Origin of the sequence: Variovorax sp. PAMC28562, from assembly GCF_014303735.1 — a bacterium.
In the GTDB taxonomy this organism is placed as follows: domain Bacteria; phylum Pseudomonadota; class Gammaproteobacteria; order Burkholderiales; family Burkholderiaceae_C; genus Variovorax.
The window spans coordinates 4,109,993-4,167,518 of sequence record NZ_CP060296.1; the positions used below are offsets into that span (position 1 = coordinate 4,109,993).

Consider the following 57,526-nt stretch of genomic DNA (forward strand, 5'->3'; position numbering starts at 1 on the left):
GCAATGCGGTCTTCATGGGGAGTACGGTGGTCAGCGGAAGCGCGCGGGTACTGGTGCGCCTGACGGGTCGGCGCACCGCACTCGGTGCCGTGGCGCACAGCATCCTCGCCGACCCGCCACCGACCGCGTTCGAGATCGGCACCCAGCGTTTCGGCAGCATGATCATGCGGCTCACCCTGCTGCTGGTGCTGTTCGTGCTGCTGGTCAACGTGTGGCTCGATCGGCCGCTCATCGACTCCTTTCTCTTTGCCGTCGCACTGGCGGTCGGGCTGACGCCGGAGCTGCTGCCGATGGTCATTTCGGTGACGCTCTCGCGCGGCGCCATGCGGATGGCGGCGCTGCGCGTCATCGTGAAGCGGCTACCGGCCATCCAGAACCTGGGCGCGATGGATGTCCTGTGCACCGACAAGACCGGCACGCTGACCGAGGCCAATATCCGGCTCGACCACTGCGTGGATGCGGAGCATCGTGATACCGGTCGCGTGCTGACGCTGGCGCACCTGAACAGCCGCTTCGAGAGCGGCTTGAAGAGCCCGCTGGACGATGCGGTCCTGGTGTGCGGAACGGACGATGGTGGATGGACCAAAGTGGACGAAGTGCCCTTCGACTTCGAGCGCCGGCGAGTGTCGGTGCTGCTGGAGCGTGCCGGGCAGCGCTGCCTGGTGGTCAAGGGCGCACCGGACGATGTCCTGAAGCTTTGCAGTCACTACGAGGTTTCGGGCGGCCAGGCGCGCGTGCTGCTGGACGACGCGACACGCGAGCGGCTCCACGACGATTGCCGGGCGCTGGAGCGCGAAGGCCTGCGCGTGCTCGGCGTCGCATCGCGCGACATGCAGAGCACGCAGAGTCACGTGGTCGTCGGCGACGAAAGCGGAATGGCCTTCGCCGGCTTCGCTGCGTTCATCGACCCACCCAAGCCTGGTGCGGCCGAAGCCCTGGCTGCGCTGGCGCGCAGTGGTGTCGAAGTGAAGATCGTCAGCGGCGACAGCGAGCTCGTCACACAGCACCTGTGCGCTCTCCTGAAGCTTCCGGTACGTGGTGTCCTGACAGGCAGCGAACTGGCGCAGATGGACGAGACCACCCTGCGAACCAGGGCCGGCCAGACCACGCTCTTTTGCCGCGTCAACCCGGCGCAGAAGAACCGCATCGTGCTGGCGCTCAAGGCGCGCGGGCACGTGGTCGGCTACCTGGGCGACGGCGTCAACGATGCCCCGCCGCTGCGCTCGGCCGACGTCGGCATCACGGTCGACAGCGCCGTCGACGTGGCCCGAGAAATGGCCGACCTGGTGATGCTCGACCACGACCTGGCCGTGCTCCACGAAGGCGTTCTCGAAGGCCGGCGCACCTTCGGCAACGTCATGAAGTACATCATGATGGGCACCAGTTCCAACTTTGGAAACATGCTCAGCATGGCGGTGGCTTCGTTGTTCCTGCCCTTCCTGCCGATGCTTCCGACGCAGATCCTGCTGAACAACGTCCTGTACGACTTGTCGGAGGCTGCAATTCCCCTGGACACGGTCGATGCCGAGGATTTGCGCCAGCCCCATACGCTGGACATCGGCTTCATCCAGCGCTTCATGTGGCTCTTCGGGTCGATCAGCTCGCTCTTCGATGCGCTCACTTTCTGGCTTCTGTTCCACGTGCTGGAGGCCAACGAAACGCTGTTTCGCACCGGCTGGTTCGTCGAGTCGCTGGTGACTCAGGTGCTGGTGATCTTCGTCATTCGGACGCGCGGCCGGCCGTGGGCAAGCCGTCCGAGCGGTGTGCTGACGATCGCCTCGCTGGGCACGGTGGCGGTGGCGCTCGCACTGCCGTTCACGCCGCTCGGCGCACTCTTCCACTTTGCGCCGCCACCGCTGGTTTTCTTTGGCTGGCTGGCCGGCATGGTGATGGCGTATCTCGTGACAGTCGAGGTGGCCAAACGATTCTTCTACTCGCGCATCAGGAACCGTTCTACGGCAGTTCAGCCCGCCTGAAGGCCTTCCAGCGATGCAGCAGTTCAGGCTCCGCAAGATCGCTGCGGCGGTCGAGTTGCCTCACCACCGATTGCACGGAGCGCTCGAGGTCCTGCTCCTTCTGCACGAAGTCGTGCAGCAGTCGCCCGGCCACTTGCGCATCGTTGAGTTGGCCGAGCGCGTCCTGTAACTTGCCAAGGCGCCTGACATAGCGATGCGCCGCCTTGCTTGGATACAGCGACTGAAAAGAATCGATGGCATAGCGCAGGCGCTTGGCCGCAATGCGGACCCGGTGGCGCTGCTCGGGCGTGGCGCGCGCCAGGCGTTTTCCGGTGTCGCGCAGCTTGCGATGAAGCCGCATGACGGCGCCCCGTGCCAGCGCGTGCAACGGTTGCCGCAATGCCTTGCGCGCACGCTTGCCCGACGACGACTGCCAGGACTCGCATCCGAGCCACGCAGCCAGCCCCAACGTCAGACGCGCATAGCGAGGCGATGCGAGGGCTTGCGCGGCGCGGCTGCGATGCGTGTCGGCCGAGAGCGAAGCCGTCCGCAAAAGTGAGGTCCATTGCACCGCAGCAGTGCGATCCGAATCCGAATCCGAATCGGCGGTCAGTGCCGGCAGGGTTTCGCCCGCGAGTACCTCGGCGTCGCGTGCCGCGCCCAGCGCCGCCGAAAGCCATCGCAGCTCGCCACCGAGCAGCGCCGGCGTGGGGATGATGGTGGAGAAGAGTCGCAACGCGGAACGAAGTCGCCGAATGCCCACGCGCATCTGGTGCACGCTCTCGGAGTCGGTCCCTCGCATGACGCCCGCCTCGTTGCCGAAGGCGTGTGCCAAGGAATTTTCGATGATGGCTTGAAAGCCCTGTTCGACGGTCACACCCCGCGCGAACAGCACCGGCTGCGCGGAGGTAACCGTCGTCGCCGTCGTCGTCGTCGTCGTTGCTCGCGGCGCATGGGTCCGACCCGCCAGCAGCGCATATCCCCGGTCTGCCTTGCCCAGACGACCGATGCGCAAGGGCACGTCGTCCTGCAGCAGCAGGGCCGCGTCGAACAGCGCCGCGGGCGCGCCAGCCTTCAGCTCGAACTCGACCTCGCAAATCGGCTCGCGCGCAGCGCCGCAGCGCAGCTCGCCTTCGTCGAGCGTCAGTTCGATGCGAGTGCCTTCCAGCGGAGACAACTGCCAGAGCGAGCGGCGCACGACGACATCGAACACCGGCACCAGCCGCTGCGCCAGACCCGGTTCCGCCAGGATCAGGGCCGGCCTCGCATCCGGCTCGATCCGCATGCGCAACGCCGCGAGATCGGGCTCCGCGCTGTCGATGTGGGCCTCCCATTCGCCGCGGTCGTGCAGTCCGAAACCACGGCCGGGCGATTCGATCGTCTTGACGGTTTCGGTCCACCGCTCGCCCTGCTTTCTGACGCGCAGTTCCAGCCCTTGTCGGCGCAGGGACAGGTCTGGCGTGTCGAAGTAGGTTGTATGAAGGCGGGACACGCCGGGCAACGGCTTGACCGGCGCCAATCGGGTGGTCACGGCCGTCCTGAACGTGTCGACGTCCGAGGGCGACAACAGGAGCTTGAGTTCGACCTCGCGTGAAGCGCGGTCGGCCGGAACATTCGACTGGGTCGCGAAGTGGCGCATCAGTCACTGTGACGCACCCACCGTCTCACGGCGTTGATGCGCATCAATGGCCGCGGCGATGGCGTGCTTATTTGATCCAGCGCAACACCGCTCGCCAAGCCGCTTTTTAAAGTGAAGGCTTCCTACCCATTCGTTCTGAAAGCCACCCATGCAGACCATGAAAGCCGCTGTCGTCCGCGAGTTCGGCAAGCCCCTGTGCATCGAGGAAGTCGCCATTCCCGAGGTCACGCCGGGCCAGGTGCTGGTGAAAGTGGTGGCATCGGGTGTGTGCCACACCGACCTGCATGCCGCCGATGGCGACTGGCCGGTCAAGCCCTCCCTACCCTTCATTCCGGGCCATGAGGGTGTCGGCTTCGTGGCGGCCCTGGGTGCGGGCGTCAAAGGAATCAAGGAAGGCGACCGCATCGGCGTGCCGTGGCTGCACACCGCCTGCGGACATTGCGAGCACTGCATCACCGGATGGGAGACCCTCTGCGACGGACAGCAGATGACGGGCTACACCGTCAACGGCGCCTATGCCGAATACGTGCTGGCAGACCCCGGCTACATCGGGCAGTTACCGGCCAATGTGGGCTTCAGCGAAATTGCGCCGGTGCTCTGCGCCGGCGTCACCGTCTACAAGGGCCTGAAGGTTCTCGAATGCAAGCCGGGCGACTGGGTCGCCATCTCCGGCGTGGGCGGGCTCGGCCATCTGGCGGTGCAGTACGCCAAGGCCATGGGGTTTCATGTGGTGGCCGTCGACATCCACGAAGGCCAGCTCCAGCTCGCCAAGGAATTGGGCGCCGACATGGTGATCAACGCCGCCCTGCAAGACCCGGTCAAGGAGCTGCAGACGGCCTTGCGCGGTGTACATGGCGTGCTGGTTACCGCCGTGTCCCGCAGTGCCTTCTCGCAAGCCCTCGGCATGCTGCACAAGCGCGGAACGATGGCCCTCGTCGGCCTGCCGCCGGGCGACTTCGCCTTGCCGATCTTCGACGTCGTGCTCAATGCCAAGACGGTGCGCGGCTCGATCGTCGGCACCCGCAAGGACTTGCAGGAGGCGCTGGCGTTCGCAGGCGAAGGCAAGGTGCATACGGTGTTCACCGAAGACAGGCTGGAGCGCGTCAACCAGGTGATGGACCGGATGCGTGCAGGTGAAATCCAGGGTCGCGTCGTGATGCGAATTTCAGACGTGGCATGAGCCGATGCCAGTAGCCTATGCCAGCAGCCGTTGCCAGCGGCTGCGCGTCACGCGCATTGCGCGCAACGCTGCTACTTCACGAGGACGACTGGCTGCTTTGCCAGCGACATCACACGCTGCGCCACCGAGCCGACCAGCAGGTCGACGAAGGCGCCTCGCCCCTTGGCGCCCAGCACGAGCAGATCGAACTTGCCGGAGTTCGCGCAGTCGACGATCTCCTGCGCCACCGAGCCCGTGCGAATCACCGCGTCGTGCCTGATACCGGCCTTGTCGAGCAAACTTCTCGCGGGCTTCAATTCGGTATCACTCAGTTCACGCAGGTAGTCGGCAACCTGCTCGCTGCCGACCAGCGCTTTGGCATGGCGCAGCCCGGTGTCGTCATGCACGCTGACCAGCGTCACGACGCTGTGGGCCTTCAGGAGGCCCACCAGTTTGGCGGCGTACTTCACTGCGCGCAGCGCGTGCTTGGAGCCATCGATGGCGACGAGAATTTTCATTGTCTTCTTTCAGCGTTGAACAGGTTGAGGGGCGTCGATCGATGCACGCAGCGGACGGCGCACGAAGCGCCCCAAGAGACGAACCACCAGCTTGCGAAACTCGCTGTACCAGAGCACTGCGCTCGCCATCGCGATGCACACGAGCCACTCGTCGAAGGAGAGCGGCGCGGTGCCGAAGGCCAGGTTGAGAAAGCCGAGGTGGACCACCGCCACCTGCAACAAGGCAGACAGCGCGACTGCGCCCCACAGCCAGCGATTCACGAAGAGATGCGAGAAGGCGCTCTTGCTGTCGGAGCGCGCGTTGAAGCAGTTGAAGAGCTGCGCCAGCACGAGCACGGTGAAGCCGGCGGTGCGGGCGGTCGCGAGGTCATCGCTTCCTTCGATCATGCCACCGGGCAGGAAGAGGTCGATGGTCAGCAGGGTGGTCAGCGCCATCACCAGGCCGATCTGCACCACGCCCGACCACATCCGCGCATCGATCACGCGTTCGGCGCGGCCCCGCGGCTTGCGTGCCATGACGTCGTCGGTCGGCGGGTCGACGCCCATCGCCAGCGCGGGCCCCGAGTCGGTGATGAGGTTGATCCAGAGAATCTGCGTGGCCAGCAACGGCAACGCGACCGTGCCACCACCACCACCAGCACCAACGCCGCCACTTCCAACCAACCCCAGCATGCCGGCACCGACCACGCCCAGGAACACGGTGAGCACCTCGCCCATGTTGGACGAGAGCAGGTAGCGCAGTGCCTTGCGGATGCTGTCGAAGATGCTGCGCCCTTCGCGCACCGCCGCGACGATGGTCGCGAAGTTGTCGTCGACCAGGATCATCCGCGCGGCCTCTTTGGTGACCTCGGTGCCGGTCACGCCCATGGCGATGCCGATATCCGCCGCCTTCAGTGCGGGCGCGTCGTTGACGCCGTCTCCGGTCATGGCGACGACGCTGCCATCGGCTTGCAGCGCGGCGACGATGCGCAGCTTGTGGGCCGGCGCCACGCGCGCGAAGACCGATGTACGGCGTACCGCTGCAGCGAAGGCGGCATCGTCCAGCGCGTCCAATTCGAGACCGGTGAGTGCGGTCGCACCAGGCTCGACGATGCCGAGGTCCGCCGCGATCCGGCTGGCGGTGCGCGGATGGTCGCCGGTGATCATGATCACGCGGATACCGGCGCGCACTGCCTGCCCGATCGCCACTGCCGCCCCGGCGCGCGGTGGATCGATGATGCCCACCGTGCCGACGTAGATGAGGTCACGCTCCAGCCGTTCATGCGACTGCGTTGCCGAAGGATCTTCCTGCGCGGTCAGCGGACGGTAAGCCACCGCCAGCGTGCGCAAGGCGGCGTCGGAAAGCGATTCGACGTCGGCCAGGATGCCGGCGCGCAACGCCTCGTCGAGCGCCACCACTTCCATGCCCACTCGCGCCCGGCTGCAATGGCCGAGCAACACGTCCGGTGCGCCCTTGGTGATCACCACGATCTGGTCGTCGTGCGCATGGTCGCGCTCGATGGTCGACATCATCTTGCGCTCGGAAGTGAACGGGATTTCGCCGATGCGCGCGAAGCGCTGTCGCCGCACCTCCGTCAGCCCCATCTTTCGTTCGGCCACCAGGAACGCCGCTTCGGTCGGGTCGCCATGAATCGACCAGCTGCCGCCGGCATCCTGATGCAGCCGTGCGTCGCCGGCCAGACTGCCGCCAGAAAGCACCACGGTGAGCTCGTCACGCAACGGGCCGGCTGTCACCGCAGCGCCCTCGTGCTCGACGCGACCCAGCGGCGCATAGCCCTCGCCAGTGATGCGGGCGCTGCCGGACGCGGTCATCACGCGTTCGATCGTCATTTCCGCGCGGGTGAGCGTGCCGGTCTTGTCGGTGCAGATGACCGATGCGGCGCCCAGCGTTTCGACCGACGACAAGTTCTTGACGATGGCGTTTTGCCGGGCCATACGCTGAACGCCCATCGCCAGCACCACCGACAAAATCGCAGGCAACCCCTCAGGCACCGCCGCTACCGCGAGCGACACGCCGAGCAGCAGCACGGCGATGACATCGGCGGCGCTGCGGATCTCGGAGATCGACAAGATCGTCGCCACCACGACCGCGGCGATCAGCACGACCGCGATGCCCAGCATGCGTCCGATGCGCGCCACCTCGACGCTCAACGGCGTCGGGGCCTCGACAGTCGCTTCGAGCATCTCGGCGATGGCGCCCATCTCGGTCTGCATGCCGGTGGCGGTGACGATTGCATGGCCCGTGCCCTGGGCGACAGCCGTGCCCTTGAAAACCATGTCGAGCCGATCGCCGAGCGCCGATGTGCCAGCCAGCTGGGCCACGTCTTTCAGCACGGCTTCGCTCTCGCCGGTCAGCGACGCCTCCAGCACCCGCAGCGACGCCGCCTGCAGCAGACGGGCGTCCGCGCCCACGGCATCGCCCTCACCCAGCACCAACAGGTCACCGGAAACCAGCTCGGCACTGGGCACGCGCAGCGTCTGGCCGTCGCGCACGACGGCCGATGTCACGGCGGTCATCCGCGCCAGCGCCGCCACCGCATCGGCCGCCCTGGCCTGCTGCGCATAGCCCAGCAAGCCGTTGACCAGCACGACCGCCGCGATCACCAACGCATCCAGCGGCCAGCCCTCGAAACCTTCGATGGCCCAGGCACCCACAGCGATGGCGATGGCGGCGAGCAACAGGTAGACCAGCGGGTCTTGAAACTGCGCCAGCACGCGACGCCATGTCGCCACGGGCGGCACGCCGCGCAGTTCATTCGGGCCATGCTCGGCGAGCCGCCGTTCCGCCTCTTGCGAGGTCAGCCCCTGCGTCGCATCGGCGCCGAGCGCCTGCAGCACTTGCCCGATTGCCAGTACCGACGGATCGCAAAGACCAAGGGCTTTTGGCGCACTCATTGCGGGCTCGACAGCGTCATGTACCCCATCCACGGCCAGTAGGTGAGCGAGAAAATCACCAGCAGCACCGCAGCCGCCAGAGTGACCATCAACCCGGTGCGAATGAAGTCGCGTGCCTCGAAGGTATCCGTGCCGTAGGCGATCATGTTCTGCGGTGCGTTCACCGGCAGGATGAAGCCGAAGCTCACGACGAACTGCAGCAGCATCGTCATGCCGATGACGTTGATGCCTGGTGTCTGCACCGCGCCCAGCACGCTGATCACGATCGGGATCATGGTGGACGCCAGCGCCGTGGCGCTCGCAAAGCCGAGATGGATGACGATGAGGAACAACGACAACAGCATCAGGATCGCGAAGGCACTGGCGTTCTGCAAGCCGAGGTGCTGCACGATCAGGTTGGCGAGCCAGCCGGCGGCGCGCGTTTGCAGCAGTGCCGTTCCCACGCTGATGCCGATGGCGAAGAGCACCACGGTGCCCCACGGGAAGCCTTTCTGCGAGGTCTTCCAGTTCATCACGCCCACGCGCGGGAGCAGCATCAACGCGATGGCGGCAATGGTGGTGGAAGCGGTATCGAAGTCGTGCAGCGCTTTTTCAGACGCCCAGAACCCGAGGAGCGTCAGCACGATGGCCAGCAGCTTCCACTCGTTCGCAGTCATCTTGCCGATGGCTTCGAGTTGCTGCCGAATCGTCTCCTTGCCGCCGGCGATCTCCGACATCTCCGGCCGCATCATCCGCGTCATGATGAAGTAGAGCGCAATGGTCAGCAGTGCAGAAAACGGCGCACCGGCAACGAACCATTCGGTCCAGCTGATGGTGGTCTGAAACTGCTTCTGGATAAAGCCGGCCGCCACCATGTTCTGCGCGGCCGCCGTCTTGATGCCGATGTTCCAGATGCTCGCCGTCTGCGCAGCGGTGATGACCAGCAGGCCGGCGAAGCGGCTCCGCTTCTCGACCTTGAAGGCCAGGATGAAGCCCATCATGATCGGCACCAGACATGCGACGCGTGCAGTGGTGCTGGGCACGATGAACGACAGTAAAAAGCCCACGACCATCGCGCCGATGACGATGTGATTGGTGCGTGCATCCACCCGCGACAACACCACCAGCGCGATGCGCCGATCGAGCCCCGTGGCCGTCATGGCCGCGGCGATGAAGCAGGCTGCAGCGACCAGTGCCACCGCGCTGTTCGAGAAGCCGGACAAGGCGAGGTTGAGTGCCGCGCCCGTGCCCATCGCCGCGGTTGCCGCCGTGGCCGACGTCACGGGCTTCGCCGCATCCGGCGTGAAGGCCAGCAAGAACACCATCAACGCGCCGATGACGACCGCGCTCACCGCGTAGTCGAGCGCCTCGGTCATCCAGACGATCACCGCGAAGGCGAGGATGCCCAGCATCATCTGCCCCGCGGCAGGGAGGCCCGTCGCGGCTGGCAGCAAGACGATCGCAACGAGCGCGATGAAGGCGGCGACCAGCCCGGCGCGCTTGACGACATCGCTGCCTGGCGCGACGGCGGGCGCAATCGCAGCTGCGATTACTTGCGCCTCGACTGCGGTGGTCATGCCAACACCGCTTCGAGCGGGCGCCGCAAGGACCGAGGCATCGCGGGTCCGCGACCGAAGCGCACGACGAGGTCGGGCCGCCGGTCGCCCCATCCAAAGGCACGCGCGAGCCCGGGTCGCACGCTCGCGACCTCGACCGGCTGATTCAGCATCGCATTGCGAATCCCCAGGGCGGTCGCCTGCAAGGCAAATCGCTCGTAGCAGCGCCCTGCTTCGATCCAGTGCCTCTTGTCGTTCTTCTCGGTGACGAAGACGGCGATGCCGGCGGAACTGCGCACCTGGCTCGCGTACTTGTCGTTCTCGCGCGCAGGCGTGAAGAAGCGGGCGAAGAGCATTTCGCCGAGCCATCGCGGCACCGTCGGATTGCCGGACGCACCAGAGAACAGTCCGTCGCCGGACCGAACGGCTTCCGTGTCGCCGAAGCGAAGCCATTGCTTGAGTTCAGCGACGAAAGCCGGGTCGTCGATCTGCCGCGTGTTGGCGTCCACGATGTACGCCAGCATTTTTTCTGTCGCGGCTTTGTCGCTGAGGATCACCATCTGAACGCCGTTGCGTGTGCCCGCGCGTTCCAGCAACCCAAGTTCGTCGACCGTCAGCGGGCGGCCGTCGTAGTCGGCGCGCGTGCACTGCCTGTCGAACATCGCCGCATAGAGGTCGGACTGGATCGCCCGGGTCGGCTCGAGCCGCACGCGCAGCGCGTCGCCCTCCATGCCTGCATCGAAGACGACATCGGCTTGCAGGCCATGCGCCGACGCTGCCTGCACCATGTTCTCCGCGGCACACCCGAGCGAGACGAACAGATGGTGATCGTCGGGATCGACGGCCGGGCATCTGCGCGACAGATCCGGAAGAATCGAGATGGACTGCGGCTGGATCGCGAACTTCCAGCACTGCGTGTTGTGGCTCGACGGCGCCAACGTGGCACAGCGGACCAGTTCTTCGAAGAGCGGCCGGCCAGTGGTCGCCTCGGTCGCATCCCGGTGCCAGGTGCTTTGCACCGCATCGGCATAGCTCGCCTCACGGCCATCGAAGGAGCAGGCGTTCAGGAGCACAGCGCCCACGGTCGCAAAGCGCCGTCGCGTGAGGGATGTCAGAGCCGGAGTCATGCGATCAATTTCGCGCTCTCGACCACCACCTTCGGCAACATCGCCATGACGTGCGTACCCTGCCCCTGAGCCGACGTGACTGTGAGGCGGCCGCCGCAGGCCTGAACCCGGTGGCGCATTCCGGCCAGGCCGTAGCGCGACGAAGCCACCTGTTCGATGTCGAACCCGATGCCGTTGTCGAGCACCTCGACCAGGATGTTCTTTCCCGCATCGACCAGGGTGACCGAAACCGTACTGGCGCAGGCGTACTTTCCGATGTTGGTCAGGCACTCCTGCACCAGACGATAGATGGCCAGCTCACTCGCATCGTCGCCGCGGGCCTCTTCGATCGCAGTCGTCACCGCAATCGTCGAACTCAGGCTGAAGTCCCGACACAGGATGGTCAGCGACGACGCCAGGCCCAGGTTGGCCAGCGACGACGGACACAGTCCCTCGACCACCCGGCTCTTCAATGCGATACCGCGACCGAGCATTTCCGCCAGATGCTGAAGGCGCCGATCGATCTCGGGCGACGCTGGGTCGAGACGCGACTTCAGGCACGCCACGTCGAGCTTGGCTGCTGTCAGGATGGCACCCAGTTCGTCGTGCAGTTCGCGGGCGAGCAGCGCGCGCTCCTGCTCGCGGATGCGCTGAAGGTGAGTCGCCAGGTCGCCGAGGTATCGGGCGCGGGACTCCCCTTGGGTCTGGATCGAATTGCGTTCGGGCGTCATCCGGTGGGTTCCTCGATCAATGGCTGAAAAGCGGATGCTCGCGGCGAACCGTGGTTGCCGGCATGCGCTCATCGCAGTCTGCTGCGTGCCGCGTTGCAGGGCTTGATGCAGATCAAGGCTCGGCGACCTTGGCCGAGCAAATGTCAAGAAGCCTCATGTGCGTTGACGCTGCTCTGGCTCGACCCCTCAATGCGACATCAACACAGGCAACGTCATGGATTGCAGAATCGTCCGCGTGACGCCACCGAGCACCCACTCGCGTGCGCGGCTGTGTCCGTAGCAGCCCATCACCAGCAGATCGGCACCGACATCCGCGGCCAGCGACAGCAGCTGCGCACCGGCGTCGCCGTCACCTTGCACGCCGGCCTGCACCGTCGCGGTGACGCCATGCGAATGCAGATAGTCCTGCAGCGAGCGCAGTTGCGACTCTGCCTCGTCGCCGTAGCAAACCGCATGCACGCGCGCCGCGCCGCGCAGCCAGGGCAACGCAGCGGACACCGCACGGGCAGCTTCGCGAGTCTCTTTCCATGCCACCAGCACCGTGCGCCCGACCGGGTCGACCGACCCTGTCGAGATGTAAGGCAACACCAGCGCGGGCCGGCCGCTTTCGACCAGCACGGTGGACACGAACTCGGCAGGCAGCTCGCCGTCGTAAGCGTTGTCGCCATCGCGCTGACCGAGTATCAAAAGGTCGGCATAGAGCGCGCGGCGACCGAAGCCCCAGGGCGCATCGCTCATCGGCTCGGCCCAATGCATGTGCGGCGAGTCGCCACCGGCAGCCATGAAGGTGGCGTACGCCTTGTCGCGCGATTGCTTGTCGAGCGCCAGCATGATTGCCATGGCTTCGGCTGCACCTTCGAGGGCGGAGGGGTAGCGCACCAGCGCAGAGAGCGTGCACGGCATGCCGGTCGCCTGGGCGCCGAAGGTCTCTGCCAGCTTGCGTGCGAGCTCGACGCGCGTGGCGGTGCGGGCTGAACTGTCGAGGTGAACCAGAATAGATTTAGGGGTTGTCATTGCAAATTCCTGAGTTGTCGAGGTATGAAATAGATACGACGTATTTCAGCGGCACCACACATCGATCTGGTGCGCAAGCTCGATCCAGACCGCCTGCACGGAGATGACCAGCAAGGCGACGCCGGCGAGCCGGGTTCCCCATTGCTGGCGCCATGCGCCCAAGCCGATGGCAAAGCGGTGCCAGAGCCAGGGCGCGACGAGCAACGACGCACCGCTGCCGGCCGCGAACAGCACCATGACGAAAGCGCCCTGCAGCGGGCCGTTGGCCAGACTCGCCAGCATGAGCGCGGAATACAGCAGGCCGCACGGCATGGCGACCCATGCAAGACCGGTCGCGAACACGCTGGCGGCAGAGCCCGTCAAGGCGCGCAATCGCTCTGCGAGCAGACGGCCGACCCGTTGCGACCACAGCGGCTGACGCCCGGTCACGGCCAGCACCGCGCCCCAGGCCATCACGACCACGTGGAACAGCATCCAGAGGCCGCGGAGCGCGGAGACATTCACGCTGGCCCACGTCAGGCTTTGCACGGTGGCAGCGGCCAGTGCGCCTGCTGCCGCATAGCCCGCCATCCGGCCGGCCTGGAGCAGCAACGGCGCCATCGGCAATGCAGCGGGCGTGATCGCGATGACGCCATGGCCGGGTCGAACTCCCACCCCACGCACGACACCCGCGCACGCCGCACCGCACATGGCCACGCAATGCGGACCACCCGCCAGTCCCATCAACAGCGCGGATGCGGCCAGTGCGGTTTGCATGATCAATACCGCTGCCGAAAGAGCGTGAGCAGCGCAAGGAACGCGAGCAACGATGGTCGGCGACAGCGGTTCATGGTGCTGCGACTTTGCGTTCGATCATTCGAACGCCACTTGATCTGCATCAACGCGGACACAAAAGCCGAACGGAGAATCGAGCGGAGCAGCGCGGCGCTTTCGCTTGCTTTGTCACGCTGCAAATTTCACCGCACCACCTGCCGCAAAGAGACAGCCGCCATGACACCTCAAACCATCAAAGTCGCATGCTCCAACTGCAACCTGCGCGAACTGTGCATGCCGGTCGGCCTCAACCCGGAAGAGCTGGCGCGCATCGACGACCTGGTGGCGACGCGTCGCAAGGTGAAGCGCCGCGAAACCCTCTTTCGCAATGGCGAGCGTTTCACCTCGCTCTATGCGATTCGGACTGGCGTGTTCAAGACTCGCGTGGCATCGGAGGACGGTCGCGATCAGGTCACGGGTTTCCAGATGGCCGGCGAGATCATCGGACTCGATGGCATCGTGAACGACCATCACACCTGCGACGCGGTGGCACTCGAAGACGCCGAGGTCTGCGTGATGCCGTTCGACCGCATCGAAGAGCTGTCGCGCGAGGTCACTTCACTGCAGCGCCATGTGCACCAGATCATGAGCCGCGAGATCGTGCGCGAGCACGGCGTGATGCTGCTGCTGGGCAGCATGCGTGCCGACGAGCGGTTGGCCGCTTTTCTGCTCAACCTCGTGGAACGCCTGTATGCGCGAGGCTTCTCGAAGTCGGAGCTGATGCTGCGCATGACGCGCGAAGAAATCGGCAGTTACCTCGGGCTCAAGCTGGAAACAGTGAGCCGCACCTTGTCCAAGTTCGTGGAAGACCGCATCGTCGAAGTCGACATGCGGCATGTTCGGATCCTCGACGCCGATGCTTTGCGCAGGATGATCAACCCGACGGTGTGAGGCGCTAGCGCGGCGGCGGCGGCGGCGACGGCATGTCCTGCACCGGCGTCGTGGTGTGGTTGCGGCCCTTTTCGGCCGACACCAGCGCCTTGTCGGCCACCGGCCCAGCCGACTTGCCCGCCAGCGTCCGATTGATTTCCAGGCCCTTCTGGTAATAGTTTTCTTCGACCACCGGGTCTGCCGTGCTGATCGCGATCCAGGCCGATGTCAGGCTGCCGACCACCACCACGGCGGGCAGGCCCAGCACGAGCCAGACCAGCGGGAATTTCCACCACGGTCCGGAGCTTTTGGAAGCAGGGAGAAGCGCGCTCATTTTCAAGTCTCCAGTCGGTTATCGGGGAATGAGGAAGACGGCCTTTTCAGAGACCTGCGAGACACCGTCGGCAGACCGCACGTTGAAGAAAACGGTGTGCGATCCGGGTGGTGCATCTTCTGCAGGCACCTGCAGCCGAACCGCCACCCAGCGCGACTCGGCCGGCCCGACATCGACCGCCTGGCTCGGCGTCGCCACGGCCAGCCCCCGCAGTCCGCTGGCATCGATGCGGTAACGCTGCGAGCGCTCGGTCGCGTTCATGATCTGCAGCCGATAGACGTTCTCGAGCTTGCCGCCATCGGCGATACGTGCAAGCGAGGTACGGTCGCGCACCACGTCGACCTTGAGCGGCACGCGCACCACCAGGCTCGCGAGCAAGCCGACGCACAAGGCCAACAGCACGGCACCATAGATCAGCACGCGCGGGCGAAAAACACGCCGCAGCACCTGCGCCGCGCTCCAGCCACCGGCCAGCCCGTTTTGCGTGGCGTAGCGGATCAGCCCGTGCGGCTGCGCCATGCGGTCCATCACCGTGTTGCACGCGTCGACGCACAAGCCGCAGCCGATGCACTCGTACTGCAGACCCTCGCGGATGTCGATACCGGTCGGGCACACCTGCACGCACAGGCCGCAATCGATGCAGTCGCCCAGGCCCTGGGTGCGTGCGTCCTGTGCCCTGGCATGCACGCCACGCGGTTCACCACGCGGCAGGTCGTAGCTGACGATGAGGGTGTCCTTGTCGAACATCGCGCTCTGAAAGCGCGCATACGGGCACATGTACTTGCAGACCTGCTCGCGCATGAAGCCGGCGTTACCGTAGGTGGCCAGACCGTAGAAGAAGACCCAGAAGACTTCCCACGATCCCATGCGCGTCTGCAGGAACTCCATGCCCAGCTCGCGGATGGGCGTGAAGTAGCCGACGAAGGTAAAGCCCGTCCACATCGCGATGCCGAGCCAGATGAAGTGCTTGAACCATTTCTTGACCAGCTTCTCGGCCGAGAACGACTCGCCGTCGAGCCGCATGCGGGCGATGCGGCTGCCCTCGATGCGTTGCTCGATCCACATGAACATCTCGGTGTAGACCGTCTGCGGGCACGCGTACCCGCACCAGAGCCGTCCGGCCACCGCGGTGAACAAGAACAACGACAGCGCCGACAGCACCAGCAGCCCCGACAGGTAGATCAGGTCTTGCGGATACAAGACCAGCCCGAAGACGTAGAAGCGCCGCGCGACCAGATCGAACAGCAGGGTCTGGCGGTCGCCCCACTGCAACCAGGGCGTGGCGTAGAAGAACAGCTGGGTAACGAACACCATCGCCCAGCGCCAGCGCGCGAACTTGCCGCGCACGCTGCGCGGATAGATCTTCTTGGTCGCTTCATAGAGCCCGCCGGCCTCCTCCGCCACGGGCACGATCGGAATGATCTTGCGGGCTGGAGCAGGCACGGTCATGGCAGTACGACAGGCAATGCAACGGCCTTGTTCGACAGCCCCCACACGTACGAGGCCACCACCTTGATCTGCGCTTCGGTCAGGCGACCTTCCTGGCCGGGCATGACGTTGTGCTTGCCGCCGTTGATCATCGCGACGATGGCGTTTTCGCCGAAGCCGTGCAGCCATATCTCGTCGTTCAGGCGCGGTGCCCCGATGCTCTGGTTGCCAACACCACCGATGCCGTGACAGGCCGCACAGGCGGTGAACTTCGACTTGCCCAGCCCGGCGCGCACCGAGTCGGTCGAGCGACCCGACAGGCTGAGCACGTACTGCGCGACGTTCTTAACGTCGTCCGGCGTGCCGACCGCGGCCGCCATGGGCGGCATCTCGCCGATGCGGCCCTTGGTGACGGTTTCGATGATCTTGTCCGGCGTGCCGCCATGCAGCCAGTCGACGTCCGTCAGATTCGGGAAGCCCTTGCTGCCCCGTGCATCGGACCCGTGGCACTGCGAGCAGTTGTTCATGAAGAGCCGCTCGCCGATGGCCATCGCCTTGGGGTCGCCGGCAATCCGCTCGACCGGCATCGTCTGGAATGCCGCATAAACGGGAACGAGATCCTTGTCGGCCTGGGCAACCTCGGCCTCGTACTGGCTAACGGCACTCCAGCCGAGCTTGCCGTTGAAGCTCCCCAGTCCCGGAAAAAAGGCCAGATAGACGAAGGCGAAGATGATCGTGATGACGAACAGCCCGACCCACCACATCGGCAACGGATTGTTGGCCTCGCGCAGGTCTTCGTCCCAGACGTGGCCAGTGGTGTTGTCGTCGGTCGGCGCGATGCGCCCGCGTGCCGTGATCCACAGCAGCAGACCGCAAGCCAGGATGCTGACGACGGCCGCGACGGCGACATAGTTGGCCCAGAAGCCACTGATGAAATCGTTCATGGCGTGTCTTTCAGTCCTGCTCGAAAGGCAGCTGTGCGGCCTCTTCGAAGCGGCGTGTGTTGCGGCTCGAATAGGTCCACGCGACGATGCCGATGAAGAGCACGAAACAGGCGACGGTCGCAAAAACGCGCAGGGTGGTGATGTCCATGGTCTGCTTCTTTACTTGAGCGCGAGGCCCAGTGACTGGAGGTAGGCGATGGTCGCCTCGAGCTCCGTCTTGCCCTGGGTGTCTGCGGTGGCCGATGCGATTTCCGCGTCGGTGTAGGGCACGCCGACACGGCGCAATGCGCGCATGTGAGCGGGCATCGCCTCCGCATCGACCTGGTTCGTTGCGAGCCACGAATAGGCCGGCATGTTCGATTCCGGCACCAGATCGCGCGGGTTGTTCAGATGAATGCGATGCCACTCGTCGCTGTACTTGCCTCCCACGCGGTGCAGGTCGGGCCCGGTGCGCTTGCTGCCCCACTGAAACGGATGGTCGTAGACGAACTCGCCTGCGACAGAGTAGTGCCCGTAGCGCAGCGTCTCGGAGCGAAAGGGTCGGATCATCTGCGAGTGGCAGTTGTAGCAACCCTCGCGCTGGTAGATGTCGCGACCGGCCAGTTGCAGCGCGGTGTACGGCTTCAGCCCGACGATCGGCTCCGTCGTCGACTTCTGGAAGAAGAGCGGCACGATCTCGACCAGCCCGCCGATGGCGATGGTGACCAGGATCAGCACGATCATCAGCAGGTTGTTGGTCTCCACCTTTTCATGGGTGAAGCCGGTTTTGAGGGCGGGCCGGGGGGTGGGTTTGGAAGACATGATTTTTCTTTGTGTGCTTCACGCATGCGCCAGGGCAATGGGCGGAATCGCAGCGCGAACCGAGCGGCCCGATCCCACCGTCATCCAGACGTTCCAGGCCATCACCAACATGCCGCCCAGGTACAACAGCCCGCCGATAAGGCGCACCACGTAGAAGGGATAGGTCGCCTTGACGCTCTCGACGAAGGTGTATGTGAGCGTGCCGTCGGCGTTGATGGCGCGCCACATCAGGCCCTGCATCACGCCGGCGATCCACATGGCGGCGATGTAGAGCACCACGCCGATGGTGGCCGTCCAGAAGTGCACCTCGATGGCGTTGACGCTGTACATCGTCGTGCGGCCGTACATCCGGGGGATCAGGTAGTAGAGCGAGCCCATCGAGATGAAGCCGACCCAGCCGAGCGCACCCGAGTGCACGTGGGCGATGCCCCAATCGGTGTAGTGGCTGAGCGCGTTGACGCTCTTGATGGACATCATCGGACCTTCGAAAGTCGCCATGCCGTAGAACGACAGCGCCACGATGAGGAAGCGCAGGATCGGGTCGTCGCGCAGCTTGTGCCATGCACCCGACAGCGTCATCACGCCGTTGATCATTCCGCCCCAGCTCGGCGCCAGCAGGATGAGCGAGAAGACCATGCCGAGCGACTGCGTCCAGTCGGGCAAGGCGGTGTAGTGCAGGTGGTGCGGGCCGGCCCACATGTAGGTGAAGATCAGTGCCCAGAAGTGCACGATCGACAGGCGGTACGAGTACACCGGGCGCTCGGCCTGCTTGGGGATGTAGTAGTACATCATCCCGAGGAATCCGGCGGTCAGGAAGAAGCCGACCGCGTTATGGCCGTACCACCACTGCACCATCGCATCCTGCACGCCGGCGTAGACCGAATAGCTCTTCATCCAACCCGCCGGCATCGACGCGCCGTTGACGATGTGCAGCAGCGCGACCGCGATGATGAAGGCACCGTAGAACCAGTTGGCCACGTAGATGTGGCGCACCTTGCGGCGGCCGATGGTGCCGAAGAAGACGATGGCGTACGCGACCCAGATGACCGCGATGGCGATCGTGATCGGCCATTCGAGTTCCGCGTATTCCTTGCCGCGGGTGAAGCCCATCGGCAGGCTGATGGCGGCCGAGACGATCACCGCCTGCCAGCCCCAGAACACGAACGACGCGAGCTTCGGTGCGAAGAGGCGAACCTGGCAAGTGCGCTGCACCACATGAAAGCTGGTCGCCATCAAGGCGCAGCCGCCAAAGGCGAAGATCACCGCATTGGTGTGCAGCGGTCGCAGGCGGCCGTAGCTGAGCCATGGCACGCCGAGGTTCAGCTCGGGCCATGCGAGCTGCGACGCGATGATCACGCCGACCAGCATGCCGACCACGCCCCAGACCACTGACATCAAGGCGAACTGACGGATGACCGTATCGGAGTAGGTCACCTCCGGGGTGTGGGTTGCTTGCATTCGGACTGCCTCGTTCATTGGACTGACCGAGTGTTCCCAAGTGCAGCCGCAAGCAGGTTGATGCAGATCAATCGTCGTGCAGAATCCGCTGCCCTTCGCGCTCCACGTCGTCGAATTGACCACTGTCGACCGCCCACCAAAGGCCGAAAAGGATGACCAGTGCGAGCACCACCGAAAACGGGATGAGCAGGAAAAGGATGTCCATCAGCGGCTGACTCCGGGTGCTGTCGCAGGACGTGCGGCAAGACGTCCGGCAGGCCTTGCGGCAAGGCGCGAAGCATTGCCGACCACCACCAGCGAGCTGACCGCCATGCCGATGCCCGCCAGCCAGGCCGGCATGAAACCGGCCAGCGCCAGCGGCACGCACAGCGCGTTGTAGCAAGCGGCCCACCACAGGTTCTGCCGCACCACGCGCATCGTGCGCCGCGCCTGAGCGATGGCGTCGGGAATCGACTGCAAGGCGCCGCCCATGACGATGAAGTCGGCCCGAGCCTGCGCGAGCGGTACCGCCCTGCCAAAGGCGAACGAGGCATCGGCGCGGGCCAGCACCGGACCATCGTTGAGGCCGTCCCCCACCATGGCCACGCGATGACCTCGGCCCTGCAAGATGCGCAGCACGTCGAGCTTGTCTTCAGGCCGGCAGTCGCCCTGCGCGGTCTGGATGCCGGCACGCTCCGCCAGGCTGCGAACCGCCGTGGCGCGGTCGCCGGAGAGCAACTGCACCGCGATGCCCTGCGCCTCCAGCGCAGCGATGGCGCCGATCGCATCGCTTCGCAAGTTTTCGGCCAGAACGAAGCTGGCGAGCCAGCCTTCGTCGTCGCTCAGATGGACCTGGGCGCTGTCGACATGCAAGGCAGCGACGTCGCAGAACGCGGCCGAGCCGAAGCGCACGGAGCGCGTGGGTTGACCGTGACCGTCGGTGCGACGCATGCGCGCTTCGAGCCCTTGCCCGCCGTGCTCGTGAAGTTGCACGATGTCCCAAGCCGGCGCCATGCGAAAGCGCTCTTGCCATGCCGCCACCAGCGCGCGCGAAGCCGGGTGCAGCGACTGCATGCCGAGCGCCGCCGCGGTCTCCACCGCGTCGCCCGGCTGCAGGCCTTGCCGGCAATAGACGCGGTCGAGCCGCGGCGTGTCGTCGGTCAGCGTGCCGGTCTTGTCGAAGACCACGGTGTCGACGGTGGCGAGCGCTTCGAGCGCCTGCAGCCGGCTCGACAGCACGCCGCAGCGCGCCAGTGAGCCCGCACTCGCGAGCATGGCGGCCGGTGTCGCCAGCGACAGCGCGCAGGGGCAGGTGACGATGAGCACCGCGACCGCGGCCATCAGCGCCTTGCCATGGTCGACGGGCCACCAGAAAACCAGCGCACCGGCGGCAGCCGCCAGCACCAGCAGCAGAAAGGGTCGGGCGATCCGGTCGGCGAGCCGGGCCAGCCGCGGCTTGTCTACCGAAGCGCTTTCCATCAAGGCGACGATCTGCGCAAAGCGCGTGCTCGACCCCAGCGCGTCGATGCGCACCTGAACCGGCGCATCCAGGTTGTGGCTGCCCGCCAGAACCTGCGCACCGCTGGCGCGCGGCATCGGTCGCGACTCGCCGGTCAGCAGTGCCTCATCGACCGATGTGTCGCCCGCCAGCACGATGCCATCGCCGGGAAACGCCTCGCCGGGCAGCACCCGCACGACGTCGCCGACTGCCAGCCGGCGCACCGCGATGCGCACGAAGTCGCCGTGGGCATCGCGCCGCTCGATGCTGTCCGGCAGCCGGTTCATCAGTGCCTCCAGCGCACCTGCGGTGCGGTCGCGCAAGCGGGCCTCGAGCCAGCGGCCGGTCAACAGAAAGAAGACGAACATGGTGAACGAGTCGAAGTAGACCTCGTGCCCGAGCGGACCGGTGGCATCGAATGTGGCCGCCGTGCTCACCGCAAAGGTGATCAGCATGCCGAGCGCCACCGGCAGGTCCATGCCGACACGTCGCGAGCGCAGGTCTTGCCATGCGTTGGCGAAGAACGGGCTGCAGGAAAAGAGCAGCACGGGCAGCGACAGTACCCAGGAGGCCCAGCGCAAAAGTTGCATCGAATCCGGTGCGATGTCGCCGGCATTTGCGATGTAGCCGGGGTAGGCGTACATCATCACTTGCATCATGCAAAACCCCGCGACCAGCCAGCGCCAAAGCGCTTTTCGCGCACTGCGTGCACGCTCGCCACGCGCAGCGATGTCGCCGGCCGGCACCAGCGGGTAGCCGGCTGCAGCAGAGGCCTCGAACCAGTGCGATGGCAGCACGCTCGCAGGCGACCAGACGATGCGCGCGCGTCCGGTCGCGGCGTTGACCTGCACCTCGTGCACGCCGCTCACGCGCGACAACGCCGACTCGACCGCGAACGCACACGCCGCGCAGTGCATGCCCTGCACCACCACGCGCGACTCCCACAGTGCGCCGTCGAGCGACTGGCCGAACGCGGGCCATTCGGCCGGGTCGTCCAACACCGACAGGTCGCTTGCGTCCGCGTTCATTCTGGCCATGGCGACAGCGGCGCCCATCGGGCCCGAAGGGAGTACAGCTTGCATGCGACGAGGCTAGCTCCGTGTGCCGATCGACCTGTTGATCTGCATCAAGGCCTGGCGTCACGGAGGTGAAGCTTGACGAGGGTCAAGATTTTCCCGAGGCGACCGAGGCACATTGAAAGTCCCGCCTCCTTTCGCGCCTTGCAACCTCAAGCCCTTCCGCAATGACTTCCATCGCCCTGGCAACGGACCTTCAAACTTCAGCGCACAGCGTCTCGGCCGAGATGCTGGCGCGCTTCGACATTGCCGGCCCGCGCTACACCTCGTACCCGACGGCCGACCGTTTCGTCGAAGCTTTCGGTGCCGATGACTACGGTGCGGCTGCAAGACAGCGCCGCCTCGGCGCGAGCGCACGCAGTCCCATCTCGCTCTATGTGCACATTCCTTTTTGCGCATCGCTCTGCTACTACTGCGCCTGCAACAAGATCGTCACGCGCCACGCATCGCGCGGTCGCGAATACCTGCGTTACCTGAGCAAGGAAATCGATTTGCATGTGGCGCGGCTTGGCCCCGGCACGCCGGTAAGCCAGCTGCATCTGGGCGGCGGCACGCCGACGTTTCTGAGCGACGAAGACCTGGCCGACCTCATGCGAATGCTGCGCGAGGCGTTCTCCTTTTCGCCTTCGGGCGAGTACGCGATCGAGATCGATCCGCGCACCGTCGACGCCGGCCGACTTGCCCACCTGGCGCGCCTGGGCTTCAACCGGCTGAGCTTCGGCGTGCAGGATTTCGATCCGGCCGTACAGCAGGCGGTGCATCGGATTCAGCCCGCGAAACAGGTGTTCGACCTGGTCGCATCTGCACGGCAGCTTTCGTTCCAGTCGATCAATGTCGACTTGATCTATGGGCTGCCGCGGCAGAGCGTGGCCTCGTTCGACCGCACGCTGGCGCAGGTGTGCGAGTTGCAACCCGACCGCATCGCGCTCTATGCCTACGCACATCTGCCCGATCGATTCAAGCCGCAGCGCCGCATCGCGACGAGCGACCTGCCGTACGCCGCGGTCAAGATCGAAATGCTCGCACGCTCGATCGCCGCACTCACTGAAGCGGGCTACGTCTACATCGGCATGGACCACTTTGCGCGCCCTGACGATGCGCTGGCCGTAGCCAAGCGCCAAGGTCGGCTGCACCGCAACTTTCAGGGCTACAGCACGCAGCCCGACTGCGACCTCATCGCGCTGGGCGTCTCCGCCATCGGACATGTGGGCGGCACCTACAGCCAGAACGCGAAGACGCTGGAGGAGTACTACGACCACCTCGACCAGGGCCGACTGCCAGTCGTGCGAGGGCTCGGACTGTCGCGCGACGACGTGCTGCGGCGCGCGGTGATCATGGCGATCATGTGCCAGGGTCATGTCGACTTCGAGTCGATCGGCATTGCGCATCTCGTCAATTTTCCGAACCACTTCGCCACGGAGCTCGCCGCTCTCGGACAGCTCGCGGCCGACGGGCTCGTGCAGGTCACCGACCACGATCTGACCGTGACCGACAAGGGCTGGTTCTTCGTGCGCGCGGTGGCGATGGTGTTCGACCGCTACCTGCAAACCGACCGCAAGCGCGCGCGGTTCTCCAGGATCATCTGACGACGACCGGGCACCTTTGAAAAGACGATGACCCCATTTTTGGAAACAACGCCGGTAGTCCGGCTCGATGTGCCCGCTTCAGAATCCGGTGCGACATGCAGCGCCGACATGCTCGCCAGCCTTGCCGCCGCCTCGGGCCTGCGCAACTGGCACCTGAAGGGTCGCGAACTCATCCCGGTCGTGCAGGGCGGCATGGGTGTCGGCGTGTCCGCTGGCGGCCTTGCAGGCACCGTGGCCGGGCTGGGCGGCATGGGCACGATCTCCTCCGTCGACCTGCGCCGCCTGCATCCCGACCTGATGGCGCGCACGGTCGACCGGGAAGCCGAGGCCGATGCGGGCGCGTGCATCGACGCCGCCAACCTGGAAGCGCTGGGCCGCGAGATCGCCAAGGCACGCGTCATTTCTGGCGGTCGCGGCCTCATCGCCGTCAACGTGATGAAGGCGCTCACCTCCTACGAGGCCCTGCTTCGCCATGCGATGGCCTGCGGCGTCGATGCGCTCGTGGTGGGCGCCGGCCTGCCGCTCGACCTGCCGGAGATCGCGCGCGAGCATCCCGACGTCGCGCTGATACCGATTCTTTCGGACGCGCGCGGCGTTCAACTCGTGGTGCGCAAGTGGGAGAAGAAAGGCCGCTTGCCCGATGCCATCGTGATCGAGCATCCGCGTCTGGCGGGCGGGCACCTCGGCGCCGCGAAGATCGCCGACCTGACCGATCCGCGCTTCGACTTCGACGTGGTGCTGCCGCAGGTGCTGGCGTTCTTCAAGAGCGCTGGTATCGAAGGCCGCATTCCGTTGATCGTCGCCGGCGGCATCGGCAGCCTGGAAGACATCCGGCGCCTGCAGGGTCTTGGCGCTTCTGCCGTGCAGCTAGGCACCGCCTTTGCCGTGACCACCGAGTGCGACGCGAACATCGCATTCAAGCGCGTGCTGGCCGATGCAGGGCCCGAAGACATCGTGGAGTTCATCAGCACGGCCGGGCTGCCCGCGCGCGCGGTGCGGACGCCCTGGCTGGAGAAGTATTTGCGGCTGGAGCCGCGGCTCAAAGACAAGGCGCACAAGAAAGAGCATTGCACGATGCGCTTCGATTGCCTGGCGCATTGCGGCCTGCGTGACGGGACCCCGACGTGGGGCCAGTTCTGCATCGACAAGACGCTGGGCCACGCGTTGGAGGGGCATACCGATCAAGGCTTGTTCTTCAGAGGCGCGGGGCGCTTGCCGTTCGGGGGCGAGATCCGGCCTGTCGGGGAACTCATGCGGTGGCTGTTGGGGGGCATCCGGCCGACCGTGCCGACGGTTCGCTGACAGGCCAGGAAGCAGCGGTGCCAAATGCAGTGGCACCCACATCGAGGCTCCGATGGTGCAGACTGATCGCATGGACAAGCATTACCTCGCACCCCTCTTCACGCCAGGCTCGGTGGTCGTTTTCGCGGGCCGGAACGACGCTGCCGAAGGTCAGTCGCCGCAGGCCAGGATGCTGCGTCAGGCGCTCGAAGCCGACCGCTTCACCGGCACGCTGCACTTCGTCGACATCCATACCAGCGGCACCCTGAAAGATCTTGCGCAGACGCGCGCCGACCTGGCGATCATCGCCCTGGCGCCGAGCGAGATCGGAGCGGCGCTCGAAATCGCGGCGCGCATCGGATGCCGCACCGCGCTCGTGCTGTCGACCGGCATCGGCGCCGAGCAAGCGGCGGAACTGGCGAAGGTGGCGCGGCACGAGGGGGTGCATCTTCTCGGGCCGAATTCGCTGGGCTTCCAGCGGCCGCAACTGCATTTGAACGCGAGCACAGCCGGGCCGCTGGCCAAGGCCGGGCCGCTCGCACTGGTGTCGCAGTCGGGGGCGCTCACCGCGTCGATGCTCGACTGGGCGCGCAAGAATTCGGTCGGTTTCTCGAACGTCGTCTCGCTCGGCCCGCACACCTCGGTCGATCTGGCCGAGGTGCTCGACTTCTTCGCGCACGACGGCAGCACGCACAGCATCATCGTTTACATGGAGGGCATCTCCAACGCACGCCGCTTCATGAGCGCGTTGCGCTCGGCATCGCATGTGAAGCCCGTGGTGGTGTTGAAGGCCGGCCGCAAGCCTGCCGGCAACGAGGCGGCGCAGACGCACAGCGCGTCGATCGTCGGCAGCGACGATGTGTTCGATGCCGCCTTGCGCCGCGCCGGCGCAGTCCGTGTGCGCTCCTTCGTCGAACTGTTCTCGGCCGCCAAGTGCCTGGCCTCGCGCTACCGGCCCGTGGGCAAGCGGCTGGCCATCGTCACCAACGGCGGCGGCCCGGGCGTGCTGGCGGCCGACTGGGTCAACGAGATCGGCCTGCAGCTGGGCAAGCTCTCGGCCGAAGCGGCGCAAAAGCTGCAGCCCCATCTGCCGGCGCTGGCGTCATTGACCGACCTCATCGACCTTTCCGAAGAGGCCGAGCCCGCGCATTACAAGGCTGCCATCGAAGCCGCTGCCACCGATCGCCAGATCGACGGCGTGCTCGCCATCTTCTCGCCCAAGCCGGGTGCCGATGCCGCCGCGGTCGCGCGCGTGCTCGCCGACATTCCGCGGCCGATGAGCAAGCCACTGCTGTCGTGCTGGATGGGCGATGCCACCGTAGGGCCCGCGCGCGAGGTGCTTTCCGAGGCGACGATCCCGACCTTTCGCACGCCCGAAGCGGCGGTCGGCGCGTTCGGCAATATCGCGTCGTTCTATGAAAACCAGTTGATGCTCCAGCAGACGCCACCGCCGTTGTCGGCGCTGGCCAAGCCCGACATCGAAGGTGCTCGGCTGATGATCGAAAGCGTGCTCGCAGAGCGGCGCCAGGTGCTGACGGAAATGGAGTCGAAAACGCTGCTGTCGGCCTTCCACATTCCGATCACGCGCACCCTGCTGGCACGCAGCGCCAACGAAGCCATGATGATCGCGACGCAGCTCGGATTTCCGGTAGCGCTCAAGATCGATTCGCCCGACATCAGCCACAAGTCGGATGTCGAGGGCGTGGCGCTCGACGTGATGAACGGCGCCGGCGCGCGCGATACGTACACCGACATGATGGAGCGCGTGGCGCGTCTCGCACCCGACGCACGCATCAACGGCGTGACCGTGCAGAAGATGGCGCGGGCCCGGCGCGGGCGCGAGATCTACATCGGCCTGGTCACCGACGAGCCTTTCGGGCCGGTCATCGTCTTCGGTGCCGGCGGCACCATGATCGAGCTCCTCGACGACCGCGCGATGGAGCTGCCGCCGCTCAACCAGTTCCTCGCGCGGCGCCTGATCGAACGTTCGCGGGTGGCCGAGACGCTGGGTGAGTGGCGCGGTGCGCCGGCCGCAGACATGGAGGCGCTGGAGCAGGTCTTGCTGCGTGTCTCCGAAATGGTTTGCGAGCTCCCCGAGCTGCGCGAGATGGACATCAATCCGATCATCGTGGACGCGTCGGGTGCGGTGGCGGTCGACGCGCGCATCGTCATCGGTCACATGAATTCGCAAGCGACGGGGCCGCATGGCATCAGCTACAACCACCTGGCCATCCTTCCCTACCCGGCACGATATCGGCGCGAGTGGCCCTTGCCTGGGGGTGCGGGTGGCAGCAGTGGCGTCGCCGGCGGCGTCTACACGGTGCGACCGGTGCACCCCGACGACGCGCAGATGCTGCAAAACCTGGTGCAGCATCTGTCGCCGGAGAGTCGGTGGTTCCGCTACGTGTCGCACTTCCGCGAACTGCCGGCGTCGATGCTGTCGCGCTTCACGCTGATCGATTACGACCGCGAGATGGCGCTGGTGGCCGTGATCCGCGAACGCACGGTCGATACCGCCGGCCTGGCGACCGAAACTGAACGCATCGTCGGCGTGTCGCGCTACATCACCAACCCGGATCAGACGAGCTGCGAGTTCTCGCTGGTGGTGGCCGACGACTTCAGCGGCAAGGGACTCGGCTCGCGGTTGATGGAAAGCATCATCGATGCGGCGCGAGACAAGGGGCTCGCGGAGATTGAAGGGCTGGTGCTGGCGGAGAACGCGGAGATGCTGAAGCTGATCAAGAGGCTCGGCTTCGCGGTCAAGCGGTTTGCCGATGATCCAAGTTTTCGATTGGTGACACTCACGCTGTAGCGGCGACGCAGCGCGGCTTGATATGGATCAAGCAGATGCCATTGCCGTCTGGTGATACTGCGCCGGTGCCTTTTGCGGGCACGCCAAAAGACGGAGTCACCATGAGCCATATGAGTGCCGAAGACATGCGGGCCTTCGTCGAACGCCTGGACATTCTTCGACGATGGGCCGTCGCGCACGACCGCAGGAAGCTGGCTGCGCAGCTGGACCACGAAAACGACGCGCCGCATGCCGACGATGCCAAAACCGCTGTCAAAACCGCTGCCTGCGCGGCGGTCAAGGTGCGACGTCCGACGCTGGCCGACATCGAGCAGGCACTGCAGCGAATTTCGATCGGCCGATATGCCCTTTGCGTGGATTGCGAACAGGTTATTGCGCGTGAGCGACTGCTGATCCAGCCGGCCGCTGTTCGATGCGTCGCCTGCCAATCCGCGCCCTCCACAATCGCACGCTAGGCCGCACGCATCGACACCGACTGGCGTTCAGTGGCCTGTCGGTTCCAGTACGGCGAAAGCGGGGCAAGCCGGTGAAGTCGCTGAAGTCGCTGAAGTCGTCGGATCGAAGCGCCTGCCACGCAGATGAAGCGCCAGAGCCGCGTCCATCGTCTGCACGTGTTTGACGTACCAACTCCTGAGCTGTCGCGCCATCTCGCGCACTTGCAGGAACCGTCGTTCGCGCGCATGGACCAGACCTTCGCGCATGACCTCGAGCACAACGCGATGCTGCACGATGTGATCTTTCCTCGAAGCAAAACCGCTGGATTGCATCCAGAGATCTTCACGCGCGAAATGGTTGGTCGTACAGGCCACGAGATCGCTCCACGCCAATGCAAGATGCGCATCGTCGGCCACGTCCACGCGCTCGATCAGCTCCACGAACGCCTGGTGTTCACGGTCCATAAAAGGCAGGTCCAGCACAAGTGCATCCGACCAGTTCAAGGCAGCCATTCGGTTTCCTTTGGATGAAACCGTCAAGGCTATGCATGCCTCGCCGCAGGGGTTTTGACCTGGGACAACATGGGTCGTAGCGACGCCAAAGATAAAGCGCGAAAAAAGAAAAGCCCGGAAGGCTCCGGGCTTTGATTCGCTACATCAGCATTTTTTTTGGAGGCGCGACCCGGAGTCGAACCGGGCTACACGGATTTGCAATCCGTTGCATAACCGCTTTGCTATCGCGCCAAAAAAAACTGTTCGAAAACAACCTGCGAAAAAAAGGGAAGCATGTAGCTTCCCTTTTTCAAAACTTGGAGCGGGATAAGAGACTCGAACTCTCGACCTCAACCTTGGCAAGGTTGCGCTCTACCAACTGAGCTAATCCCGCGTTTCGAGCCTCAGATTATACAACAAGTTTTGGCTCTCTGGCAAGGCTCGATCAATGTTTGATCGAGCCTTCCGTAGGCGCTGCAGCCGGCTGCGCAGAACGCTGCTTAGCCAACTCGGCGACCGCTGCGGCAGAGGCAGCGACTTCTTCATCGGACAGCGGCGTCGGCATTCTCTCGAGAGCGATCTCGAGCACCTTGTCGATCCACTTCACCGGCACGATCTCGAGCCCGTTCTTCACGTTCTCGGGAATGTCCTGCAAGTCCTTCGCGTTTTCTTCCGGGATGAGCACCGTCTTGATGCCGCCACGCAGGGCAGCAAGCAACTTTTCCTTCAAGCCGCCGATGGCAGTCACTTCGCCGCGCAAGGTGATCTCGCCGGTCATCGCGACATCGCCACGCACCGGAATGCCCGTCAACGCCGACACGAAAGCCGTCGTCATCGCGGCGCCGGCGCTCGGGCCGTCTTTCGGCGTCGCGCCATCGGGCACGTGGATGTGGATGTCGCGCTTCTCGAACATCTCGTCCTTGATGCCAAGGCGGCGCGCCCGGCTGCGCACCACCGTGCGTGCGGCCTCGACCGATTCCTTCATCACGTCGCCCAGCGAACCCGTGCGTGTGATGACGCCCTTGCCGGGCATCGTCACCGCTTCGATCGTGAGCAGATCGCCGCCCACTTCGGTCCATGCGAGACCGACGACCTGGCCCACTTGGTTCTGCTTTTCAGCAAGACCGAAGCTGTACTTGCGCACGCCCAGAAAGTCGTTCAGGTTGCTCCCGTCGACGGTCACCTTCGGCGTCATCTTCTTGAGCAGCAGGCCCTTGACGACCTTGCGACAGATCTTCGACAGCTCCCGCTCGAGAGAGCGCACGCCGGCTTCACGCGTGTAGTAGCGCACGATGTCGCGCACCGCTTCTTCGGTGATGAGGAGCTCTTCGTCCTTCACGCCGTTGTTCTTCAACTGCTTGGGCAGCAGGTACTTCAGCGCGATGTGGGTCTTCTCGTCTTCGGTGTAGCCCGAGAGACGAATGACCTCCATCCGGTCCAGTAGTGCTGGCGGGATGTTCATCGAATTCGAAGTCGCCACGAACATCACGTCGGACAAATCGAAATCGACCTCGACATAGTGGTCGCCGAAGGTGTGGTTCTGCTCGGGGTCGAGCACTTCGAGCAACGCGCTCGACGGGTCGCCACGGAAATCGGTACCCAGCTTGTCGATTTCGTCGAGCAGGAAGAGCGGATTGCGTGTGCCGATCTTGTTCAGCCCCTGCAGCACCTTGCCCGGCAGCGCGCCGATGTATGTGCGGCGATGCCCGCGAATCTCGGCCTCGTCACGCATGCCGCCCAGGGCCATGCGCGTGTACTTGCGGCCGGTCGCTTTCGCGATCGACTGCCCGAGCGAAGTCTTGCCGACACCTGGAGGGCCGACCAGACACAGGATCGGCGCCTTTACCTTGTCCACGCGTTGTTGCACCGCGAGGTATTCCAGGATGCGGTCCTTGACCTTGTCGAGCCCGTAGTGATCTTCGTTGAGCACCGCCTCGGCATTGGCCAGGTCATGTTTGATCTTGGTCTTCTTGCTCCACGGCAGGCCGACCAGCACGTCGATGTAATTGCGCACCACTGTCGCCTCTGCTGACATCGGCGACATCAGCTTGAGCTTTTTGAGTTCGCTCTCGGCCTTTTTCAGCGCCTCTTTCGGCATCTTCGCGAGCTTGATCTTTTTCTCGATCTCCTCGATGTCGGCGCCGTCTTCACCTTCACCCAACTCTTTTTGGATCGCCTTGACTTGCTCGTTAAGGTAGAAGTCGCGCTGGTTCTTCTCCATCTGGCGCTTCACGCGGCCACGAATCTTCTTGTCGACGTTCAGGATGTCGACTTCGCGTTCGAGTTGCCCGTACAGGTTTTCCAGGCGCGCCTTGATGTCGTCGAGGTCGAGCACAGCCTGCTTGTTGTCGAGCTTCAGCGGCAGGTGTGCGGCGATCGTGTCGGCCAGGCGACCTGGATCGTCGATGCTGGAGATCGACGTGAGGATCTCGGGCGGGATCTTCTTGTTGAGCTTCACGTACTGGTCGAACTGCTGCATGACCGCGCGGCGCAATGCTTCGACTTCAGTGCCCTTGGCTGCGCCTTCGACCGCTTCGATCGGGCTCACGTTGGCCGAGAAGTGGGTCTCGCTGTCGTCGATGCGGTTCACGCGTGCGCGTTGCTGGCCTTCTACCAGCACCTTCACGGTGCCGTCTGGCAGCTTGAGCATCTGCAGGATGGTCGAGACGCAACCGACCTCGAACATGTCTTCGACAGAAGGCTCGTCCTTGGCCGCGGCCTTCTGCGCCACCAGCATGATGCGGCGCTCGGATTCCATCGCGAGTTCGAGCGCCTTGATACTTTTGGGTCGGCCCACGAAAAGCGGGATGACCATGTGGGGAAACACCACGACATCGCGCAGCGGGAGCAGCGGCAGGTCGAGGGCGTCGGATGGCAAGGGGATATGACCGGACATGGAAATCCTTTTAGGCCTTTTTCGCTGCTTCGCGGTACACGAGCAGCGGGGGCTTGTTTTCATCGATGGTCGATTCCTCGACCACCACCTTGTCGACATTGATCGCGTTAGGCAGTTCGAACATGGTGTCGATCAACGACTGTTCAAGGATCGAGCGCAATCCGCGGGCGCCGGTCTTGCGTGCCAGCGCTTTGCGTGCAATCGCCTTCAACGCCGCCGGACGAATCTCCAGGTCGACGCCTTCCATTTGCAGCAGCTTGGTGAACTGCTTGACCACCGCATTCTTGGGTTCGGTCAGGATCTGAACCAGCGCGTCTTCGCTGAGTTCGGCCAGCGAAGCAATCACCGGCATGCGGCCGACGAGTTCGGGGATGAGGCCGAACTTGATCAGGTCTTCGGGTTCGACTTCGCGGAACACATCGGTGAGGCTGCGTTCCTTCTTGCTGCGCACCGAGGCGCCGAAGCCGATGCCCGAAGCCTCGGTGCGGTTCTCGATGACCTTTTCAAGTCCGGAGAAAGCACCGCCGCAGATGAACAGGATGTTGGTCGTGTCGATCTGCAGAAAGTCCTGGTTAGGGTGCTTGCGTCCGCCTTGGGGCGGCACGCTGGCCATCGTGCCTTCGATGAGCTTCAGCAGCGCCTGCTGCACGCCCTCGCCCGACACGTCGCGCGTGATGGACGGGTTGTCCGACTTGCGCGAGATCTTGTCGATCTCGTCGATGTAGACGATGCCGCGCTGCGCCCGCTCGACTTCGTAGTTGCAGCTTTGCAATAACTTCTGGATGATGTTCTCGACGTCTTCGCCGACGTAGCCGGCTTCGGTCAGCGTGGTGGCATCGGCCATCACGAAAGGCACGTCGAGCATGCGCGCCAGCGTTTGCGCCAGCAGCGTCTTGCCCGAACCGGTCGGGCCGATCAACAGGATGTTGCTCTTGCTGAGTTCGACCTCTTCGCCCTTGGACTTTTCCTTGTGACGCAGACGTTTGTAGTGGTTGTACACAGCCACCGACAACATGCGCTTCGCCGGCTCCTGGCCGATCACGTAGTTGTCGAGGTTGGTCTTGATCTCGAGCGGTGTCGGCAGATCGTTGCGGGCGTCGCGTGCTTCTTCACCGGCGGGCAACTCGTCGCGGATGATTTCGTTGCAGAGGTCGATGCACTCGTCGCAGATGAAGACCGATGGCCCTGCGATCAGCTTCTTGACCTCGTGCTGGCTCTTTCCGCAGAACGAGCAGTAAAGCGTTTTTTCGCTGGAAGAGCCTTTTTTGTCGGCCATGCAGGTGCCTCGTAACTGGGATTTATCAATGATAGCGAAACAAAAACGGCGTTCCCCGTGTGGGAAACGCCGTTCGTTGCCGTGGCGCGTCAGCGCCGCGAACGGTTACACACCGCGTTTCGAAATAACCTGGTCGACCAGGCCGTATTCCTTGGACTCGTCGGCCGTCAGGAAATAGTCGCGTTCGGTGTCGCGCTGGATCTTTTCGAGCGGTTGACCGGTGCGCTCTGCAAGGATGCGGTTCATCTGCTCACGCGTCTTCAGGATATCGCGTGCGTGAATCTCGATATCGGTTGCCTGACCGCGTGCGCCGCCCAGCACCTGGTGGATCATGATCTTGGAATTGGGCAACGAGAAGCGCTTGCCCTTTTCACCGGCTGCCAACAAAAACGCGCCCATGCTGGCGGCAAAGCCGATGCACAGGGTGGACACGTCGGGCTTGATGAACTGCATCGTGTCGTAGATCGCCATGCCGGCGCTCACGCTGCCGCCCGGCGAGTTGATATAGAACGAAATGTCCTTGTCCGGGTTCTCGCTCTCGAGGAACAGCAACTGCGCAACCACCAGATTGGCGGTCTGGTCGTTGACCTCGCCCACCAGGAAAATCACGCGCTCTTTCAGCAAGCGCGAATAGATGTCGTAAGACCGCTCGCCGCGGCCCGACTGCTCGATGACCATCGGAACCATGCCGAGGCCTTGAATTTCTTGTGCGCTCATGAATTTGCTCTCCGAATAAGGGGTTCGTTCGTAATTCGTCATTGACTGCCACTGACTGTACGCCTCAGTGAAATGGGGCTCGTACCGCAAAGCACAAGCCCCATTTCCGTCCCCGCTCATGCAGAGACGGCAGCTCTCGAGCAGCTATCAGTTTTGCTGCGCCATCAGCTCGTCGAACGACACCGACTTGTCGGCGACCTTGGCCTTGCCGAGCACGAAATCCGTCACGTTGTTCTCAATGACGACAGCTTCGACTTCGGCCAGACGGCGGTTGTCGCTGAAGTACCAGCGCACCACGTCGGCCGGCTTTTCGTAGCTCGCGGCCAGCTCGTCGATATGGGCTTTGATCTGCTCCGGCTTGGCTTGCAGTTCGTTGGCGCGCACCAGCTCGGCGACGACCAGGCCCAAGCGCACGCGGCGCTCGGCTTGCGGACGGAACACGTCATCGGGAATCGGTGCCTTGTCGGCATCCTTGATGCCGCGCTGCTTGAGCTCGGCACGGGCGCCTTCGACCATGCGGTCGACTTCGGCCTGCACGCTCGAGTTGGGCAGGTCGAGCTCGGCATTGGTGATCAGCGCGTCCATCACGGCGTTCTTGTTGCGCGCCAGCAAACGGAACTTCACTTCACGTTCGAGGTTGCGCTTGATGTCGGCACGGAGCCCTTCGACGGTGGCTTCGGCGATGCCGAGCGACTTGGCGAGTTGTTCGTTGACTTCTGGCAGGTGCGTCGATTCGATCTTCTTCACGGTGACCATGAAGTCGGCCTGCTTGCCGGCCACATCCTTGCCGTGATAGTCGGCCGGGAAAGAGAGCGGGAAGGTGCGGCTGTCGCCGGACTTCAAACCACGCACCGCGTCTTCGAATTCCTTCAGCATCTGGCCTTCGCCGATGATGAACTGGAAGTCTTCGGCCTTGCCGCCCTGGAAAGTCTCGCCTTCGATCTTGCCTTCGAAGTCGACCGTCACGCGGTCGTCGTCTTGCGCTGCAGCGTCGATGGCGCGCTGCGCGAAGGTGCGGCGCTGCTTGCGCAGGATGTCGAGGGTCTTGTCGACCGAGTCGTCGCCGACTTCGGCGGTGATGCGTTCGACTTCAGCACCGGCCAGGTCCTTGATCTTGACTTCAGGGAACACCTCGAAAATCGCGTCGAACGCCAGTTCGCCTTCAGGCGACTCTTCCTTCTCGGTGATGCGCGGCTGGCCGGCAACACGGAGCTTGGCTTCGTTGGCGGCTTGCGAAAAAGCCTCGCCGACCTTGTCGTTCATCACTTCGTAGTGAACCGAATAGCCGTAGCGCTGGGCCACGACGTTCATCGGCACCTTACCGGGACGAAAGCCGTCCATCTTGACGGTACGGGCCAGCTTCTTCAGGCGCGAGTCGACTTCGGACTGGATGGTGCTGGCCGGCAAGGTCAGCGTGATCTTGCGTTCGAGCTTTTCGAGGGTTTCAACGTTCACGGTCATCGGACTCTTCCTTTTGATGGGGTTTCTGGTGCGCGGGGCCGGACTCGAACCGGCACGTTCTTGCGAACGTCAGGACCTAAACCTGGTGCGTCTACCAATTTCGCCACCCGCGCGATCAGGTGAAATGGATGCGAAAACGGGCGGCCTCTGAAAAGCAGACCACCCGTCGAAATCGGTCAACCGCGCATTTTAAGCGCTAACGGGGACGTGTTTCAGCACCTCTTGCGAACCTTCGACAGGTTCGCGCTTGACCCTGAACGCCGCGGCATACATTGCAGGCAAGGCCAACAGGGTCAGCACGGTTGCCACGATCAGCCCGCCCATGATGGCGACCGCCATCGGCCCCCAGAAGACACTGCGCGACAGCGGAATCATCGCCAGCACCGCAGCCGCCGCGGTCAGCACGATCGGCCGCAGCCGCCGCACAGCCGATTCGACGATGGCATCCCAGGCAGGTACGCCCGCCGACCGGTCGCTCTCTATCTGGTCGATCAGGATCACCGAGTTGCGCTGGATCATGCCCATCAACGCGATCACGCCGAGCAGCGCGACAAAGCCGAACGGCCGGTTCAGCAGCAGCAATGCCGCCGACACACCCGCGATACCCAGCGGCCCGGTAATGAACACCAGCAACGACCGGCTGAAGCTGTGCAACTGCAGCATCAGCAACGTGAACACCAGGAACAACATGATCGGCACGCCGACCACGATCGACGACGAACCCTTGCTGCTCTCCTCCACGGCGCCCGCCACTTCGATGCGATAGGCGCCCTGCCCGTCGGCCCGCCACTTCGCCTCGATCTCGCGGAGCTTCGGCAGCAACTGGCTGGTCACGGTCGCGCCTTGCAGCCCCTCGACGATGTCGCCCTGCACGGTGATCGTGTAGTCGCGGTTCTGGCGCCAGATCACGCCCGGCTCCCATGTGAATACCGGTCGGGCGATCTGCGTCAACGGAATCGAATGGCCGGATGTCGTCGGGATGTAGGCGTTGCCGATGTCCGAGATCGCCTGGCGCTCGTCCGGTGACTGGCGCAAGACAATGTCGATGAGCCGGTCGTTCTCGCGGTACTGGCCCACGTTGGTGCCGCTGAACATCGTCTTGGACGCTTGCGCGATCGCCTGGCTCGTCACGCCCAAGGCGCGTGCCTTCGACTGATCGATCTCGAGCCGGATCACCTTGACCGACTCGTTCCAGTTGTCGTTGACGCCGCGCATGTTGGCGTTGTCGCGCATCACGGCCTTGACCTCGTCGGCCTTGATGCGCAGCGCCGCCGGATCCGTGCCGATCACGCGAAACTGCACCGGGTATGCGACAGGCGGGCCATTGGGCAGCAGCTTGACGCGGCCCCGCACCTCGGGGAATTCCTGTGCCAGGATGGCCGGCAGTTTCACGCGAAGCAACTCTCGCTGATGCAGATCTTTCGTCAGCACGATCATCTGCGACACGTTGGTTTGCGGGAACACCTGGTCGAGTGGCAGATAGAAGCGAGGCACGCCGGTGCCGATCCAGGTCGCCACCGTGGCCACGCCGGACTCCTGCATGAACCGTTTCTCGGCACGTCGGGCAATGGCTTCAGACGCTGCGAACGAAGTGCCTTCGGGCGACCACAGTTCAACCAGGATTTCAGGTCGACTCGAATCGGGAAAGAACTGCTGCTGGACCTTGCCCATGCCGACGATGCCCAACGCAAAGATCGCAACAGTCGCACCGATGGTGATCCAGCGGTACTCCACGCACCAGTTCACCGTGCGGCGGAACGTGTTGTAGAAGGGCGAGTCGAACAGCTCGTGCGGTGGCGCGTCGGGGTCGTGCGGCTTCACCTTGAGCAGCACCGTGCCGAGATACGGCACGAAATACACCGACACGATCCAGCTCAACAGCAGTGCGATCACGGTCACCGCGAAGATCGCGAAGGTGTACTCGCCCGTCACAGACTTGGCGATGCCGATGGGCAGGAAGCCAGCCGCGGTAATCAAGGTGCCAGTCAGCATCGGCTTGGCGGTCACGTCGTAGGCGTAGGTCGCGGCACGCACCTTGTCGTAGCCCTCCTCCATCTTCCGCACCATCATCTCGACCGCGATGATCGCGTCGTCGACCAAGAGGCCGAGCGCGATGATCAGCGAGCCGAGCGAAATCTTGTGCAACCCGATGCCGAAGTAGTTCATCGCCAGGAAAGTCAGCGCCAGCACCAGCGGAATGGTGATCGCCACCACCAGCCCCGGCCGGATGTCGACATACCAGCCGAAGCGCCCACCCTTGTGAAGCCCGAGCGCAATGAAGCTCACTGCCAGCACGATGGCCACGGCCTCGACCAGGACGTCGATGAACTCGCTGACGGAGTCGGCCACCGCCACCGGCTGGTCCTGGATCTGCGCCAGCTTGACGCCGGCTGGCAACTGCCTGTCGATCTCTTTGGTCGCGACCTTCAGCGCCTTGCCCAGCGCGATGATGTCGCCGCCCTTGGCCATCGAAATGCCGAGTGCCACGACTTCCTTGCCCTGGTAATGCACCTTGACGGTCGGCGGATCGACGTAGCCACGGTGAATGTCGGCGATGTCGCCGAGGCGCAGCTGGTTGCCCGAACTGCCGCGAATGGGCATGTCGCGCAACTGTTCGACGCTGGTGAACTGCCCTGCCACGCGCACCTGCACCACGTCCAGCGGCGACTGGATCGTGCCGGCGGGCTCGACTGCGTTCTGCGAGCCGATCTGCGCCAGCACCGCGTTGAAGTCGAGCCCCAGTTGCGCCACGCGCTTCTGCGAAACCTCGATGAAGACTTTTTCGTCCTGCAGACCGAATTGCTGCACCTTGGAAACGTCTTTGACGCGCAAGAGGCGCTGGCGCACATCGTCGGCAAAGGTCTTGAGCTCGGACTGGCTGAAGCCTTCGCTCTCGAGCGCGTAGATCACGCCGAAGACATCACCGAATTCGTCGTTGAAGAACGGACCCTGGATGCCGCCGGGCAAGTTTCCTCGCATGTCGGCGATCTTCTTGCGCACCGTGTACCAGACGTTGGGTACCTCGCTGGCCTTGGACGAGTCCTTGATCTCGAAAATGATCTGCGACTCACCAGGCTTCGAGTAACTGCGGATCTTGTCGGCGTACGGCACCTCTTGCAGCGTGCGCTCGATCTTGTCGGTGACCTGCTCGGCCACCTGCTGCGCCGTGGCCCCGGGCCAGAACGTCTGCACGACCATCACCCGGAAGGTGAACGGCGGGTCTTCGTCCTGCCCGAGCTGAAAGTACGAAGTGAACCCCAGCACCATGAGCACCAGCATCAGGTAGCGTGTGAGCGCCCCGTGGTCGAGCGCCCATTTGGAGAGATTGAACCCGGCGGGCTTGGCGTCGACCGGCGACGTCATTGTTTGGCACCCGCTGCGGTGGGCACGACAGCGGCGGCGGGCGCAGGGGACGGCGCCGCTGCGATGGCGTTCTTGTCCTTGTAGATCGACACCTTCTGGCCCGGCTGCAGTACGTGCACGCCGGCCACCACGACCATCATCCCGGGCGTGATGCCACCGGAGATCACCGCCGCGTTGCCGTCGGCCGTCGCGACCTGCACGGCTTGCAAACGCACCGTCATGGTGTCCTTGTCGAGCACCCAGACAGCGCTGCCCTGGCCCTCCTGACGCAGCGCACTGGTCGGCAGCTTGATCACCGCGGTGCCGCTGCGCGACAGGCTCTGCGGGCGGGCATAGACGGTGGCACCGAGGGCAGGCGCGGTCGCCGCATCGATGGCGACCTTGACGGTGTAGGTGCGGGTCACCGCATCCGCACTGGCCGCGACTTCGCGCACCTTGCCTTCGAGTTCAGCACCGCCGGCCCAGCCGCGCACGGTCACCGGCGCACCCGGCTTGATGAGCGCAGCACGGTCTTCCGGCACCGCGAACACCACGTCGCGTGCGCCATCCTGCGCGATGCGAACCACCGGCGTGCCGGAGGTCACCACCTGGCCCGGCTCGGCCTCGATGGCGGTGACGATGCCCGGCACGTCGGCCACCAGCGTCGTGTAGTTGGCCTGATTGCCCTGCGACGACAACTGCGCCTGTGCCTGCTCGAACTGTGCCTGCGCCGATTTGTAGGTGGTCTCGCGGCGCTCGAGATCGGCCCCGCTGATGAAGTTCTGGTCGCGCAACCCCTGGTAGCGCTTGAGGTCGCTCGCTGCGATGTCGCGATTGGTCGTCGCAGCGGCCAGCTGGGCACGCGCCGCATCTGTCGCGAGCTTGAAATCCTGCGGATCGAGTTGCGCGAGCACCTGGCCGGCATTCACATGCTGGCCCATATCGACCTGGCGTTTGGTGATCTTGCCGCCGACCCGAAAACCGATGCGCGATTCCACGCGGGCCCGCACCTCGGCGGAAAACTCGGGCTCGGTGTCAAAAGTGGAGACACCGACCGTCGTGATCTTGACCGCGCGCAGCGGCTCCTCTGGCGGGGCGGGATGCGAGCAGCCAGCGATCGCCAATGCGGCAAATGCTGCCACGACTGCTGAAGTGACCAGGGAACCGCGGCGAGCGAAAACAGCGCGAACGAGGGGCAACGCGGGCATAGGACCTACCTTGAGAAAACGAAACGGCGGTCATTACTGACCGGGCGGTTAGTAATCTAGGGTAAACGCGAAAGCGTGTCAATTGGCCGGTCAGGTCCGTTGCCCAAGCTCCACCAGCCGATTGCCCGGCAGATGAAAGTAGTCAGAAGCGCGCCCCGCATTTCGCTGCAGCCAACTGAAGAGCGCCACCCGCAGCGGGTTCATGCCGGGCAAATTGGCCGAGATCGACGCCCGCGAGGTGAAGTACGAGGTCGTCATGGAGTCGCAGCCGATACCCTGCTGGTAAGCGAAGATGCGAATGAAATTCGGCACGTCCGGCGGTTCCATGAAGCCGTGCCGCGCGGTCACCGTCCAGACGCCGTGGCCCAGCGATTCAGACTCGATGCGCTGGGCCGCATCCACACGCGGCGTGTCGCAGGGCCGGACCAGCAGCACGATGACCTGGTCGTGCAGCACCTGGTTGTGCTTCAGGTTGTGCAGCAGCGCATACGGCACCGAGTCGACATCGACGCTGGGAAACACCGCCGTGCCACGCACCCGATGCGGCAGGTTGATGGCCAGCGATTCGATGAACGGTTTGAGCGGCAGGCGCTCGGCGGCCGCGACTTCGAGGCCGATGCGCCGCCCCTTGGCCCAGGTGGTGAATATCACCATGACCACCGCAGCAACCGCGAGCGTGAGCCAGCCGCCCTGCGCCACTTTCAGGCTGTTGGCAAAAACGAAGGTCAGGTCGACGACCGCGAAGAGCACCGCGCCGACGACCACCGCGACGCGGTTCCAGCGCCAGAGCCCATAAGCCACCACACCCGCCAGCAGCGTCGTCGTGACCATGGTGATCGATACCGCGATGCCGTAGGCGGCCGAGAGCGCGCTCGAACTCCGAAAGCCCAGCACCAGCAACAGCACGCCGACCATCAGCATCCAGTTGATTGCCGGCACATAGATCTGCCCGATGGCATCGCGCGAGGTCTGCACCACGCGCATGCGCGGCAGGTAGCCCATGCGCATCGCCTGCGCTGACAGGGAAAAGGCGCCGGAGATCACTGCTTGCGAAGCGATGACCGTGGCCATGGCCGCGAGCACCACCATTGGCAACACGCTCCATGCCGGGAAGAGCCGGAAAAACGGGTTGTCGATGGCCGCCGGATTGCCAAGCACCAACGCGCCCTGGCCGAAGTAATTGAGCACCAGGCCGGGCAGCGCGACAAACGCCCACGCCAGCCGAATCGGCCGCGCGCCGAAATGCCCCATGTCGGCATACAGCGCCTCGCCACCGGTGAACGCCAGGAACACAGCGCCGAGTACGGGCAGCGCCTGCGCCCGATGCGTGAACAAGAAGCTGAAAGCATGGCGCGGATCGAGCGCTGCCAGCACCTGGGGCTGCTGCCAGATCTGCCACGCCCCGCCCACCGCCAGCAGGACGAACCACAGCAGCATGACCGGCCCGAAGACCTTGCCGACCACCGCCGTGCCCTTGCGCTGCACCATGAACAACCCAATCAGGATGACGATGGTGATCGGGATCACGAAGCGTTCCAGCCCTGGTTGCAGCACCTCCAGTCCCTCGACCGCGGACAGCACCGAGATGGCCGGGGTGATGAGGCTGTCGCCGTAGAACATCGCCGCGCCGACCAGGCCCAGCATGCCAAGCAGTTGCCACGCCCAGACCGGCGTTCCCGGGCCTTCCATTGCCCGGCGCGCCAGCGCCTGCAAGGCCAGGATGCCACCTTCGCCATCGTGGTCGGCGCGCAGCACGAACACCACGTACTTGAGCGTGACCACGAACATCAGGCCCCAGAAGATCAGCGACAGCATGCCGAGCACCGCGTCCGGCGAAAAAGGCACGCCATGGTCCGGGTTCAACGTTTCCTTGAACGCATACAGCGGCGAGGTGCCGATGTCACCGAACACCACACCGAGCGCGGCGATCATCAGGCCTGCGCCCGGTGGCGTCTTGGCCGCGTCCTGCAGCGTCTTGGGGGGAGAGTTCATGCGGTGGTTCGAGCGTGAAGGAACGACGAGCATAGGGCCGGGCGGGACGGACTGCGACCGACGTGTGGCGACTCGCCGACAATCGCCGACGTGCCTGACCACTACGAAAATTTTCCGGTCGCGTCGTGGTTATGCCCGCCGCGCCTGCGCCCACCGATTGCTGCCATCTATGGGTTCGCCCGCACCGCCGACGACATCGCCGACGAGGGCGATGCGTCTGCCGATGAGCGGCTCGCCGACCTGAGGGCATTCCGCGCCGACCTGGCCGCCATTGCATCTGGACACGCTGCCTCGTCGCGCTGGCCCGGGGTGTTCGGACCGCTCGCAATTGCCTTGGCCCAGTTCGACTTGCCGGAATCGCTGCTGGCCGATCTGCTCTCTGCCTTCATGCAGGACATCGAGAAAACGCGCGATGGCGGCGCCTATGCCGACCGCGCCGAGCTGCTTGACTACTGCCGCCGCTCGGCCAATCCGGTGGGCCGGCTGCTGCTGCATCTTTACGGCATCGCCGACTCGGAATCGCTGCGCCGAAGCGACGCCATCTGCAGCGCACTGCAGCTCATTAATTTCTGGCAAGACCCGAGCGTCGATCTGCCGCGCGGACGCTTCTATCTGCCCCTGGCGGGTTGTGCGGCGCACGGGCTGGCGCGCGAAAGCTTCGACTCTTTCAGGCCGATGACTTCGGCCAAGCCACCACGGCAGGCCATCGCGCTGATGGCACAAGAAACCGCATGGGCACGCGAGCTGATGCAGCAAGGCGCACCGCTGGTGCATCGACTGTCCGGCCGCGCCGGCTGGGAACTGCGCCTCGTCGTGCAGGGCGGCCTGCGCATCCTCGACAAGATCGAGGCCATCGGCTTCGACACTTTTTCAGAGCGTCCGACCATCGGCAAAAGCGATGCGCCGCTGCTGGCCTGGCGAACCCTGTGGATGCGGAGACAATCGCAACCGATGAAAAAAGAAGAAGCATCCCCGCGATGACGCCCGAACAGTACGTCCAGGACAAGGCGGCTGCATCGGGCAGCAGCTTTTATTACGCCTTCCTCTTTCTGCCGAAGCCGCGTCGCGCCGCCATCACTGCGTTCTATTCGTTCTGCCGCGAGGTCGACGACGTGGTCGACGAAGTGACCGATCCCGGCGTCGCCGCCACCAAGCTCGCCTGGTGGCGCACCGAAGTCGCCCAGTCTTTTGCCGGCCAACCGCGGCACCCGGTCATGAAGGCGCTCATGCCGCATGCGGGCGCCTACGGCATCGAGGCGCGGCAGCTGCACGAAGTCGTCGACGGTTGCCAGATGGACCTCGACCAGACGCGGTACCTCGACTTCCCTGCCCTGCGCCTTTACTGCCACCGCGTGGCCGGCGTCGTCGGCGAGGTCGCGGCACGCATCTTTGGACAGACTGAGGACGCGACCACGCAGTACGCCCACAAGCTCGGCCTCGCTCTGCAGCTCACCAACATCATTCGCGATGTAGGCGAAGACGCATTGCGCGGCCGCATCTACCTGCCCGTGAACGAGTTGCAGCAGTTCGACGTCAAGGCGCACGAGGTGCTCAACCGCGTCCACTCCGAGCGCTTCGTCGCGCTGATGAAGTTTCAGGCCACGCGTGCCCATGCCGCCTACGACGAAGCGCTGACGCTGCTGCCCGCCGCCGACCGACGAACACAGAAGCCCGGCCTGATGATGGCGAGCATCTACCGCACGCTGCTGCGCGAGATCGAGAGCGACGACTTCCATGTGCTGAATCAGCGCGTGAGCCTGACACCTGTACGCAAGCTGTGGCTCGCGTGGCGCGTCCAGGCTTTGGGTCGCGTATGACCCGACGGCGCCGCATTGCTCCCTTTCCATGAGGGCAACCACCGTCGCCATCGTCGGCGCAGGTTGGTCGGGCCTCTCCGCCGCAGTGGCCGCCAGCCAAGCCGGCCACGATGTCACCATCTTCGAAGCAGCCCGCACGCTCGGCGGCCGCGCCCGCGCCGTCCAGGCCACCCTGGCCGACGGCCAAAACATAAACCTCGACAACGGCCAGCACATCCTCATCGGCGCCTACACCCAGACCTTGCGCTTGATGCGACAGGTCGGCATCGATGTCGACACCGCACTCCTGCGCACGCCGCTGACGATGGTCTTTCCTGACGGCATGGGCTTGCGCTTTCCCAAGTTGCCGGCACCGCTCGACGCGCTGATAGGCATCGTGAGCGCACGCGGCTGGTCGTGGCGCGACAAGCTGTCGCTGCTGCGTGTTGCCGCGGGATGGCAACGCACGAAGTTCGAGTGCGCGGCCGACCGCACGGTCGCCGATTTGTGCGGTGAACTTACGCACCGTGTACGGGCCGAGATGATCGACCCACTGTGCATCTCGGCGCTGAACACGGCAGCAGACGCGGCCAGCGGCCAAGTGTTCTTGCGCGTGCTGCGTGATGCGATGTTCGGGGTGAGCGGCGGATCGAATCTCTTGCTGCCACGTGTCGATCTGGGTGCGCTGTTTCCGGAAGCAGCGGCACGCTGGGTGGCAGCGCACGGCGGCCGCATCGCGCCGGGCTGCCGCGTGCAGGCGATCGTCCCGGCAGCGAGTGGCTGGCGGGTCGTCGGAGACGGCGACAAAGACAGGGCCGTCGTCGAGGATGCCAACGGCGAGTTCGATCACGTCGTGCTCGCATGCCCGCCCGGCGAGGCGGCACGGCTGGTCGAATCGAGCGGCGTTGTGCAAGCCGGAAGCTGGTCCGCCAACGCACGCGCCTTGCGATTCGAAGCCATCACGACGGTCTATCTCGAAGGCGGCCATAGGCTGCCCGAGCCGATGCTGGCACTGCGCTCGACGGCCGACGCACCCGCCCAGTTCGTCTTCGATCGCGCACGGACCGGTGGTCCGGACGGCTTATGGGCCATGGTCGTGAGCGCGAGTTCGACCGAGCGCGCGATGCTCGAATCGCAAGTCGTTGCCCAGGCCCGCGAGCAACTGGGTTGCGCCGATCCCAGAGTCGTGCTGACCGTGGTCGAAAAGCGCGCGACCTTCGCCTGCACGCCCGGGCTCGCGCGCCCTCCGATGTCAATAGCGCCCGGCCTCGACGCTTGCGGCGACTACATCGAAGGCCCTTATCCCGCCACGCTCGAAGGTGCGGTCATGAGCGGGCTGGCCGCAGCAGCAAAAAAAATGCCCTCGCCATGACACTGCAATACCTCGTCTTCGACTTCACGGAAGACACGGAAGGCATCGGCACTTTCGAAGCGATGGCGTCGACCACGTCAGCCGAGGCCGCTCAGGTCGAGGCTGAAATTGCGCAGGTGCTTGCATGGGCTGACGCCGTGTTCCCCCTTGGACGCGGCGAGTTGAGCGCCGGCGCCGACTGGGACTTCGATCTGCAGGAACCCGACGAAGGCGCAGCGCGGCGCACCTTCGTCGTCTCGATCAGCGGCACGGCAAGTTTTTGCGAAGCGGTTCGGGAACAGTTCGAACTCGACTGAAACCTGACGCTCGGACTGCGCGGCTACCCCGCTTCCAGCGCCACGCACAGCGCGTGCAAGTTCGGCACGATCAGCTGCGGCCTCGAATCGTGCTCCCAAGGTCGCTCGTCGCGCACCAGCCAGGCGGCCTGCATGCCGGCATTGAGTGCGCCGACCACGTCCAGCGCGGCGTCGTCGCCCACATGCAGCACGTCGCGCGGCAACAGGCCGACGGAAGCGGCAGCCGCACGAAAGATCGGCGCATGCGGCTTGCCGCTGCCGAACGCGCGCGCATTGAAGGCGGTGCGAAACCAGCGTCCGACACCGGTGAGGTGGATGTCGGCATTGCCGTTCGAAATCGCGACCAGCGGGTAGCGCTCGCTGAGCCACTTGAGGGCAGGCAGCGCATCGTCGTAGAGCTCCACGCGCTGGCGCTGCGCGAAGAAGGCATCGAAGGCCGGGTCGGCCAGGGCGGGGTCTTCACCGGCGCGCCGTAGCGCGGTGCGAATCGACTCGCGACGCAGTGCGCTCAGGTCATGCGCGAGGTCCGAACGTTCCTTGGCAGTGGCTTCGCGCAGCTCGCGCAGGATGCCGGGTGTGACCAGCAGCTCCGCAGTCTTCGGCGCCTCCTTGACGAGCCATGCATGAAGCACGCGCTCGGCGCGCTCGATGGCGGGCCACACGGGCCAGAGGGTGTCGTCCAGGTCGAGTGAAATCGCCGAAATGCGCTTCACATCGAGTGGGGCGGGAGCGACCGGGGCTGCAGCTTCTAAGGTCATGCGAGAGAATATCCCATGCCTTCCAGCCCTGCGCCGAGCCCGGTCTCCCCTGCCACATCCCCTGCCACATCCCCTGCCAGCGAGCGCACCGCCGTGCTCTGGTGCAACCTCGGCTCGCCCGACGAGCCCACCGCGCCAGCGGTGCGGCGCTACCTATCGCAGTTCCTGCACGACTACCGCGTGGTGGAAATCCCGCGTGCCATCTGGTGCCTCATCCTGCACGGGATCATCCTGCGCGTGCGGCCTGCCAAGTCGGCCGCCAAATACGCGAGCATCTGGTTGCCAGAAGGGTCACCGCTCAAGGTGTGGACGAAAAAGCAGGCCGTCATGCTGGCCGGCTGGCTCGGCGAACGCGGCCACCGCGTCACGGTGCGCGACGCGATGCGCTATGCCAATCCGTCGATCGCCTCGCAGCTCGATGCGCTGCAGGCCGAGGGCGTGACCCGCGTGCTGGTGATGCAGGCCTACCCGCAGTATTCGGCGACCACGACCGCCAGCGTGATCGATGCGGTGCAAGCGTGGACCCTGCGGCAGCGCCACATGCCGGAGTTTCGCTTCGTCAACCGTTACCACGACGACGCCGGCTACATCGATGCGCTGGCGCAAGGTGTCGAGCGCTACTGGCAGCTCAATGGCCGGGGCGATGTGCTGCTCATGAGCTTTCACGGCATCCCGGCACGCAATATCGCGCTGGGCGATCCGTACCAGGGGCAATGCCTCGAAACCGCGCGCCTGCTGGTGGCGCGACTGCAGCTCTCGCCGGCGCAGCATCGCGTGACCTTCCAGTCGCGCTTCGGCCGCGCGAAGTGGCTGGAGCCCTACACCGAGCCAACGTTGCGCGAGCTGGGCGCGGCCGGCACGAAGCGTGTCGATGTGATGTGCCCCGGCTTTCCGGCGGACTGCCTCGAGACGCTGGAAGAAATCGCGATGGAAGGCCGCGAGGCCTTCGTGCATGAAGGCGGCGGCGAGTTCCACTTCATTCCGTGCCTTAACGACAGCCCGGCGTGGATCACCGCGCTGGCCGACATCACCGAGCGCAACCTCGCTGGCTGGCCGACAAAGGCCTGACCGCAACGCTCAGGCGCGACCGAGGAAGTCGCGCTTGCCGATCGGCACGCCGTTGTGACGCAGGATGTCGTATGCGGTCGTGACGTGAAAAAAGAAGTTGGGCAGAGCGAAGTGCAGCAGGTACGACTGACCGGTAAATTCAAGGTCGACCGCGCCTGCCTTCATCGTGACGACGCGTTCTTCGCTGCCTTGAAAGGCTTCACGCGGCACGGTCTCCAGATAGGCGCGCGTATTGGCAAGGCGCGCACGCAGTTCGTCGAAGGTGGATTCGGTGTCGGCAAAGCTCGGTGCCGCCACGCCGCTCAGGCGCACCACGGCCAGCTTGCTGGCATCGCTCGCGCTCTGAATCTGGAACGACAACGGACGCATGTCTTCGGCCAGCTTCGCTTGGATCAACGTTGCCGGGTCGATGCCAGTGGCCTCAGCATGCGCAGCGCCCTTGTCGAGCAGGTGCGACAGCTGCTTGAGGTTGTGCATGAAAACGGTGACGGAAGCGTCGTACATCGTGAGGGCCATGGGAATCTCCTGGAGTCGCTTTTGCGGTATTGGCGCACTGAGTGCGTGGGGACGAGTCGACGCGTTGCGCGTGACCCGGGCAGCGATTGTGACCGCGTGCTCAGATTCCTGCCGAGCGCACGAAAGCCTCGATCGGCGCCAGATGCGAATCCACATTCAGCGCCGGCGCATGGCCGCAACCGGGCACCTCGATCACTTGCAATCGCCCGGCGGCGCCCGGCCCACGACCGCGCATTTCGTCTATGACCTCCGGCCGCACCAAGTCGGAATCGACACCGCGCAGCAGCAGCACCGGCGCCTCGATGGCGTCCCAATGCGGCCAGATGAGGTAGTCGTTCTCATGCGCTGTGAACTGCCGCACCATCGACGGGTCGTAGTGCGGCGTCACTCGGCCGTCGGGCAGGCGGCGCGTCGAAGTCTCGGTCAGGCGCAGCCACTGCGCATCGCTGAGCCATCCATAGAGTTTGTAGACGGTGCGAAAAAACGCTTCGAGTTCGGCGACGGTGTCGAAGGCTGGCGGGTCGCCGGCATAGGAGCGAATGCGGTCGATGGCCGACTGCGCAAGCCGTGGGGCGTTGTCGTTCAGCGTCAGGCTGGCAATGCGCTGCTTCATGCGCGGCACGGTCAGGCCGGATGCGCACACGGTGCCGATGGCGCCGCCCATCGAGGTACCGACCCAGTGGATGCGATCGAGCTTCAGCGCATTGCAGAACGCCTCGGCAAGTTGCGCATAGAAAGACAGCTGGTACTCGTCGTCCGGCACCGGGCTCCACTGGCTCAGGCCACGGCCGATGGTGTCGGGACACACCACCCTGAAACCCTTGCCAGCGAAGTGCGTCGCGAGCTCGTCCATGTCGCGGCCGGTGCGCGCAAGACCATGCCATGCGACCACGACCGGCGCGTCTTGCGAACCCCAATCCATCCAGTGGATTTCGCGGTCCAGAATATTGATGTAGCAAGAAGACGGCACGGTCATCGCAAGGCCCTGGCGCGCAGACGGCCGACGATGCCGGTCGGAAAGTAATACACCGACAACACGAACAGCACGCCCAGCCACAGCAGCCAGCGGTCAGGCGACAGCAACGCGGACAACCACGGCAAGCCGCTCGCCGCATCGCTGCCGAGCTTGAGCAAGTCCTGCAGATAGCTCTGTGCCACGACGAACAACGCCGCACCGATCACCGCCCCGTAGATGCTGCCCATACCGCCGATGACGACGATCAAAAGCACGTCGACCATGATCTCGAAACTGAGCGAAGTATCTGGTCCGTTGTAGCGCAGCCAGATCGCCAGCATCGCGCCCGCGAGCGTCGCGAACAGGGCCGACAGCACGGCAGCAGCAGTGCGATAGAGCACCACGCGATAGCCGATGGCTTCGGCCCGAAATTCGTTCTCGCGGATCGCTTGCAGCACACGGCCGAAGGGTGAGTTGACGATGCGCAGCAACGCCAGCACCAGCACGACGGCGACGACGAACAGCAGGTAGTAGCAGAGCAAGCGGCCGTCGAGCGAGACGCCCATGAACGGCTCGTCGGCGAACTCGAAGCTCGGCGAAATCAACTCGGGCAGCTTGAAGGTGAGGCCGTCTTCACCACCTGTGAAGTCCGACAACTGCGAGGCCAGCGTCTGAAACGCCGAGGCCACCGCGAGCGTGATCATGGCGAAGAAGATCGCCCGGACGCGCAGCGAGAACAAGCCGACGGCCAGTGCGAGCACCAGCGACACCGCGAGCGAAGCGCCGAGCCCGACCGCTACTGCGCCCCAGTTGGCACCGAGCCGCGTCGCCGCGATCGAGATGCCATACGCCCCGATGCCGAAGAACATCGTGTGCGCGAAGCTAACGATGCCGGTGTAGCCCAGCAGCAGATCGAAGCTCGCCACCAGCACGATGAACACCAGCACCTTGGCCGCCACGCTCAGCGCCTTGACACCGGGGAAGATGAAGGGCGCGAAGGCCAGGCCGAGCAACAGCGCAACCAGCAGCACCGCCAGCACGCGACTGCGTGGCATGTCGTTGGAGAGAAGGCGTTTCAACATTGCCGGCCTCATCGATTCGCCACCGGATAGACGCCCTGCGGCCGCCACAGCAACACGCCGACCATCAGCAGGATGTTGGAGAACAGCGCCACCTTCGGCGCCAGAAATCCGCTGTAGTTGGCCATCAGCCCGACCATCAACGCACCGATGAGCGCACCACCGGTCGAGCCCAGCCCGCCGATGATGATCACGATGAAGATGAGCACGTTGACCTGCGCGCCGATCTGCGGCACCACGCTCTGCTGGAACATGCCCCACATCACGCCGCCCAGTCCAGCCAGCGCGCTGCCGACCACGAACACGCCAATGAAGAGGCGCCGGATCCGGTAGCCCAGCGATTCGACCATCTCGCGGTCTTGCACGCCGGCGCGGATCAAGAGGCCGATCTTCGTGCGCGACAGCGTCCACGCCAGCGCGAGGAAAACGACCAGACCGATCGCAACCGCCAGCAGCCGGTATTTTTCGATCGAAGCGCCGAGCCAGAACACCGTGCCCTGCAACGCCGCGGGTGGCAGCAGCGGAATCTGCTGCGGCCCCCACACCACCTTGATCAGCTCTTCGCCGATGATCATGCCGCCCATGGTGATGAGGATCTGCTTCAGGTGCTGGCCGTACACCGGCCGCACGATGAAGCGCTCGAACACCACGCCCAGCGCGCCGGCCGCGAGCATCGCGAGCAGCAGCGCCGGCAGCAGCGCGACGAGATTGCGGCCGAGCGAGTCGACACTGGTCCAGTCCTGCATGCCGCCGAGTACCGTCGTTGCGACATAGGCACCGAGCGCGATGAACACGCCGTGACCGAAGTTGAGCACGTCCATCAGTCCGAACACCAGCGTGAGCCCCGACGCGATGATGAAGATGATCATCCCCATCGCCAGGCCAGCGATGGTGAGCGTGAGCCAGGTCGATGCAGTACCGACCAGCGGCAAGGCGAGGAGCGCCAGCACTGGCACGAGCAGCAACGGCTTCCAGTCGAAGTCGAGATTGAACTTCACAGCGCCAATCCCAGCAGCGACTGCTGCAAAGCAGTGTCTGCAGAGAACTCGGCCATTGATCCGGCGTGCACCACACGGCCGTCGTCCATCACCGCCACGCTGTCGCCCAGGCGCTGCGCGAAGTGGATGTTCTGCTCGACCAGCAGCACCGTCACGCCGCTCGCCTTGAGCTGTGCAAAGGCGTCGATCATGTTGTTGACGATGGCCGGCGCAAGCCCCTTGCTCGGCTCGTCGACGATGAGCAGTTCACGCGGCTCGACGATGGCGCGCGACACCGCGAGCATCTGCTTTTGGCCGCCCGACAGCTTGCCGGCGGGGTGATTCCAGAACTTCTCGACCGCTGGGAACAGCTTGAAGATCCATTCGAGCCGGACCGTGTCGATGTCCGATGCGCGCTTTGCGCTGCGTGCCGCGAGCACCATGTTTTCTTTCACCGTCAGGTCCGAGAAGATGCCCATCGTTTCAGGAACGTAGGCGATGCCGAGCTCGGCGATTTGAGGTGTCGACAGGTGCGTGATGTCTTGACCATCGCCCTGCCCCGCGCCAAAGCGCACCGTACCTTGCGAGGCCTGCCACAGTCCCATGATGGTTCGCAGCGTCGTCGTCTTGCCCGCCCCATTGCGGCCGAGCAGCATCGTGAGCTGGCCGCGCGGCACCACGAGGTCGACGCCGTGGAGGATGTGGTACGCGCCGATATGCGTGTGCACGCCCTTCAGTTCGAGCAGATTGGTCATGCGGCCTCTTTCACGGCGGCCGAACTTGCAGCAACACCAAGGTACGCCTCCTGCACGATCGGCGATGCGATCACTTCAGCCGGCTCTCCATCCGCCACCAGCGTGCCGTTGTGCAGCACGATGATGCGGTCGGCCAGCTCGCGCACCACGTCCATCTTGTGCTCGACCAGCAGGATCGTCTTGCGCTTGTCCTGCTTGAGCTTGCGGATCAAATCCAGGATGACCGGCGCTTCGGCCGCGTTCATGCCGGCAGTGGGTTCGTCGAACATGAAGACCTTGGGTTCGAGTGCCATCAGCAACGCGACTTCGAGCTTGCGCTGGTCGCCGTGCGGCAGGCTGGACACCGCCGCATGCTCCTTGCACTTGAGCGCCACGTCGGCCAGGATCTGGTCGGCGCGATCGGTCAGATCTTTGTGATCGCTCCAGATGCTCCACAGGTTGAAGCCGCGCCGATGCGCGCCTTCGCGAGCAGCCTGCACCGCGAGCCGGACGTTTTCGAGCACGCTCAGATGGGGAAACAGATTGGTCAACTGAAACGCCCTGCCAAGGCCGGCACGCGTGCGCTCCGAAGGCGACAGGCCGGAGAGCGCTCGGCCATCGAGCGAGACCGTGCCGGCGCTCGCTTTGAGCTGCCCGGAGATCAGGTTGAAGTAGGTCGTCTTGCCCGCACCGTTGGGGCCGACGATGGCAGTCAACGTACCCGGCGCAAAGGCGCAGGACACAGCGTTGACAGCCACGTGACCGCCGAAGCGGATGGTCAGATTTTTCGTTTCGAGCAAGAGCCGACTCAGCGCTTGTTCTTGATGGGGATGTTCATCTCTTCAGGCTTGATCTCGTGCACCAGCTCCGGCACGCCCCAGGCAAACGCCGGGTCGACCTTGATCTTGAACTGGTACATCGACTGCATCGCCTGATGGTCTTCCTTGCGGAAAGTCATCGTGCCCTTGGGCGTCTCGAAGCTCATGCCTTCCATGGTGCTGATGAGCTTGTTGGTGCCGGTGTCGCCGCCCGTCTTCTTCAGCGCGGTGACGATGGCCGTGGCCGCCGCGAAGCCGCCGGCTGTGAAGAAGTCAGGCGGCGCCTTGTACTTCTTGTAGTGGTTGGCGACCAGCCATTCGTTGGTCGCGTTCTTCGGGATGCCGAAGTAGTAGTAGATCGAGCCTTCCATGCCCGGGAACGGCTTGTAGTTGACCAGCGCCGGCAGGATGTTGCCGCCGCCCGCGATCTCGATGCCGGCGCTCTTCAAGCCCAAGTCCGACACCTTGAACGAATTGGCCGCGCCGGCCCACACGATGTAGACCACCTTGCGGCCCGACACGCCCTTGAATTTTTCAAGCACGCGTTGCGCAGCTGCGGTGAAGTCGGTGGTCGCTGGTGGCAGGTATTCCTCGCCCACGATCTTGGCCTTCTTGATGGCTTCCTTGAAGGCGGTCTGGCCATCGCGCCCGAACGCGTTGTCTTGCGCCATCAGCACGATCGACGTGCCTTCCTTGTCTTGCGCGACCGCGTTGCTGATGGCGTCTTGCGAGCTGTTGCGCGCAGTGCGGAAGATGTACTTGTTCCACTTGTCGCCGGTGATCGAATCGGCCACAGCGGGCTCGACAACCAGGATCTTTTTGTATTCCTCTGCGACAGGCAGCATCGCCAGCGCAGCGCCCGACGACGAGGTGCCGACGGCGAGGTCGGCCTTGTCGTCGCTGTATGCCGTGGCGAGCAAAGACTTGGCGACGTCGGGCTTGCCCTGGTCGTCTTTTTCCATCACGACCAGCTTGCGGCCGTTGACCATCATCGTGCCGCCGGTCGCGTATTCGAGGCCCAGGTTGAAGCCGATCGCGGTCTGCTTGCCATAGGCTTCGAGCGGACCGGTGTTGCTGTAGATGTGGGCAATGCGGATGTCCTTGCCGGATTGCGCGAAGGCCGGGGTGTGACCCAGCATGGCGAGCGTGCCGATGGCGCCAAAGGCGGCCGCGAGCGCGACGGTGTTGCGACGATTCATCTTTTGTCTCCGTGGAATGATGACTGAATATTGCACAGTTCATGCCAGCTAGGAAACGCATGTTTACACGGGGCGTTCATTTGCAAAGTGCGACTTTCGTGCGATGCACAGACAGCCGTTTTGCCTGTATTTCATACAACTGCCTGATCTGTGGTCAGGGTTTTCCAGCAGCTTCCTTCCCGCAGTGCCTGTTCGGCCTGTGGGGCAATCAGCGGTCTTCGGTGGCACCCGGCATGCGGTCGTACAGCGTGGCGCGCGAGATGCCGAGCAACCGTGACGCTGCCAGCTTGTTGCCACCGGTGCTCGCCATCGCTGCCGCGATCGCGCGCTGCTCGAGTTCGGCGATCTGTTCCGACAGCGGCCGCAACAAGCGCGTGCCGTCGACATCGTCGTCAGCCTGCAATGGCACCTCAGGCGTCGCTATCTTTTCAACACCCGTTTCGGCCAGCACGCGCTTGATCTCGGCCGCGTCGATGCGCGTCGAATCGCTGCGCATCGCGACCTGTTCCAGCACGTTGCGCAGCTCGCGGATGTTGCCGCGCCAGTGCTGCGCGGCCAGCAGCGCCAGCGCATCGGGCAGCAATTCCGGAGGCGCCTCGCCACTTCGCTGCGCCATGTCGTCGCCCAGTGCTTCGACCAGCGCCGGGATGTCTCCGCGCCTGTCGCGCAACGGCGGCACGCGCAACGGCAAGACGTTGAGCCGGTAGTAAAGGTCTTCGCGAAAACGCCCCTCTCGCACCAGCGCAGCCAGGTCGCGCGAGGTGGCGGCGATCACCCGCGCATCGAACGCGATCAGCTTGTTGGAACCCAGCGGTTCGATCTCGCCTTCTTGCAGCGCGCGCAGCAGCTTGGCCTGCAAGCCGAGCGGCATGTCGCCGATCTCGTCGAGGAACAGCGTGCCGCCGTCGGCCAACTTGAACTTGCCCTCGCGCCCCTTGCGGTCAGCGCCAGTGAACGCGCCCGGGGCAAAGCCGAAGAACTCCGCTTCGAGCAGCGTGTCGGGCACGGCCGCGATGTTGAGGCTGACGAACGGCCCTTGCGCACGCGCCGACGCCGCATGGATGGCGTGCGCCAGCAGTTCCTTGCCCGTACCCGTCTCGCCGAGCAACAGCACCGGGCTCGATGACTGGGCGGCGCGCCGCGCATGCCGCTTGATGTCGACGGCTGCCGGACTGCTGCCGATGAAGCTCGCGAACGTGTGCTTGGCGCGGCGCTGGCCATCGGTACCGGCCTGCTTCCACAGCGGATGGTTGCGCTGCGTCGCCAGCTCGCGTCGCGCGTCGTCGAGGTCGCGCTGCAGCAAGGCGAACTTGCTGATGAGCGGCTGCAGCGTCGTCTCCGGCTGGTCGAACAGCACGATGCCGATCGCGCCGATCACATCGCCCAGGACATAACCCGCATCGCCCTCGCGCTCCTCGTGCAGCGGTATGCGGCTGACGACGAAAGTGCCCGCCTTGTTGGTCAGCAGGTCGATGAGGATCGGTTGCCCGGTTTCCAACACCTGCCGCATCTGCGTGTTGGGGATGACGTCTTCGACCATCTGCCCCAGAAACTGGTCGACCGACGCGAAGCCGAGCGCCGGCAGAAAGCGCTTGTAGCCCTCGTTCACCCAAACGATGCGCCCGCTCCGGTCGACCAGGAACATGCCCTGGCTGATGCTGGAGAAGAGGTGGAACATCGACCGCGCTGCCAGGGCGAGGATGGCGTTGGCGTCTAGGGGGAGCGTGGGTGGGGTGGCTGAAGCGGCAGGGGCTGGAGGGGCGGGCATTGCGGGATCGTAGCGAGACAGTGGCTGCGCTACGCCTGAAGTTCATGCGGGCATCAAAAGCAGAACATCGAATGATTTGACCAATCGAACGATTCAACTAAATTGTCCTATTCGACGTCACGCTGAGAGCGCCCTATGCAAACCTTTACCGCCAACGAAGCCAAGACCCGATTCGGGGAATTCCTCGATCGCGCGCAGCGTGCGCCTGTGGGTGTGCTCAAACATGACCGCATGGTGGGCGTGATGGTCAGCGTGCAGGATTTCGAGGCCATGCGAGCGTTTTATGCCGACCGCCTGCTGCGCACAATGGACGAAGCCGCCGTAGCGGCGGAGCGCGCGGGGCTGACGCCAGAAACGCTGGCGAAACTGCTGGCCGACAAGAGCTAACCGGCGTGCGAACGCCGGGCATTCGCGTTGTCATCGACACCAATGTCTGGATCAGTGGCCTGACCAGTTTGGCGGGCGCCCCTGCTCAAATCACTCGCAAGGTCATCCGCCACTGTCAGCCGGTGTTTTCAGAAGCAACTTTCGACGAACTCAAAGACCGCCTGTGGCGACCGAAGTTCGATCGCTACATTTCGATGGACCAGCGCCACGCCTTGCTGGCCGATCTGGACGCGGTGGCGCACTGGGTAAAAGTCAAGCCCGAGATCGCCGCAGAGGCCTTATGTCGCGATGTCGACGACGACAAGTTTCTTCACGCAGCACTGGCTGCCCAGCCTGCTTGGCTGGTGACCGGCGACAAAGACCTGCTGGTACTGGCGCAAGACATGGCACCCGCTAATGTCACCATCGTTTCTCCGGCGGATGCGCTGGCCAGCAGCCTGCTACGGGCAAGCGCGCCTTTTGCACATAGATAAATCAATCGATTGATCTATATGTTAAAACCCGGCGTTCATGAGCGCCCCGACCCACCAAGCCCTTTCCGCCCGCGTCCAGCGCAGTGACGGCGCCGAAGCCCGCGCGCGCATCCTCTACGCGGCCCTCGCGCTCTTCGCTGCCAAAGGGTTCGCCAAGACCTCGACCCGCGAGATCGCCCTGGCGGCCGGCGCCAACATCGCCGCCATCAGCTACTACTTCGGCGACAAGGCTGGCCTCTATGCGGCCACCTTCACCGAGCCGATGGGCGGCAATGCGGGCGACCTGATCGCGCTGATCGACGTGCCGGGCCTATCGATAGAGCAGACATTGCGCATCTTCATGACCGCGTATGTCGAACCACTCAAACACGGCGAGACCGTGCGGCAGTGCATGCGACTGCACCTGCGCGAAATGATCGAACCGACCACGCAGTGGCCGACCGAGTTCGACCGCGACATCAAGGGACCGCACGACGCGTTGGTACGCGTGCTGGGCCGTCATCTGCAGCTCACGCAGCCAGACGACGACGTACACCGGCTCGCGCTGGCGGTGAGCGGCCTCGCGATGCAGCTCTTCGTGATGCAGGACATCATCGATGCGCTTGCACCCTCGCTGCTCGACACGCCGCAACACATCGACACATGGTCCGACAGGCTGGTCACTTTCGCCATCGCGATGGTCGACGCCGAGACGCAGCGACGCACGGATGCGCGTCGTGCCGAATCTCTTGCGCACCCTCCCGCGCAAGCACCTTCCCATTTGAAAAAGCGGGCGCCATCCAAGCGCATCGCGCTCAAACCACAGCCTGCCCGATGAGACCGAACACTCGACCCGATACGCCAGGTAGCGCGGCCGCAAGCCTGCCAATGGGTCTGCCCGCTCTGTCCCTGACTCTGCTGCTGACACTGACAGGCTGCGGCCTCATGCGCCCGCCTGCGCAAGTTGCCGCTCCCACGCCCGCGCAGTGGAATGCGCCCATGCCGCACGGCGGGTCGACCATCGCCCTCGCCGACTGGTGGCGCCAACTCGACGATCCGCTGCTGGTCGAGCTGATCGAAGCCGCCGAGGCCGCCAGCCCCAACCTCGCGAGTGCGGCAGCACGCGTGGCAGAGGCGCGGTCGACGCGCATCGCAGCCGGTGCCGTGTTGCTGCCGAGCCTGGACGGCAGCCTGACCGGCACGCGAAGCAACAGCGCATTCGGCAGCAGCGGTGTCGGCACGACCGGCGCCGCTGGCAGCACGGCGACCACCGGGACGACGGGCGCGGCGACCAGCTCCGCGCCCAGCGCTTCCGGTGCGAGCCCCGCAATCACCACGCTGCAAGCGAGCCTGCAGTCGCGTTGGGAGGTCGACCTGTTCGGCCGCCTGCGTGCCGACCGTGACGCCGCGGTGCAGCGCGACGAAAGCGCGACGGCCAAATGGCACGACGCGCGCGTATCGGTCGCAGCCGAGACGGCCAACGCGTACTTCGCAGAGCGCAGCTGCCGGCTGCAGTTGACCGTCGCTGAAAACGACGCGCGCTCGCGCAGCGAGACGGCGCGGCTCACCGACCTGTCGGCGCGCGCAGGCTTCACTGCGCCGGCCGATGCGGCACTGGCCCGCGCCAGCGCGTCCGACAGCTCGGCGCGGCTCACGCAGCAACGTGCGACGTGCGCCGTGCAACGCAAGGCGCTGGTAGCGCTTAGCGGCATCGACGAGCGCGCGCTCGAGCCGCGTCTGGCCGCAGCGCCGGTACGACTCGCGCTGCCCGCGATCCAGCCGGTCTTGAGCGTGCCAGCCGAGGCATTGGCACAGCGGCCCGACGTGTATGCGTCGGAGCTGGCCGTCGCAGCGGCAAGTGCGGATGTCGGTTCGGCCGAGGCCGAGCGTTATCCCAAACTCACGCTGTCGGGCTCGATCGGCCGCGTGCGCTACGCCACGTCGGGCTTCAGCGAAGCCTTGAACACCTGGACCTTGGGCCCTGCCACGCTCACCGTTCCACTGCTGGACGGCGGCGCACGCGTGGCCAATGCCGATGCCACGCGTGCGCGGTATGCCGAGGCGGTCTCGCAATACCGCGCCAACGTGCGGACGGCCGTGC

The 57,526-nt window shown here is 64.7% G+C and carries 49 protein-coding genes and 3 tRNA genes (2 of these 52 cut by a window edge); 16 read left to right on the forward strand and 36 right to left on the reverse strand.

The annotated features are described in order from the left end of the window. On the forward strand, positions 1-1,976 hold the 3' portion of the coding sequence (mgtA, locus tag H7F36_RS19260) for a magnesium-translocating P-type ATPase (RefSeq protein ID WP_187052288.1). It extends 562 nt beyond the left edge of the window; 1,976 of the gene's 2,538 nt are visible here — the last part of the coding sequence; its start codon lies beyond the left edge, outside the window; it ends in the stop codon at positions 1,974-1,976. Here the strand turns inward: mgtA and H7F36_RS19265 are convergent. Continuing rightward, a complete protein-coding gene (locus tag H7F36_RS19265) occupies positions 1,954-3,594 on the reverse strand; it encodes a CHAD domain-containing protein (protein ID WP_187052289.1) in 1,641 nt (546 codons plus the stop codon). The genes mgtA and H7F36_RS19265 overlap by 23 nt on opposite strands. Before the next feature lie 148 nt (positions 3,595-3,742). On the opposite strand from H7F36_RS19265, the gene adhP reads away from it, so the two are divergent. Beyond that, on the forward strand, positions 3,743-4,774 hold the full coding sequence (gene adhP / locus H7F36_RS19270; protein WP_187052290.1) for an alcohol dehydrogenase AdhP: 1,032 nt from the start codon (positions 3,743-3,745) through the stop codon (positions 4,772-4,774). A gap of 71 nt (positions 4,775-4,845) precedes the next feature. On the opposite strand, the gene H7F36_RS19275 is transcribed toward adhP, so the two are convergent. From H7F36_RS19275 to H7F36_RS19305, 7 genes are all read right to left on the reverse strand, one after another. Beyond that, complete coding sequence (locus tag H7F36_RS19275) at positions 4,846-5,271, reverse strand: universal stress protein (protein ID WP_187052291.1); 426 nt, start codon at positions 5,269-5,271, stop codon at positions 4,846-4,848. Between the two features lie 9 nt (positions 5,272-5,280). Beyond that, entirely contained in the window at positions 5,281-8,166 is a 2,886-nt protein-coding gene (locus tag H7F36_RS19280) for a cation-translocating P-type ATPase (RefSeq protein ID WP_187052292.1), read from the reverse strand. Next, a complete protein-coding gene (locus H7F36_RS19285; RefSeq protein ID WP_187052293.1) occupies positions 8,163-9,722 on the reverse strand; it encodes an SLC13 family permease in 1,560 nt (519 codons plus the stop codon). Before H7F36_RS19285 ends, H7F36_RS19280 begins: the two co-directional genes overlap by 4 nt. Next, positions 9,719-10,828 (reverse strand): Acg family FMN-binding oxidoreductase, encoded by a 1,110-nt coding sequence (locus H7F36_RS19290; protein WP_187052294.1) that lies wholly within the window; start codon positions 10,826-10,828, stop codon positions 9,719-9,721. Before H7F36_RS19290 ends, H7F36_RS19285 begins: the two co-directional genes overlap by 4 nt. Next, complete coding sequence (locus H7F36_RS19295) at positions 10,825-11,538, reverse strand: sensor histidine kinase (protein ID WP_261802402.1); 714 nt, start codon at positions 11,536-11,538, stop codon at positions 10,825-10,827. Before H7F36_RS19295 ends, H7F36_RS19290 begins: the two co-directional genes overlap by 4 nt. 186 nt (positions 11,539-11,724) lie before the next feature. After that, positions 11,725-12,552: a universal stress protein gene (locus H7F36_RS19300; protein ID WP_187052296.1), complete on the reverse strand. Its 828-nt coding sequence runs from the start codon at positions 12,550-12,552 to the stop codon at positions 11,725-11,727. A gap of 45 nt (positions 12,553-12,597) precedes the next feature. Beyond that, entirely contained in the window at positions 12,598-13,308 is a 711-nt protein-coding gene (locus tag H7F36_RS19305) for a sulfite exporter TauE/SafE family protein (RefSeq protein WP_187052297.1), read from the reverse strand. 234 nt (positions 13,309-13,542) lie between these two features. Here H7F36_RS19305 and fnr point away from each other — a divergent pair, with 234 nt between their 5' ends. Then, complete coding sequence (fnr, locus tag H7F36_RS19310; protein ID WP_187052298.1) at positions 13,543-14,256, forward strand: fumarate/nitrate reduction transcriptional regulator Fnr; 714 nt, start codon at positions 13,543-13,545, stop codon at positions 14,254-14,256. A gap of 4 nt (positions 14,257-14,260) precedes the next feature. On the opposite strand, the gene H7F36_RS19315 is transcribed toward fnr, so the two are convergent. The 8 genes from H7F36_RS19315 to H7F36_RS19350 form a co-directional block, all read right to left on the reverse strand. Next, a complete protein-coding gene (locus H7F36_RS19315) occupies positions 14,261-14,569 on the reverse strand; it encodes a FixH family protein (RefSeq protein WP_187052299.1) in 309 nt (102 codons plus the stop codon). An 18-nt stretch (positions 14,570-14,587) separates the two neighbouring features. Beyond that, the gene (gene ccoG, locus H7F36_RS19320; RefSeq protein ID WP_187052300.1) at positions 14,588-16,018 is read right to left on the reverse strand and encodes a cytochrome c oxidase accessory protein CcoG; all 1,431 of its coding nucleotides are present in this window, start codon (positions 16,016-16,018) and stop codon (positions 14,588-14,590) included. Further along, positions 16,015-16,941 (reverse strand): cytochrome-c oxidase, cbb3-type subunit III, encoded by a 927-nt coding sequence (gene ccoP, locus H7F36_RS19325; RefSeq protein WP_187052301.1) that lies wholly within the window; start codon positions 16,939-16,941, stop codon positions 16,015-16,017. Before ccoP ends, ccoG begins: the two co-directional genes overlap by 4 nt. Before the next feature lie 10 nt (positions 16,942-16,951). Then, positions 16,952-17,089 carry a cbb3-type cytochrome oxidase subunit 3 gene (locus H7F36_RS19330; protein WP_187052302.1) on the reverse strand — a complete coding sequence of 46 codons (138 nt, stop codon included), beginning with the start codon at positions 17,087-17,089 and terminating at the stop codon, positions 16,952-16,954. Between the two features lie 11 nt (positions 17,090-17,100). Then, the gene (gene ccoO, locus H7F36_RS19335) at positions 17,101-17,742 is read right to left on the reverse strand and encodes a cytochrome-c oxidase, cbb3-type subunit II (RefSeq protein WP_187052303.1); all 642 of its coding nucleotides are present in this window, start codon (positions 17,740-17,742) and stop codon (positions 17,101-17,103) included. An 18-nt stretch (positions 17,743-17,760) separates the two neighbouring features. Then, the gene (gene ccoN / locus H7F36_RS19340; protein ID WP_187052304.1) at positions 17,761-19,200 is read right to left on the reverse strand and encodes a cytochrome-c oxidase, cbb3-type subunit I; all 1,440 of its coding nucleotides are present in this window, start codon (positions 19,198-19,200) and stop codon (positions 17,761-17,763) included. Positions 19,201-19,267: 67 nt separating this feature from the next. Beyond that, positions 19,268-19,405 carry a cbb3-type cytochrome oxidase assembly protein CcoS gene (ccoS, locus tag H7F36_RS19345; RefSeq protein WP_187052305.1) on the reverse strand — a complete coding sequence of 46 codons (138 nt, stop codon included), beginning with the start codon at positions 19,403-19,405 and terminating at the stop codon, positions 19,268-19,270. Continuing rightward, a complete protein-coding gene (locus tag H7F36_RS19350; RefSeq protein ID WP_410003047.1) occupies positions 19,405-21,759 on the reverse strand; it encodes a heavy metal translocating P-type ATPase in 2,355 nt (784 codons plus the stop codon). The genes ccoS and H7F36_RS19350 overlap by 1 nt, the downstream gene beginning before the upstream one ends. Before the next feature lie 161 nt (positions 21,760-21,920). On the opposite strand from H7F36_RS19350, the gene hemN reads away from it, so the two are divergent. The 4 genes from hemN to H7F36_RS19370 all read left to right on the forward strand — a co-directional run bounded on the left by hemN (position 21,921) and on the right by H7F36_RS19370 (position 27,887). Further along, on the forward strand, positions 21,921-23,339 hold the full coding sequence (gene hemN / locus H7F36_RS19355; protein ID WP_187052306.1) for an oxygen-independent coproporphyrinogen III oxidase: 1,419 nt from the start codon (positions 21,921-21,923) through the stop codon (positions 23,337-23,339). A gap of 108 nt (positions 23,340-23,447) precedes the next feature. Next, a complete protein-coding gene (locus H7F36_RS19360) occupies positions 23,448-24,641 on the forward strand; it encodes an NAD(P)H-dependent flavin oxidoreductase (RefSeq protein ID WP_187055099.1) in 1,194 nt (397 codons plus the stop codon). A gap of 70 nt (positions 24,642-24,711) precedes the next feature. Beyond that, on the forward strand, positions 24,712-27,432 hold the full coding sequence (locus H7F36_RS19365) for a bifunctional acetate--CoA ligase family protein/GNAT family N-acetyltransferase (protein WP_187055100.1): 2,721 nt from the start codon (positions 24,712-24,714) through the stop codon (positions 27,430-27,432). Positions 27,433-27,533: 101 nt separating this feature from the next. After that, on the forward strand, positions 27,534-27,887 hold the full coding sequence (locus tag H7F36_RS19370; protein ID WP_187052307.1) for a TraR/DksA family transcriptional regulator: 354 nt from the start codon (positions 27,534-27,536) through the stop codon (positions 27,885-27,887). 27 nt (positions 27,888-27,914) lie between these two features. On the opposite strand, the gene H7F36_RS19375 is transcribed toward H7F36_RS19370, so the two are convergent. From H7F36_RS19375 to H7F36_RS19425, 11 genes are all read right to left on the reverse strand, one after another. Further along, positions 27,915-28,379 (reverse strand): bacteriohemerythrin, encoded by a 465-nt coding sequence (locus H7F36_RS19375; RefSeq protein WP_187052308.1) that lies wholly within the window; start codon positions 28,377-28,379, stop codon positions 27,915-27,917. Positions 28,380-28,536: 157 nt separating this feature from the next. Continuing rightward, positions 28,537-28,610, reverse strand: a tRNA-Cys gene (locus H7F36_RS19380). Between the two features lie 66 nt (positions 28,611-28,676). Further along, positions 28,677-28,752, reverse strand: a tRNA-Gly gene (locus H7F36_RS19385). Between the two features lie 51 nt (positions 28,753-28,803). Next, positions 28,804-31,254 (reverse strand): endopeptidase La, encoded by a 2,451-nt coding sequence (gene lon, locus H7F36_RS19390; protein ID WP_187052309.1) that lies wholly within the window; start codon positions 31,252-31,254, stop codon positions 28,804-28,806. Positions 31,255-31,264: 10 nt separating this feature from the next. Next, positions 31,265-32,530, reverse strand: coding sequence for an ATP-dependent Clp protease ATP-binding subunit ClpX (gene clpX / locus H7F36_RS19395; RefSeq protein WP_187052310.1), 1,266 nt, complete (start codon positions 32,528-32,530; stop codon positions 31,265-31,267). A gap of 105 nt (positions 32,531-32,635) precedes the next feature. Beyond that, entirely contained in the window at positions 32,636-33,247 is a 612-nt protein-coding gene (gene clpP / locus H7F36_RS19400; protein WP_187052311.1) for an ATP-dependent Clp endopeptidase proteolytic subunit ClpP, read from the reverse strand. A gap of 147 nt (positions 33,248-33,394) precedes the next feature. Beyond that, a complete protein-coding gene (gene tig, locus H7F36_RS19405) occupies positions 33,395-34,708 on the reverse strand; it encodes a trigger factor (RefSeq protein ID WP_187052312.1) in 1,314 nt (437 codons plus the stop codon). 26 nt (positions 34,709-34,734) lie between these two features. After that, positions 34,735-34,821: transfer RNA gene (locus H7F36_RS19410), tRNA-Leu, on the reverse strand. 76 nt (positions 34,822-34,897) lie between these two features. Further along, on the reverse strand, positions 34,898-38,071 hold the full coding sequence (locus H7F36_RS19415) for an efflux RND transporter permease subunit (protein WP_187052313.1): 3,174 nt from the start codon (positions 38,069-38,071) through the stop codon (positions 34,898-34,900). Further along, on the reverse strand, positions 38,068-39,258 hold the full coding sequence (locus H7F36_RS19420) for an efflux RND transporter periplasmic adaptor subunit (RefSeq protein ID WP_187052314.1): 1,191 nt from the start codon (positions 39,256-39,258) through the stop codon (positions 38,068-38,070). Before H7F36_RS19420 ends, H7F36_RS19415 begins: the two co-directional genes overlap by 4 nt. A 90-nt stretch (positions 39,259-39,348) precedes the next feature. Continuing rightward, complete coding sequence (locus tag H7F36_RS19425; protein ID WP_410003048.1) at positions 39,349-41,250, reverse strand: potassium transporter Kup; 1,902 nt, start codon at positions 41,248-41,250, stop codon at positions 39,349-39,351. Positions 41,251-41,301: 51 nt separating this feature from the next. Between H7F36_RS19425 and hpnC the strand changes: the two genes are divergently transcribed. From hpnC to H7F36_RS19445, 4 genes are read left to right on the forward strand one after another with little or no spacing between them, the layout of a single operon-like run. After that, entirely contained in the window at positions 41,302-42,231 is a 930-nt protein-coding gene (gene hpnC / locus H7F36_RS19430) for a squalene synthase HpnC (RefSeq protein ID WP_187055102.1), read from the forward strand. Then, complete coding sequence (gene hpnD / locus H7F36_RS19435) at positions 42,228-43,067, forward strand: presqualene diphosphate synthase HpnD (RefSeq protein ID WP_187052315.1); 840 nt, start codon at positions 42,228-42,230, stop codon at positions 43,065-43,067. Before hpnC ends, hpnD begins: the two co-directional genes overlap by 4 nt. A 28-nt stretch (positions 43,068-43,095) precedes the next feature. After that, the gene (gene hpnE, locus H7F36_RS19440) at positions 43,096-44,418 is read left to right on the forward strand and encodes a hydroxysqualene dehydroxylase HpnE (protein ID WP_187052316.1); all 1,323 of its coding nucleotides are present in this window, start codon (positions 43,096-43,098) and stop codon (positions 44,416-44,418) included. Further along, positions 44,415-44,714 (forward strand): hypothetical protein, encoded by a 300-nt coding sequence (locus H7F36_RS19445; protein WP_187052317.1) that lies wholly within the window; start codon positions 44,415-44,417, stop codon positions 44,712-44,714. The genes hpnE and H7F36_RS19445 overlap by 4 nt, the downstream gene beginning before the upstream one ends. Positions 44,715-44,737: 23 nt before the next feature. Here H7F36_RS19445 and H7F36_RS19450 read toward each other — a convergent pair whose 3' ends face one another. Next, complete coding sequence (locus H7F36_RS19450) at positions 44,738-45,472, reverse strand: HAD family hydrolase (protein ID WP_187052318.1); 735 nt, start codon at positions 45,470-45,472, stop codon at positions 44,738-44,740. Between the two features lie 15 nt (positions 45,473-45,487). Between H7F36_RS19450 and hemH the strand changes: the two genes are divergently transcribed. Then, positions 45,488-46,540: a ferrochelatase gene (gene hemH, locus H7F36_RS19455; RefSeq protein WP_187052319.1), complete on the forward strand. Its 1,053-nt coding sequence runs from the start codon at positions 45,488-45,490 to the stop codon at positions 46,538-46,540. A 9-nt stretch (positions 46,541-46,549) separates the two neighbouring features. Here hemH and H7F36_RS19460 read toward each other — a convergent pair whose 3' ends face one another. From H7F36_RS19460 to H7F36_RS19495, 8 genes are all read right to left on the reverse strand, one after another. Beyond that, positions 46,550-47,056, reverse strand: coding sequence for a DUF1993 family protein (locus H7F36_RS19460; protein WP_187052320.1), 507 nt, complete (start codon positions 47,054-47,056; stop codon positions 46,550-46,552). Between the two features lie 100 nt (positions 47,057-47,156). Continuing rightward, the gene (locus tag H7F36_RS19465) at positions 47,157-48,032 is read right to left on the reverse strand and encodes an alpha/beta fold hydrolase (protein ID WP_261802406.1); all 876 of its coding nucleotides are present in this window, start codon (positions 48,030-48,032) and stop codon (positions 47,157-47,159) included. Beyond that, the gene (locus H7F36_RS19470; protein WP_187052321.1) at positions 48,029-49,093 is read right to left on the reverse strand and encodes a branched-chain amino acid ABC transporter permease; all 1,065 of its coding nucleotides are present in this window, start codon (positions 49,091-49,093) and stop codon (positions 48,029-48,031) included. The genes H7F36_RS19465 and H7F36_RS19470 overlap by 4 nt, the downstream gene beginning before the upstream one ends. Before the next feature lie 8 nt (positions 49,094-49,101). Next, the gene (locus tag H7F36_RS19475) at positions 49,102-50,088 is read right to left on the reverse strand and encodes a branched-chain amino acid ABC transporter permease (RefSeq protein ID WP_187052322.1); all 987 of its coding nucleotides are present in this window, start codon (positions 50,086-50,088) and stop codon (positions 49,102-49,104) included. After that, complete coding sequence (locus tag H7F36_RS19480) at positions 50,085-50,822, reverse strand: ABC transporter ATP-binding protein (RefSeq protein ID WP_187052323.1); 738 nt, start codon at positions 50,820-50,822, stop codon at positions 50,085-50,087. Before H7F36_RS19480 ends, H7F36_RS19475 begins: the two co-directional genes overlap by 4 nt. Further along, positions 50,819-51,601, reverse strand: coding sequence for an ABC transporter ATP-binding protein (locus H7F36_RS19485; protein ID WP_187052324.1), 783 nt, complete (start codon positions 51,599-51,601; stop codon positions 50,819-50,821). The genes H7F36_RS19480 and H7F36_RS19485 overlap by 4 nt, the downstream gene beginning before the upstream one ends. 8 nt (positions 51,602-51,609) lie before the next feature. After that, positions 51,610-52,818: a substrate-binding domain-containing protein gene (locus tag H7F36_RS19490; RefSeq protein WP_187052325.1), complete on the reverse strand. Its 1,209-nt coding sequence runs from the start codon at positions 52,816-52,818 to the stop codon at positions 51,610-51,612. Between the two features lie 208 nt (positions 52,819-53,026). Continuing rightward, positions 53,027-54,586 (reverse strand): sigma-54 interaction domain-containing protein, encoded by a 1,560-nt coding sequence (locus H7F36_RS19495; RefSeq protein ID WP_187052326.1) that lies wholly within the window; start codon positions 54,584-54,586, stop codon positions 53,027-53,029. Positions 54,587-54,721: 135 nt separating this feature from the next. On the opposite strand from H7F36_RS19495, the gene H7F36_RS19500 reads away from it, so the two are divergent. The 4 genes from H7F36_RS19500 to H7F36_RS19515 all read left to right on the forward strand — a co-directional run. Next, positions 54,722-54,973, forward strand: coding sequence for a type II toxin-antitoxin system Phd/YefM family antitoxin (locus tag H7F36_RS19500; RefSeq protein WP_187052327.1), 252 nt, complete (start codon positions 54,722-54,724; stop codon positions 54,971-54,973). 5 nt (positions 54,974-54,978) lie between these two features. Then, entirely contained in the window at positions 54,979-55,446 is a 468-nt protein-coding gene (locus H7F36_RS19505) for a putative toxin-antitoxin system toxin component, PIN family (RefSeq protein WP_187052328.1), read from the forward strand. Positions 55,447-55,483: 37 nt separating this feature from the next. Then, the gene (locus H7F36_RS19510) at positions 55,484-56,263 is read left to right on the forward strand and encodes a CerR family C-terminal domain-containing protein (protein ID WP_187052329.1); all 780 of its coding nucleotides are present in this window, start codon (positions 55,484-55,486) and stop codon (positions 56,261-56,263) included. A 107-nt stretch (positions 56,264-56,370) separates the two neighbouring features. Beyond that, a protein-coding gene (locus H7F36_RS19515) for an efflux transporter outer membrane subunit (protein ID WP_261802407.1) crosses the window boundary here: on the forward strand, positions 56,371-57,526 show its 5' portion. The gene runs 329 nt beyond the window's last position; only the first 1,156 of its 1,485 coding nucleotides appear in the window; its start codon is at positions 56,371-56,373; the stop codon falls past the right edge of the window.

Excerpts from the sequence above, each read along its gene's own strand:
- H7F36_RS19500 (WP_187052327.1), top strand. The coding sequence starts at position 54,722 with ATGCAAACCTTTACCGCCAACGAAGCCAAGACCCGATTCGGGGAATTC.
- hemN (WP_187052306.1), top strand. The coding sequence starts at position 21,921 with ATGACTTCCATCGCCCTGGCAACGGACCTTCAAACTTCAGCGCACAGC.
- H7F36_RS19375 (WP_187052308.1), bottom strand. The coding sequence starts at position 28,379 with ATGGCTGCCTTGAACTGGTCGGATGCACTTGTGCTGGACCTGCCTTTT.
- H7F36_RS19285 (WP_187052293.1), bottom strand. The coding sequence starts at position 9,722 with ATGACCACCGCAGTCGAGGCGCAAGTAATCGCAGCTGCGATTGCGCCC.
- H7F36_RS19350 (WP_410003047.1), bottom strand. The coding sequence starts at position 21,759 with ATGCAAGCTGTACTCCCTTCGGGCCCGATGGGCGCCGCTGTCGCCATG.
- H7F36_RS19470 (WP_187052321.1), bottom strand. The coding sequence starts at position 49,093 with ATGTTGAAACGCCTTCTCTCCAACGACATGCCACGCAGTCGCGTGCTG.
- H7F36_RS19495 (WP_187052326.1), bottom strand. The coding sequence starts at position 54,586 with ATGCCCGCCCCTCCAGCCCCTGCCGCTTCAGCCACCCCACCCACGCTC.
- hpnE (WP_187052316.1), top strand. The coding sequence starts at position 43,096 with ATGAGGGCAACCACCGTCGCCATCGTCGGCGCAGGTTGGTCGGGCCTC.
- H7F36_RS19360 (WP_187055099.1), top strand. The coding sequence starts at position 23,448 with ATGCTCGCCAGCCTTGCCGCCGCCTCGGGCCTGCGCAACTGGCACCTG.
- H7F36_RS19480 (WP_187052323.1), bottom strand. The coding sequence starts at position 50,822 with ATGACCAATCTGCTCGAACTGAAGGGCGTGCACACGCATATCGGCGCG.
- ccoS (WP_187052305.1), bottom strand. The coding sequence starts at position 19,405 with ATGGACATCCTTTTCCTGCTCATCCCGTTTTCGGTGGTGCTCGCACTG.
- adhP (WP_187052290.1), top strand. The coding sequence starts at position 3,743 with ATGCAGACCATGAAAGCCGCTGTCGTCCGCGAGTTCGGCAAGCCCCTG.
- H7F36_RS19510 (WP_187052329.1), top strand. The coding sequence starts at position 55,484 with ATGAGCGCCCCGACCCACCAAGCCCTTTCCGCCCGCGTCCAGCGCAGT.
- H7F36_RS19465 (WP_261802406.1), bottom strand. The coding sequence starts at position 48,032 with ATGACCGTGCCGTCTTCTTGCTACATCAATATTCTGGACCGCGAAATC.
- H7F36_RS19295 (WP_261802402.1), bottom strand. The coding sequence starts at position 11,538 with ATGACGCCCGAACGCAATTCGATCCAGACCCAAGGGGAGTCCCGCGCC.
- H7F36_RS19370 (WP_187052307.1), top strand. The coding sequence starts at position 27,534 with ATGAGCCATATGAGTGCCGAAGACATGCGGGCCTTCGTCGAACGCCTG.
- H7F36_RS19265 (WP_187052289.1), bottom strand. The coding sequence starts at position 3,594 with ATGCGCCACTTCGCGACCCAGTCGAATGTTCCGGCCGACCGCGCTTCA.
- H7F36_RS19330 (WP_187052302.1), bottom strand. The coding sequence starts at position 17,089 with ATGGACATCACCACCCTGCGCGTTTTTGCGACCGTCGCCTGTTTCGTG.
- ccoP (WP_187052301.1), bottom strand. The coding sequence starts at position 16,941 with ATGAACGATTTCATCAGTGGCTTCTGGGCCAACTATGTCGCCGTCGCG.
- H7F36_RS19365 (WP_187055100.1), top strand. The coding sequence starts at position 24,712 with ATGGACAAGCATTACCTCGCACCCCTCTTCACGCCAGGCTCGGTGGTC.
- hemH (WP_187052319.1), top strand. The coding sequence starts at position 45,488 with ATGCCTTCCAGCCCTGCGCCGAGCCCGGTCTCCCCTGCCACATCCCCT.
- H7F36_RS19450 (WP_187052318.1), bottom strand. The coding sequence starts at position 45,472 with ATGACCTTAGAAGCTGCAGCCCCGGTCGCTCCCGCCCCACTCGATGTG.
- fnr (WP_187052298.1), top strand. The coding sequence starts at position 13,543 with ATGACACCTCAAACCATCAAAGTCGCATGCTCCAACTGCAACCTGCGC.
- ccoN (WP_187052304.1), bottom strand. The coding sequence starts at position 19,200 with ATGCAAGCAACCCACACCCCGGAGGTGACCTACTCCGATACGGTCATC.
- hpnD (WP_187052315.1), top strand. The coding sequence starts at position 42,228 with ATGACGCCCGAACAGTACGTCCAGGACAAGGCGGCTGCATCGGGCAGC.
- H7F36_RS19425 (WP_410003048.1), bottom strand. The coding sequence starts at position 41,250 with ATGAACTCTCCCCCCAAGACGCTGCAGGACGCGGCCAAGACGCCACCG.
- clpP (WP_187052311.1), bottom strand. The coding sequence starts at position 33,247 with ATGAGCGCACAAGAAATTCAAGGCCTCGGCATGGTTCCGATGGTCATC.
- clpX (WP_187052310.1), bottom strand. The coding sequence starts at position 32,530 with ATGGCCGACAAAAAAGGCTCTTCCAGCGAAAAAACGCTTTACTGCTCG.
- H7F36_RS19280 (WP_187052292.1), bottom strand. The coding sequence starts at position 8,166 with ATGAGTGCGCCAAAAGCCCTTGGTCTTTGCGATCCGTCGGTACTGGCA.
- ccoG (WP_187052300.1), bottom strand. The coding sequence starts at position 16,018 with ATGACCGTGCCTGCTCCAGCCCGCAAGATCATTCCGATCGTGCCCGTG.
- H7F36_RS19275 (WP_187052291.1), bottom strand. The coding sequence starts at position 5,271 with ATGAAAATTCTCGTCGCCATCGATGGCTCCAAGCACGCGCTGCGCGCA.
- ccoO (WP_187052303.1), bottom strand. The coding sequence starts at position 17,742 with ATGTCTTCCAAACCCACCCCCCGGCCCGCCCTCAAAACCGGCTTCACC.
- H7F36_RS19290 (WP_187052294.1), bottom strand. The coding sequence starts at position 10,828 with ATGACTCCGGCTCTGACATCCCTCACGCGACGGCGCTTTGCGACCGTG.
- H7F36_RS19300 (WP_187052296.1), bottom strand. The coding sequence starts at position 12,552 with ATGACAACCCCTAAATCTATTCTGGTTCACCTCGACAGTTCAGCCCGC.
- H7F36_RS19445 (WP_187052317.1), top strand. The coding sequence starts at position 44,415 with ATGACACTGCAATACCTCGTCTTCGACTTCACGGAAGACACGGAAGGC.
- H7F36_RS19420 (WP_187052314.1), bottom strand. The coding sequence starts at position 39,258 with ATGCCCGCGTTGCCCCTCGTTCGCGCTGTTTTCGCTCGCCGCGGTTCC.
- H7F36_RS19490 (WP_187052325.1), bottom strand. The coding sequence starts at position 52,818 with ATGAATCGTCGCAACACCGTCGCGCTCGCGGCCGCCTTTGGCGCCATC.
- H7F36_RS19315 (WP_187052299.1), bottom strand. The coding sequence starts at position 14,569 with ATGAGCGCGCTTCTCCCTGCTTCCAAAAGCTCCGGACCGTGGTGGAAA.
- lon (WP_187052309.1), bottom strand. The coding sequence starts at position 31,254 with ATGTCCGGTCATATCCCCTTGCCATCCGACGCCCTCGACCTGCCGCTG.
- H7F36_RS19305 (WP_187052297.1), bottom strand. The coding sequence starts at position 13,308 with ATGCAAACCGCACTGGCCGCATCCGCGCTGTTGATGGGACTGGCGGGT.
- H7F36_RS19460 (WP_187052320.1), bottom strand. The coding sequence starts at position 47,056 with ATGGCCCTCACGATGTACGACGCTTCCGTCACCGTTTTCATGCACAAC.
- tig (WP_187052312.1), bottom strand. The coding sequence starts at position 34,708 with ATGACCGTGAACGTTGAAACCCTCGAAAAGCTCGAACGCAAGATCACG.
- H7F36_RS19415 (WP_187052313.1), bottom strand. The coding sequence starts at position 38,071 with ATGACGTCGCCGGTCGACGCCAAGCCCGCCGGGTTCAATCTCTCCAAA.